General features: G+C 42.8%; 39 protein-coding genes and 1 tRNA gene (1 of these 40 cut by a window edge). 21 read left to right on the top strand and 19 right to left on the bottom strand.

What is annotated here, in order from left to right; genetic code table 11:
- Positions 1–296 precede the first annotated feature (296 nt).
- From I3252_RS01150 to I3252_RS01180, 7 genes are all read right to left on the bottom strand, one after another.
- Positions 297–2,678 carry a TonB-dependent receptor gene (locus I3252_RS01150; protein WP_238033944.1) on the bottom strand — a complete coding sequence of 794 codons (2,382 nt, stop codon included), beginning with the start codon at positions 2,676–2,678 and terminating at the stop codon, positions 297–299.
- 1,053 nt (positions 2,679–3,731) lie between these two features.
- A complete protein-coding gene (locus I3252_RS01155) occupies positions 3,732–6,047 on the bottom strand; it encodes a TonB-dependent siderophore receptor (RefSeq protein WP_238033945.1) in 2,316 nt (771 codons plus the stop codon).
- A gap of 162 nt (positions 6,048–6,209) precedes the next feature.
- Positions 6,210–7,196, bottom strand: a complete 987-nt coding sequence (locus I3252_RS01160; protein ID WP_193836977.1) for a siderophore ABC transporter substrate-binding protein — start codon at positions 7,194–7,196, stop codon at positions 6,210–6,212.
- On the bottom strand, positions 7,193–7,969 hold the full coding sequence (locus I3252_RS01165; RefSeq protein ID WP_193007409.1) for an ATP-binding cassette domain-containing protein: 777 nt from the start codon (positions 7,967–7,969) through the stop codon (positions 7,193–7,195). Before I3252_RS01165 ends, I3252_RS01160 begins: the two co-directional genes overlap by 4 nt.
- Positions 7,966–8,916: an iron chelate uptake ABC transporter family permease subunit gene (locus I3252_RS01170; protein WP_193007410.1), complete on the bottom strand. Its 951-nt coding sequence runs from the start codon at positions 8,914–8,916 to the stop codon at positions 7,966–7,968. The genes I3252_RS01165 and I3252_RS01170 overlap by 4 nt, the downstream gene beginning before the upstream one ends.
- Positions 8,913–9,851 (bottom strand): iron chelate uptake ABC transporter family permease subunit, encoded by a 939-nt coding sequence (locus I3252_RS01175; RefSeq protein WP_193007411.1) that lies wholly within the window; start codon positions 9,849–9,851, stop codon positions 8,913–8,915. Before I3252_RS01175 ends, I3252_RS01170 begins: the two co-directional genes overlap by 4 nt.
- A 337-nt stretch (positions 9,852–10,188) precedes the next feature.
- On the bottom strand, positions 10,189–11,145 hold the full coding sequence (locus I3252_RS01180) for an AraC family transcriptional regulator (protein WP_198329938.1): 957 nt from the start codon (positions 11,143–11,145) through the stop codon (positions 10,189–10,191).
- Positions 11,146–11,338: 193 nt separating this feature from the next.
- Here I3252_RS01180 and I3252_RS01185 point away from each other — a divergent pair, with 193 nt between their 5' ends.
- Positions 11,339–11,644, top strand: coding sequence for a cupin domain-containing protein (locus I3252_RS01185; RefSeq protein WP_060491130.1), 306 nt, complete (start codon positions 11,339–11,341; stop codon positions 11,642–11,644).
- A 542-nt stretch (positions 11,645–12,186) separates the two neighbouring features.
- Here the strand turns inward: I3252_RS01185 and I3252_RS01190 are convergent.
- Together I3252_RS01190 and I3252_RS01195 are read right to left on the bottom strand one after the other, a co-directional pair.
- Positions 12,187–12,702 carry a hypothetical protein gene (locus I3252_RS01190; RefSeq protein ID WP_201501280.1) on the bottom strand — a complete coding sequence of 172 codons (516 nt, stop codon included), beginning with the start codon at positions 12,700–12,702 and terminating at the stop codon, positions 12,187–12,189.
- Positions 12,703–13,042: 340 nt separating this feature from the next.
- A complete protein-coding gene (locus I3252_RS01195; RefSeq protein WP_238033946.1) occupies positions 13,043–13,999 on the bottom strand; it encodes a hypothetical protein in 957 nt (318 codons plus the stop codon).
- A gap of 239 nt (positions 14,000–14,238) precedes the next feature.
- Here I3252_RS01195 and I3252_RS01200 point away from each other — a divergent pair, with 239 nt between their 5' ends.
- The 8 genes from I3252_RS01200 to prpF all read left to right on the top strand — a co-directional run bounded on the left by I3252_RS01200 (position 14,239) and on the right by prpF (position 25,125).
- A complete protein-coding gene (locus I3252_RS01200; protein ID WP_201614266.1) occupies positions 14,239–15,252 on the top strand; it encodes a LysR family transcriptional regulator in 1,014 nt (337 codons plus the stop codon).
- 397 nt (positions 15,253–15,649) lie between these two features.
- Positions 15,650–16,837 carry a divalent metal cation transporter gene (locus tag I3252_RS01205; protein ID WP_238033987.1) on the top strand — a complete coding sequence of 396 codons (1,188 nt, stop codon included), beginning with the start codon at positions 15,650–15,652 and terminating at the stop codon, positions 16,835–16,837.
- 354 nt (positions 16,838–17,191) lie between these two features.
- Positions 17,192–18,082, top strand: a complete 891-nt coding sequence (gene prpB, locus I3252_RS01210) for a methylisocitrate lyase (protein ID WP_087815419.1) — start codon at positions 17,192–17,194, stop codon at positions 18,080–18,082.
- A gap of 93 nt (positions 18,083–18,175) precedes the next feature.
- Positions 18,176–18,829, top strand: coding sequence for a DUF2059 domain-containing protein (locus tag I3252_RS01215; protein WP_238033947.1), 654 nt, complete (start codon positions 18,176–18,178; stop codon positions 18,827–18,829).
- A 104-nt stretch (positions 18,830–18,933) separates the two neighbouring features.
- A complete protein-coding gene (prpC, locus tag I3252_RS01220) occupies positions 18,934–20,073 on the top strand; it encodes a 2-methylcitrate synthase (protein WP_238033948.1) in 1,140 nt (379 codons plus the stop codon).
- Positions 20,074–20,297: 224 nt separating this feature from the next.
- Positions 20,298–22,955, top strand: a complete 2,658-nt coding sequence (gene acnD, locus I3252_RS01225) for a Fe/S-dependent 2-methylisocitrate dehydratase AcnD (RefSeq protein ID WP_238033949.1) — start codon at positions 20,298–20,300, stop codon at positions 22,953–22,955.
- A gap of 237 nt (positions 22,956–23,192) precedes the next feature.
- Positions 23,193–23,870 (top strand): tetratricopeptide repeat protein, encoded by a 678-nt coding sequence (locus tag I3252_RS01230; RefSeq protein WP_238033950.1) that lies wholly within the window; start codon positions 23,193–23,195, stop codon positions 23,868–23,870.
- A 13-nt stretch (positions 23,871–23,883) separates the two neighbouring features.
- Positions 23,884–25,125 (top strand): 2-methylaconitate cis-trans isomerase PrpF, encoded by a 1,242-nt coding sequence (gene prpF / locus I3252_RS01235; RefSeq protein ID WP_238033951.1) that lies wholly within the window; start codon positions 23,884–23,886, stop codon positions 25,123–25,125.
- Here the strand turns inward: prpF and I3252_RS01240 are convergent.
- Positions 25,122–25,586, bottom strand: a complete 465-nt coding sequence (locus I3252_RS01240) for a DMT family transporter (protein ID WP_238033952.1) — start codon at positions 25,584–25,586, stop codon at positions 25,122–25,124. The genes prpF and I3252_RS01240 overlap by 4 nt on opposite strands.
- Positions 25,587–25,700: 114 nt before the next feature.
- On the opposite strand from I3252_RS01240, the gene I3252_RS01245 reads away from it, so the two are divergent.
- The 3 genes from I3252_RS01245 (at position 25,701) to I3252_RS01255 (ending at position 29,941) form a co-directional block, all read left to right on the top strand.
- Positions 25,701–27,554: an ABC transporter ATP-binding protein gene (locus I3252_RS01245; RefSeq protein WP_238033953.1), complete on the top strand. Its 1,854-nt coding sequence runs from the start codon at positions 25,701–25,703 to the stop codon at positions 27,552–27,554.
- Positions 27,555–27,625: 71 nt separating this feature from the next.
- On the top strand, positions 27,626–28,252 hold the full coding sequence (locus I3252_RS01250; RefSeq protein WP_238033954.1) for a GNAT family N-acetyltransferase: 627 nt from the start codon (positions 27,626–27,628) through the stop codon (positions 28,250–28,252).
- A gap of 144 nt (positions 28,253–28,396) precedes the next feature.
- The gene (locus I3252_RS01255) at positions 28,397–29,941 is read left to right on the top strand and encodes a bifunctional 2-methylcitrate dehydratase/aconitate hydratase (RefSeq protein ID WP_201606087.1); all 1,545 of its coding nucleotides are present in this window, start codon (positions 28,397–28,399) and stop codon (positions 29,939–29,941) included.
- A gap of 121 nt (positions 29,942–30,062) precedes the next feature.
- On the opposite strand, the gene I3252_RS01260 is transcribed toward I3252_RS01255, so the two are convergent.
- Entirely contained in the window at positions 30,063–30,854 is a 792-nt protein-coding gene (locus tag I3252_RS01260) for an SDR family oxidoreductase (RefSeq protein WP_238033955.1), read from the bottom strand.
- A 223-nt stretch (positions 30,855–31,077) separates the two neighbouring features.
- On the opposite strand from I3252_RS01260, the gene I3252_RS01265 reads away from it, so the two are divergent.
- Positions 31,078–32,442 carry a DUF2868 domain-containing protein gene (locus I3252_RS01265; RefSeq protein WP_238033956.1) on the top strand — a complete coding sequence of 455 codons (1,365 nt, stop codon included), beginning with the start codon at positions 31,078–31,080 and terminating at the stop codon, positions 32,440–32,442.
- Positions 32,443–32,572: 130 nt separating this feature from the next.
- Positions 32,573–34,195, top strand: a complete 1,623-nt coding sequence (locus tag I3252_RS01270; protein ID WP_238033957.1) for a DUF3482 domain-containing protein — start codon at positions 32,573–32,575, stop codon at positions 34,193–34,195.
- Between the two features lie 35 nt (positions 34,196–34,230).
- Here the strand turns inward: I3252_RS01270 and I3252_RS01275 are convergent, their stop codons facing one another.
- From I3252_RS01275 to I3252_RS01285, 3 genes are all read right to left on the bottom strand, one after another.
- Positions 34,231–35,256: an ArsA family ATPase gene (locus tag I3252_RS01275; RefSeq protein WP_238033958.1), complete on the bottom strand. Its 1,026-nt coding sequence runs from the start codon at positions 35,254–35,256 to the stop codon at positions 34,231–34,233.
- 33 nt (positions 35,257–35,289) lie between these two features.
- Positions 35,290–35,583, bottom strand: coding sequence for a cory-CC-star protein (locus I3252_RS01280; RefSeq protein ID WP_055125816.1), 294 nt, complete (start codon positions 35,581–35,583; stop codon positions 35,290–35,292).
- Positions 35,584–35,706: 123 nt separating this feature from the next.
- Complete coding sequence (locus tag I3252_RS01285) at positions 35,707–37,386, bottom strand: carbon starvation protein A (protein WP_055125815.1); 1,680 nt, start codon at positions 37,384–37,386, stop codon at positions 35,707–35,709.
- 296 nt (positions 37,387–37,682) lie between these two features.
- Here I3252_RS01285 and I3252_RS01290 point away from each other — a divergent pair, with 296 nt between their 5' ends.
- Both I3252_RS01290 and I3252_RS01295 read left to right on the top strand, forming a co-directional pair.
- Positions 37,683–38,351 carry a hypothetical protein gene (locus tag I3252_RS01290; protein WP_055125814.1) on the top strand — a complete coding sequence of 223 codons (669 nt, stop codon included), beginning with the start codon at positions 37,683–37,685 and terminating at the stop codon, positions 38,349–38,351.
- A gap of 102 nt (positions 38,352–38,453) precedes the next feature.
- On the top strand, positions 38,454–39,017 hold the full coding sequence (locus tag I3252_RS01295; protein ID WP_045447249.1) for a hypoxanthine-guanine phosphoribosyltransferase: 564 nt from the start codon (positions 38,454–38,456) through the stop codon (positions 39,015–39,017).
- Positions 39,018–39,097: 80 nt separating this feature from the next.
- On the opposite strand, the gene I3252_RS01300 is transcribed toward I3252_RS01295, so the two are convergent.
- The 4 genes from I3252_RS01300 to I3252_RS01315 all read right to left on the bottom strand — a co-directional run bounded on the left by I3252_RS01300 (position 39,098) and on the right by I3252_RS01315 (position 51,095).
- Positions 39,098–39,616, bottom strand: a complete 519-nt coding sequence (locus I3252_RS01300; protein WP_238033959.1) for a MepB family protein — start codon at positions 39,614–39,616, stop codon at positions 39,098–39,100.
- 37 nt (positions 39,617–39,653) lie between these two features.
- Positions 39,654–41,867, bottom strand: coding sequence for an exodeoxyribonuclease V subunit alpha (gene recD / locus I3252_RS01305; RefSeq protein ID WP_238033960.1), 2,214 nt, complete (start codon positions 41,865–41,867; stop codon positions 39,654–39,656).
- A gap of 74 nt (positions 41,868–41,941) precedes the next feature.
- Positions 41,942–46,471: a UvrD-helicase domain-containing protein gene (locus I3252_RS01310; protein WP_238033961.1), complete on the bottom strand. Its 4,530-nt coding sequence runs from the start codon at positions 46,469–46,471 to the stop codon at positions 41,942–41,944.
- 76 nt (positions 46,472–46,547) lie between these two features.
- Positions 46,548–51,095, bottom strand: a complete 4,548-nt coding sequence (locus I3252_RS01315) for an exodeoxyribonuclease V subunit gamma (protein ID WP_238033962.1) — start codon at positions 51,093–51,095, stop codon at positions 46,548–46,550.
- A gap of 457 nt (positions 51,096–51,552) precedes the next feature.
- Here I3252_RS01315 and I3252_RS01320 point away from each other — a divergent pair, with 457 nt between their 5' ends.
- From I3252_RS01320 to I3252_RS01330, 3 genes are all read left to right on the top strand, one after another.
- Positions 51,553–52,074: a hypothetical protein gene (locus I3252_RS01320; RefSeq protein ID WP_201553869.1), complete on the top strand. Its 522-nt coding sequence runs from the start codon at positions 51,553–51,555 to the stop codon at positions 52,072–52,074.
- A gap of 69 nt (positions 52,075–52,143) precedes the next feature.
- On the top strand, positions 52,144–52,941 hold the full coding sequence (locus tag I3252_RS01325) for a hypothetical protein (RefSeq protein WP_238033963.1): 798 nt from the start codon (positions 52,144–52,146) through the stop codon (positions 52,939–52,941).
- Positions 52,942–53,008: 67 nt separating this feature from the next.
- A tRNA-Arg gene (locus tag I3252_RS01330) sits at positions 53,009–53,084 on the top strand.
- Between the two features lie 230 nt (positions 53,085–53,314).
- On the opposite strand, the gene I3252_RS01335 is transcribed toward I3252_RS01330, so the two are convergent.
- Positions 53,315–54,931, bottom strand: coding sequence for an NAD(P)/FAD-dependent oxidoreductase (locus I3252_RS01335; protein ID WP_238033964.1), 1,617 nt, complete (start codon positions 54,929–54,931; stop codon positions 53,315–53,317).
- A gap of 585 nt (positions 54,932–55,516) precedes the next feature.
- On the opposite strand from I3252_RS01335, the gene urtA reads away from it, so the two are divergent.
- Complete coding sequence (gene urtA / locus I3252_RS01340; RefSeq protein WP_238033988.1) at positions 55,517–56,827, top strand: urea ABC transporter substrate-binding protein; 1,311 nt, start codon at positions 55,517–55,519, stop codon at positions 56,825–56,827.
- 134 nt (positions 56,828–56,961) lie between these two features.
- Positions 56,962–57,671, top strand: the 5' end (the start) of a protein-coding gene (gene urtB / locus I3252_RS01345; RefSeq protein ID WP_238033965.1) for an urea ABC transporter permease subunit UrtB. It continues 1,090 nt past the right edge of the window; the window shows 710 of its 1,800 coding nt (coding positions 1–710); it begins with the start codon at positions 56,962–56,964; its stop codon lies beyond the right edge, outside the window.

Consider the following 57,671-nt stretch of genomic DNA (forward strand, 5'->3'; position numbering starts at 1 on the left):
AAAGCGAGAAATATGACGACTTCACGAAGTATATAAAAAGTTCATGACGAATTGAGACAGACTAAATAAGGAAGTAAAAAGTAAAGCAGTATTTTGCTACTCCCTTACTCATAGATAGCGTACTAAAAGTTGATACCGAATAACGGCTAGGAGAATGTTGATGAATGCCTGTTTAAATACAGTCTATACCATAATGCTACAGGCTTACTATTATAAGAAATTGCAAAGGTTTTGAAAAATGTAAAAACCTTTCACGCTATTCAATAATTAGCGTAAAAGGTTTTCTGATATTATTTTTAATAATCCACAGTGTAGCTCAACCCGTAAGTTGTGCCCGATGCAGGCAGACGATTCAAGTCACCATAGGTTGTTTGATGATAGACCGTTAGATAATCCTTATTGAGTAAGTTATAAATCCCATAGTCTACTCGGCCTACCGGCATTTTGACTTGTCCTAATACATCAAGCGTCATATAACCTGTGACTGGTAATGCGCTAGAATCAGGATCTTTTTGTTGATCCTTAAAGGCTTTATCATCACCGCCAATTGCCAATGCTTGTAGACGTATATTACTGCCTTCATCGAAGTTGTATTGTGCAAATGCGGTGCCTTTAAGTGGTGTCAAGCGTACGGCATCCAGCTCCAACCAATCACCATCTTTATCATACTGGCCACGAGTATAGGCGACACTGCCACCCACTTGCCATTGATCATCAATATCATGGCTGAGCGAGCCTTCTACGCCGTAGACGCGCTCATCGGTATCGACGACTTCTACCGTATAGTCATTGGTAAAGCGTACCGTTTTATCTGATTCATTGTAAAAACCGCTCAATCGTGCAGCAGTACTGCCATGCTTACCTTGCCAGCCCAACTCGTAATTGTCGATCGCAATAGGCTGTACGTTGTCTGAGTTGACGACAAAGCCTGCTCGTACATCACGTAGCGCACGCTGAATGTCAGCAGTGGTAAAGCCTTGTGAAAAATTGGCAAATACTTGGTCATTTGGGGTTAATTGATAGCTGGTACCGATATTAAATAGGGTTTTATCGTGGTCTGTATTGCCCTTTTCCACTTGACCAGCCTGATAGTCAATGCCATAAGCATCACTGACACCGTTGATGAGAGGATCATTAAAATACTCTTCGAGCAATTGCTCATAAATGGGCGTGAAAGTAGCCGTTTCTGCTTTGAGTTTTTGATAGCGCACGCCAGCACTGGTATGCCATTTATCAGTGATATCTATATCCGCATTGACAAAAGCGCCCCATTTATCGATGGTGGTATCTGGTCCACCATTATAGCTAAGACCATTTGGCTGAGCACTTAGACCGTTACTGGCTTTAAATTTATCTAAGTCTTGACCTTCATAGGTTTGCTCGCTTTTTTCGCGTTCAAAGTCAACCCCGTAGCTAAATAGTGTCTTTTTACCCACGATTTCGCTATCCGTTTGCATGGCGACGCGTAGACCCATCACTTCAATATCTGCCTCTGATTGAGTGACCAATGTTGCTGCCTCCAACAGCTTACCTAGCGTGGCTTTATCAGTCAGACCATTGGCTTGCCATACTTCAGCAGCTTGGCTTGCTGCACTCTTGGCAGAAGGGTAAAAACGGCCTTTTTCATCTCGATAGTAGCCAGTCACGCTCAGATTTGAGCCTGCAATATCATCATTATTATAATTTAGGTTCACTGATGTTTTTTCCGTAAAAGGCTCATTCTGTATATTGGCACCATCAATGGCTTCTAAGGACGGTTTTGCGCCAAATAATACTTCCAAACCATCACCGTAGTCTGGACCGTAGTCCGTATCCTGCTCATCTTTGTAGTAAGTCACTGCCAAATCGAGACGCTGACTGTCAGTGAGCTCTATACCCAAGCTACCATTAATACTTAGCGACTCGGTATCTTGTTGGTCAGTTTGATTGACGTCTGGACTGATGCGATTATCGTGGCTATCGAATTTGCCGCCCTTACGATCATAATCCACATCTAGGCGACCATAGACTCGCTCACCGCCATAACCTAATGTCTGCCCCATATGATAACCCAATGAATCTGAGTCAAAATTACGACTGCTACTGACGCCGACTCTGGTTTGCCTGATAGAGCCATAACCCACCATAGATTTTGTGACGAGATTAATCAGACCACCAGCCGCGCCAGCCCCATAAATACTGGTCGCACCAGAGAGCACTTCTACCCGCTCAAGCTGCGCAGGGTCGATACTGTTTAGCTCGCGTGAAAGGCTGCGTGAGCCACTCAATGGCACACCATTCAGCAAAAACTGCACGGGACGGCCATGCATGGTCGTGCCATAGTTACTGGTTGAGCCGCTGCTCGCCCCCAAACTTGGAATTAGCTGAGCCAATATATCTCCAGTAGTGCGATTGCCTGTCGCCTGCATCTGCAGCTCATTTTCGGTAATTACCTGTGTGACGGCGGGCATCTCACTAATTTTTTGTGCCAAAGCCGTTCCTGTCCTTGCTTTAGCAGTGACCGTAATGGTATCTAAAGTCACGTTTGGTAACTCACTTGAGGCGGCATTGACAGCTAAGTCTTCTGAAAGCCTCGTATTTGAAGCGATGTCCATAGCACTGACATTGTTTTGTGCATATAGTTGCTGGCTGATACAAAGGGTAAGAAAGGATAGAGCAACTTGATGGTGGCGTTTCATATTCACTTCACTTAATTGGAGGATCAAAGAGTGGTAAAAGTTATATTTAGCTAATAATGCTGTGTGTACTAACTTTGTGAACAATATTGTAAATGATAATCATTGTTGTTTCTATAATTATTTACAATATCGAAAACCCTTATTGCTCCCAAAAAATACTGCTCCAGCGTCACTCAAGATTCGACATCTATCTAAGCGGTATCCATAATTCAATTGATGGCTCTCTATATGGCTAAACACTGATATATTATTCATATCACCCAAGCGCCTGAACAAGGCTTCTTAGATCATATGATGGCCTTGGTACGATAGAAGATGCCAAAAGTCCCAGAACGCCAGATGAAATAGCACTGACTATATTGCCGTTCTCTCAAAAGGCAATATAGTCAGTGCTATTTTTATTTCAGCGGCTTTGTTAGTTTGCTTAATTTCGACAACGATTGGCGTAGTAGTCATGAGCTGGATGCTCAAGCTAAGGTGATTGTGATCTTGGGACGAGCGGTGGAAGCTGCTGGCGACGTCGATGTACTATGGATTTAGAACAACAATTACCAGAAGTGGCTCGCCGTGGTAGTACGCTACTGCTCATTTCATTAATATTAGACCAATACGGTCTTATGAATTTGCCGGCAAGAGAGATAAATACTGGGTGTTCAGTAGGTGTCACTTTCGTTCTGCTAGGCATGATCATGGAGCTGTGGCTCACTCCTTCATTTTAAGTGCCATAAAAAGCACTCCAATAGGCACCGCTAAATCTACTTTTCATCTTAAGAATTAATCGGGTGCGTTAATATGATGTGTTTAAATATAATTCAGTAAGCCTATAACAAGCTTTCAATGAGCACCATTCTATTTATGCTTTAGGTAACAACTTGCCAGTAGAATAACGAGTAATTATTGATATCGCTAAGTCTACGTCTCATCTACTTTTTGAGCCTTGAACTCACAGAAGAGTGAATTATATGCTAATAAATTTCCTATTTGGGTGCGGCAAATCTTTAGCACTATAATTCACTAATCTATAATGATATTACAAACACGCCTTAACTCAAATCAAAAATCCATTGTGGCTGACAGCATAAATGTACGCGGCTCACCCAAGCCAAGACTGGTATAATGCGGCTTTGCCCAATAAGCTTTATTAGTTACGTTAGCAACACTCGTTCTTAATGTCAGCGGCTTTTTATCAATAGAGGTGGCATAACGTGCACCTAAATCATATACAGTGCGACTTGGTAATGACAGTGAGTTGCCTGCGTCAAGATATTGCTTAGATATCGAGTTTGCATTAGCTGTCAATGTCAAGTCTTGAATAAAAGGTAGATCCCATTCAACACCAAGCTTAGACTGCCATTGTGGGACACCTGTAGCTCTATTACCCTCATTAACGCCACCAAGCGTCTTGGTTAGCTTCGCATCAATATATGAAACCCCACCCATTAGGCGTATATCTTCAATGGGTGAGCCAAAAAACCCCCATTCAACACCTCGGTTACGCTGTTCGCCAGCATAAGAAAAGATATTACTAACAGGGTCTAAATAGCTATTAGGTTTCTCTATTTCATAAACACTTAGGGTATGTGAGAACTCACCAAGATCAAGCTTTACGCCAACTTCTTTTTGTTGCGTCTTATAAGGGGCAAACATTTCACCAGCATTTTCTGCATCTATCGGTGCAGTAGAACCTTGGCTCAAACCTTCTATATAGTTAGCATACAAAGAAACTTGATCGTTTACTTTACTTAGTAGCGCTATTGATGGCGTAGTCGCACTTTCGTTGTAATCCTTTGCTGATGCCAGCATACCTGCTTGTTTACTTTCTACCTGTTGATGTCGCAGTCCTAAAGTCAGCTGATATTTATCCTCAGCAAAAGACAGTGTGTCTGCAAGACCATAGCTGGTCAAATTCGTTTTTGTGTTCAGTAGCGCAGGAGAATTGAAGGGAATATTACGCGACTCCCATACTGGTTTATATATGTTCGTGACCCAGTCTTCAGCTAATAAACCCCTTCTAGCACTTAAATCATAATCTTCCTGATAGTCAACGATGTTAAATGCCAATTGATGATTAACTCGTCCTGTTTGGAATTTACTTTTTAACCCTATCTCAGCAGACTGTCTTTCGACTTCATCATCAACTTCTCCAAGGTTAGTCCGATAATCTCCTGCGGCATTGATAATCTGCGCGACAGAGGCACTCTGCGACTTAAATTTTGTTTTACTATTTCCGCCCGCACCATAAATCATTAAATCGTCAGTCACATCATATTCACCACGTATCATTAGCCCCTTATCTTCACTATCATTAAATGCCCAGCTTGGGTTCAGTAGCGTCTCTGGTTTGGGCGGCTTAGGAATCGACAATCCTGGTGCTAGGGTGAGACCGCGAGTCGGTCCATCGACACGATCTTTACTATGATAAAGATCTGTCGATAATCGAGCACGCTCTCCTTTCCAGTCCAGTGCAACAGAAGCCAGTTGCGCTTGTTTTTCTTGATCATTTACTGCACTATCACCCTCTCTATAAGCACCATTAATCCGAACACCAAACTGCTTGTCTTCACCAAAACGCCGTCCTACATCCACATGCCCACCAAGTTGTGAGTCTGATAAATATCTTGCCGTCACTCGCGTCAACGGCTCATCGCCTGCTCGTTTAGGCACTAGGTTGACTGCACCGCCTACTGAGCCTTTGGGCGGCATACCATTCAATAAAGCTGAGGGCCCTTTGAGTACTTCGATACGCTCAAACATCTCAGGTGAGCTACGATAATAAGGTGCCATACCGAATAGCCCGTCTACCGTAACATCACCAATGTCTGAAGAGAATCCACGGATAGAATAACTTTCAAGATTCTGGCCACCAACCCCACTGCTAAAGACGGCAGGATCAGTAGCAGCGATGACAGCCGTAATATCGATGGCTTGCTGATCTTCAATAAATTTATCGGTATAGCTGATGGCACTAAACGGCGTCTCTAAAAAATCCTTATTTCCCAAAAACCCAGCATGATTGGTATAGGTCACCTGCCCGCCTGCGTAGCTAGGATTGTCGTTGCGTTCTGCCACTACCGTTATCGCAGGCAAGGTCACTGTAGGAACGTTATTATCCTCGTCTAACGGTGGGGGTTTCGCTCCTTTGCCAGACTCAGTAGTTTGCTCACTATGTGTCACATTACTATTTGTCTGTGCATACGCTGATGGCATACAGATGAATACCGTCCCAGCGACTAGGCTCAAAGACATGGCAAGTCTTGCTGATACGATATAATTGAGCGCGAAAGAAGGATTAAGCGCAAAAGAAGGTTTGGTCAGTGTCGCCCGCTGTTTGACCCTATTTTTATGACCTAGGTGTTGAAGTTGGTGCATGGAAACGTCCTCTTGTTTTGATGGAAAATAATAATGCGAATAAAAATACAAATGATAATCATTAACAATTTAGGATAAGAAGAACCCTCTCTTTCTCACTTAATCATTCACTAGGCCGTGTCCTAGTCCTACGTTAAAAACATCATTCGTCTTAGGATAGCTTTAGAACGTTGGTTGATAACCTTTGAGGACATCGTCCATTATGATGTTTAATGAGGTTGGGCTGGCGGCTGCTATATACCACGCATCTGCATCAACAAAAACAACACGACCGTTTTTCCATGCTGCTGTTTGACGAAGTAAAGGGTTGCTCACCTCCTCAGGATTGATAATAGCGCGATGCTCCATGACAGCGGTACGGTCTACGATATAAAGAATGTCTGGATCTGCCTGCTGTATAAACTCACTAGAAATCGGTTGTCCATGTAGGCTGGTCTCTACAATCGTACTCGCAGGCTTCACACCCAAGTCATTAAAGATAAATCCATAGCGTGATTGCAGCCCAAAATTGCTAAAAGCCCCATTATTATGTAAGACAACCAGTGCTTTTTCTGGGCGGGTTTTTGTGAAGTCCTGAACCTCTTTGACTCTTGTATCTAACTGCGTGGCTTTTTGTTCTGCCAATGCCTCCTTATCAAAAATACGACCTAAAGTTAATAAGTGGCTTTTAACACTGGCTATATGCTGCTGACTGTTATTAAAATTCACATCGAAATGTAGAGTCGGTGCAATCCCTGACAGCTCTTGATAGTTAGCGGCGTGAAGCGGGGTCATCAAAATCAGATCAGGATGTAGCGCATGGATACGTTCCATATTTGGCTGAACAATAGCGCCCAAGTCCTCTACTGCGTCATCCGCTTTGTACTGCGAAAGAAAGTGCGGAATATAGTCTTTGACCATTCCTGCAATCGGAACATCGAGCTGATCCAAAAAATCAGCTTCATTCATATCCAGTACCGCGACGCGTTGCGGTCGATTATTGATGACAGTAGTACCAAGCTCATGCTTGATCGTGATGGGCGTCTCAAGTTTTTGTGACGCGTGTGCTGGCTCATTTGTCAGCTCAGTAGAAGTTTTTTCGCATCCTTGTAATGATACCGCTGCCGACATGACCAGTACCCAAACCCAATCTCTCTTACTCAAATTCATACTGCATCCCCTGATAAATTGAAGTAGTTGCACAGGCAACCACGTTCACTACGAATGATCTCAAAATCAAGATCGTATAACTCACTTAAGTTGGCTTCTGTCACGACCTGTTCAGACAGACCACTAAAGCTAAGCGTGCCATTCTTCAACGCCACAATATGGTCAGAATAGTTGGCTGCAAAATTGATATCATGAATCACCAAAATAACCGTGCGCCCCTGCTCATCACATAGACGGCGTAAGGCTTGCATGATTTGTACTGCATGCTTCATGTCAAGATTGTTTAGTGGCTCATCCAATAACAACACGTCTGTTTGTTGCGCGATGGTCATCGCCAAAAAAGCCATTTGCCGCTGTCCACCACTTAATTCATCCAAATAAGAATGACGTAGAGGCTCTAATGCCAAAAAATCAATGGCCTCATCAATGATGCGTCGATCTTCTGTGGTTAACGCACCACGGCTATACGGAAAGCGCCCAAAGGAGATCAGCTCTTCCACGGTTAATCGTAGATTAAACCCTGGAGACTGCCGTAATGTCGCAACGTGATGCGCGTATTCAGAAGTACCAATCTCACGGATGTCACGATCATTGAATGATATCTGACCACTACTTGGCTCCAATAGCCTTGCCATCATCATCAACAAGGTGGATTTTCCAGCACCATTAGGACCAATTAAAGAGGTAACACTGCCAGCCTGAAATTCTAGGCTAATATCTGATAGCACAGATTTTTTGCCATAGTTTTTATGGACATGGTTGATGGTAATCATGTGAACCCTCTAGTACGGACAGTCAGCGCGAGAAAATAGATGCCACCCACAAGGTTGACGAGAATACTGACACTGGTTTTATAATTAAAGACATGCTCAACAAAGATTTGAGCGATTAAAAATATGGCGATAGTAATGGCACAAGCGATGGGTAAGGTGACTCTATGCCAGTTACTCCCTGCAAGCGCATAAGCGATGTTGGCAATGAACACGCCCATAAATACCGTAGGACCGATCAAGCTCGTTGACACAGCCACCAAAATGGCAATTAAAGCAAGATATAACTTAACGTATTTAGGATGGTTTACACCAAGAGACAGCGACTGCTCACGGCCAAGCGCCATCACATCTAAGACAGGCAATGTTTTACGACTAACCCATAGTACGGTGGCTACCGCAAGCGCTCCATAAAACAGAGTCTCTGGCTGAGATCGATTAAACGAGGTATAGCTCAACCCCTGAAAAACCGAAAACTCTCCGGGGCTAATACGCAGCTGAATAAACTGCGTAATCGTACCGATGACCATCGTCAGTACCAAGCCAAACAACAACAAGGTATAGACATCATTTTTACATCGAGGGAAAAGCCAGTGATGAAGTGCCCAAGAATATGCCAGCATCAATACGATTGATACGATAAAATTACCACTGACACCCAGCAGCATCAGTCCATTTGTACCCATCACAAACAGCAGCAGCACTTGCCACAGTAAATAAACAGCCTCATAGCCCATGATAGAAGGTGCCAAAATACGATTGCCAACAATAGTTTGAAAGATTATAGATGAAAAAGCTAAGCATATACTACCGAGAACAATAGTCGCTAGACGCATCAAACGCTTAGGAATTAAGTAATTAAAATCTAAATCAGAGCCTATAAATAAGAAAATAAGCGCCAGCAATATAATCATTATCAAGGTCGTCCAAATCTTTGCCGCAGTACTCATCTTACTCCCCTCATGATTAACACAAGGAATATCACACCGCCTACCCCGCCTGCGGTAAGGCCAATAGGAACCTCAAAAGGATAAATGACGAGCCGCCCAAAAATATCACAAATCAGCAGCAAACAAGCACCGCCTAAGGCGACTACTGGCAGTGTCCGCGACAGGTTTTCCCCGTACTTTAGAGCGACTAGATTTGGAATAACCAGCCCCACAAAAGGTATGGCGCCGATGGTGATGACTGAAGCGGCCACCGTTACTGAGACTAGCATAAGCCCTAAGGCAGCTGTCGCCGCATAGCCGAGTCCTAGACTGGCGGCCATGTCCTCGCCCATACCCAGTACCGTAAAGCGATGGGCATAAATATAGGCTAATACAATGATGGGCAAAATAATATAAATCAGCTCGTAATGACCTTGTACAACCCTTGAAAAATCTCCCAACAACCACCCTTGCATACTTTGTAAAATATTATGGCGATACGCATAAAACTCCGCAATTGAGCTCAGCACACTGCCATACATCAACCCAAGGACAGGAATAAGAACAGCGCTCTTAAACTTAATACGGCTAATAATGAGAATAAAAAGTAAGCTTGAGGCAAAGCAAAAAACCAGCGCAAAGATCATTTTACTACTCGTACTGGCATTAGGAAGCATGGTGAGCGAGACCAAAATGCCAAGTTTGGCAGCATCCAAACCCCCTGAAGTTGCGGGCTCAACAAACTTGTTACGGACGATGTGCTGTAAAATCACGCCGCTAACAGACAAACCCACTCCTGTCAGTACCAGCGCAATCAGCCGTGGTATACGGCTCGCCGTTAGGGTCAACCATGCATCGTTGGAGAAATTAAAGAGGGCGATAAGTGAGGTCTGTTTTGAGCCCAGCATAAGAGAAACGGCACAGAGTAAAATGAGTAACAAAGATAGTGAGCGCATTATTGAAGTTCTTCTTACTTATTACGAATGACTTTTTACTACGCTGAAACATACCACCAACAGTCTATAAAACTCATTGCTAGGATTTTTCATTAAAGCATAAATGAGAATCAATCATACTATGCTTGTTTGAATAGGTAAGTTGAATATAAGGTGAAATTGGGAAGTTATACCGTGAATAAGGGAACTTATTCGGAACGACACCTCAGCATTTACCAAGGTTTAAAGATTGAATTAACTCAGGCGCAACATAGGTTTGGTATAAATAAGTCGTATATCAGCAATGCTTATTTAGCTGATTTTAGAAGATTGTGGCAGCTTGACATCTATTGGTTGGCTAGATAAGTTGTGTGGGTGTAACGCCATAAAATTTGGCAAAAGCTTTACTGAAATTGCTAGGATCACGATAGCCAACATACCATGCAGTCTCTTGGACGCTTTTATATTCATCTAGCAACAAACGCATTGCTTCCTGCATACGCAGTTCACGGATAAAGCTGCCGATTGTTTTACCCGTTTGTTGTTTGAACTGTTGCTTGAGATAGCATTCGTTTATACCCACTCGTTGAGCCAACAAGGAAATTGTTAATTTATTACTGTACTCTTGGCGAATAATATCAACGGCCTGATCAATTTGGCTTTTTTGGTTTGCTAATCGGCCTGATATATCTTGAATGCCTAAAATATCTTGGCAAAGCAGCAATGCTTGACTCTCTAAAGCTAATCGATCACTCAAAGTACAGCAAGGTAAAGAGAGGATATAAGCTGCACGAGCAAGTAGACGTGGCTGGTTGGATAAGCTGACTTGAACCATTTCAGGATCTTGATTATTAGAAGGTAATAGCCATGTTGGAACAGCGAAGCTTTCTGCCCAGCGCGACAACAATGTTTGATTAAAATCGATTGTTACGATATGGCTATTTATAGGGGAATTCTGCAAATATTCAGTGTCAACTATAGAGTTTATATCACCAAAATCTCCTGATCGTCGCCAAATTTGCTGCGAATGAATACTTGTATCAGTCCGTAAATTACTAGCATGTAAGGTATAGTTCGCATCTACAATTAAGTGCATCCCTACATCACAAGAAAATGGTGCGGCGGGTTCCACCAAAGATTGGCTGCTAGCAATGCTGTTTCGACCGAGCACGATACCATTATGCAAGCTCAGTAAGTCACCATAACCAGAGCTGCCATCATAAGTTGGACGTTTAATCAAATAGTCAGAATCAGGATGATCGAAAGACCAGTATTCGGTCTGATAGTGGTCGTAAAATGCATGTAAGTTTGCCATATAAATACAATCAAGATGTTTTGGTATGTGTGTTTATGTTATATCCAGCTAAAAATAGCTTTACACGTATAAATAGCCAGTTCTCCAGTCTTGAAGCAATAATAGCATTATTAGTAATAAACAATCATCTTAATGTTAATGATTATCAATTAAATATAATTCAATGGTATTCACATACCAAAAAGGAGTAAGCATGAGTCTGCTGATAGCGAATATAAAAAAAGAGCTTGATGATATTGAACAGTTTTGGAAGCCTACTGATATCGCTCAGTTTAATCAATTAACCGTAAAACTGGCTAAATTGAAAGGTGAATATGAATGGCATAATCACGAATATGAAGATAAGCTATTTCACGTATTGTCAGGCCAGTTATTTATTATATTAGAAGACAAAACCGTAGAGGTGAACGCTGGTGAAGTTGTTGTTATTCCTAAGAACAGCAACCATAAACCTTATGCGCCTACTGAAACGAGTGTAATGTTTTTTGAACCTTTATGAATATATAGCCGGTACAATATAATTCAGATACAAGGAAGGCGAGCGAAAGTACTACAAATAGTAGACTAAGCGAGCCTGACACCGTATCTGATTTATATAGGATTGACTATAGAATTAAATCTATAACAATGTTTCTATTACAGCTATTTGATTGAAATGCATCTGAGCACTCAGTATTAATAATTTGTAAAGCCGTTAAAAATACTGCCGCCTTTGTAAATTAAATGTCGAAAATGCAATATGCATAATAAACTTATCAACCATTTATTGAATACCCACTTTGCTTTTCAAAGAGTGGTCAGCCAATCAATCTTGCAGATTTTTCTCCTAATGAAGGTGTGAATATTAGCACTCTCATTACTCGCGTTTATATTATTTCAATATCAGGATATAACGAGGCTAAGTTAACCAAATCCCTCCAATGAGTAGGAGCTTCTCTGCCTGCTTACAAAGCTATCTGGAGATATGCATATGTCAAATAGCTGGTTTTAAATAAGTCGTCATCTGCGTTTCAATGCTATTGTATTAGCATATAAACTTGATTATTTTTCCTCACGGTATAAGATGTTTTTTGCTTCTACTCTAAAATCTTCATGACTAATCGCAGGCTCAATGCTAGCTGTATTTAGGTTCACATGTGAGACAGACGCTTCTGGCTCACGATATAAGATATTCTGTGCTTCCTGTCTAAAATCACCATAACTGATAGCAGTCTCGACTTGAGCGTGCTTAGCTTCAACATTAGCCTGATTGTGATTTTTTTTAACCTCTGCTAGAGGTGAACTATCTGCTGCCGACTCGTTGATTTGATGAGTAGCTACCGTAACAGGTAGATGAACACTTACCATGGATGTTTGAGGGATTGTTGAAAAAAAACGAGCCGACACAAATATAGTCATTAACAACAAGACACCCACTATAGCAAACCATTTTACATGACTCAGCAAACTGTCTTTTGCTAGCTTTGCTGTGTCGGTTGCTAATAGTGGCTCGTTATTAGAATTACTGGATAAGCCAACACTTTTATTGATATCACTTTTATTGTCTGAGAGAGTCATAATTCAATACCGAGTCAATCCATGTTATGAACGGCCTATCACCGTATCCTTGATCTCAGGATACGGGCTCTCGGGTATGTTGCAATGATTTTTGGTATGAGCGATAGAATTGACTGATAAGCGGCTTGAAAGCACTATTATTGTATGGCTAGTTGCTGATGAGCAATTTGAAAAATGGTAATAAAAATGAGATGAATTGCAGTCTAATAAGCAAAATAGCACAGGTTATCTCGAGGTATTAAGCAGATATTTAACGCTGCTTGGCAAAATTCAGTCCATTTGAATTGAGAACATGCCTTAGATTGAATGACTAGTTGAAATTATGAATGCGTAACAGACCCTAATCATTGGTCTCACGATACAAGGTACTTTGGGATTCTTCTCTAAAGTCATCATAAGTGATGGCTGCATCAGCTGCTGGCATGGTCGATGGGGCTTCAGTAGTCTCTACCCCATTAGGATTAGTGTCTGAATTCTCAGTGGTGGATTCATCTGGTTGCGACATCACTGCCGATTTGTCTATCGCGCCTGTATCAGCAGAAGGTTGGTTGTCATCGGTTACTACTGCTTTGCCAGTGCTGACAGTTGGTGCTGCATCTGTCGTTGTTGTTTTCGTCTCTGCACTATCAGGTGCAATCGTTTTCGTTGAGGTCGATAGAACGCCGGTGAGAATTAGTGTTGCTACAATAATAGCAATCAATAATGAGCCAAAGATCATGCCAATAATAAGCGGTTTTTTGCTACTTACTTGCTTTTCCTTTGATTTTGCTAATTGTTTAGCAATGGCACTGTCATTTACAGCATCGTTATTATTAGATAGCTGTTCGTTTCTAACTTTTTCAGCTACTAATCTTTCTGAATCTTGACGTTTTAAATCATCAGCATTCACGCTGTCAGCGATATATAAAGAAAATTTATCGTTATTTGCATCAGAATCTAAAGAGTTGTCAGTATTAGCTATCGGTGCATGATTTGTCGAAAAACCCTCGTCTTTATCGTCATCAGAAAAATCTACATTAATACCTGTGCTCACGCTTTCTTGCTCTAAAGTAGCAAATAATTCTAGCTCTGTGGCGCTTAATGGCTCATACGATGAAAGATGGTTGGTATTCTTTAGTGGTTTTAATGCATTTTCTTTGAAAGTAGCGTTTTCCTCATTACTATCAACATTTTCGACACGCGTGATGAAACGCTCGTAGATATTATCTTTACGCATACGCTTACGTGGCTTAGTATTAGCAATTTTGGCTAAATTTGCCTCTAACTGCGCATTAGGGCTATTTTTTTTGTCGCTCATGAAGTAATACCAAACCAGTTTTTACCGCGAAAAAGTAGATAACGGCTAGAATTAAGAATAAAGTTTTTATTGTTTGCTAAATTGTAACACTAACGTTAATAAACAATATAGTAGCTCGCCTCGTTCGCTTCAAGCATAATTTGTCGCTTACTGCTCTTATTCGGATAAAATAATCAAAATAGCCAAGAGAAGATAAGCCACAAGCAACGGTGACATCATAAACAAGTGAGCATAAAGATATGGATTTAAAACAGCTCAACGCTTTTATTGCTATCGCAGATTCACGGAGCTTTAGTGCCGCAGCGACTAAAACTGGATTGTCACAACCAAGCTTGAGTCGTCTGCTTAAACAGCTTGAAACAGATATGGGTGTGGAATTAGTCGATCGCTACCATAGACCGCTACATCTGACCGAAGCGGGTACATTCTTTTACGACAAAATCAGCGCCATATTGACAGAGATTGATACCGTCACCAGCATGACGCAGCGGCTATCGACGCCCAGTAGCATGCTAAATATTGGCTTTGTCCCATCCGTGCTTTATGGATTGCTTCCTGAAATCATTGCCATGCTTAAGCAATCCAGCCCCGATATCGAAGTCAATCTCAAAGACATCAGCTCATATCAACAAATAGAGGCGCTCAAATCTGGTGAAATAGACATCGGTTTTGGGCGTTTCCCTCATCAAGATCCATGGATTCAGCAAATACTACTGCGTCATGAGCGTTATGTCGTTGCCTTACCGAAAGCCCATCCTTTGGCGCATGTAAAGGAGCAACGGTTGATAGACTTAGCAAACAATCGACTGATTCTCTACCATCAAACCCATTTACCGATAGCGACTAGCGTAAGATCAACAAGTGCAAAGCTGGATAGTAATACAAAATCCAGACGCACAAGCGCTGAGCAATCCACACTTAGCGCGCCTATTACGGAGCCGTTGCTACACTTATTCGCACAATACGGTATTTCGCCTTTTATGACTACGACGGTGAGTGACTTGCAAGTAGCGCTAGGATTGGTGGCGGCTGGCGAAGGCATTACGCTTGTGCCTGCTAGCCTAAAGACTGTGCGTACCGACCAAATCAGTTATCAACGTTTAGTACACGAAAACGTCACCTCCCCTATTTATCTACATACACTCAAAGATTTCGTTCATCCCAGCATTTCTGATTTACTGAGCGCCACCTATCAGGTATATGAGCAGCGCGGCATCACTTATCGGCAGCAAAAATTTGTGTCACAGCCTTAAATTATCAGATATTGAATGGATATTGTGTTATAAAGAACCGCTAAAAAATAATCAGCCTTAATACTTGATATTATCAACTGATTATGCTAACTAAAAAGAATGGCAATGCAAACAAATAGTAATAACAACTAGAATAATCATTCTCCTGACTGGCTTCGGTGTGCTAAAGTCGATACAAGATGAATCGTTTTATATTTAAGCAGTTTATAAAGCGCTTCTCTCATGATCATTGGCAAGCTGACACAGGTAAGTGATAATTTGCCGTTTTAACCATTTAGAGGTATTCATGACCACACAACCACTCAATAACCCACGCACCAACCCAAATGCCACTGACGATACCGCGACCTCGCCGCAAGAAGGCTTTAGCTGGCGTATCTTTGGTCCCGGTATTTTGATGGCAACCGCTGCTATCGGTGGCTCGCATTTGATTTCATCGACGCAGGCTGGCGCTATATATGGCTGGCAACTGGCCATTATGATTATTTTAGCCAACGTTTTTAAGTATCCATTTTTTCGCTTTGCAACCGACTACGTCTATGACACTGGCGAGAGTTTGATTGCAGGCTATGCCAAACGCTCAAAAGTATATCTGTGGGTATATTTTATACTCTCTATCCTATCAGCCGTCATTAGTACGGGCGCGGTCTCATTAATAGCAGCGGTTATCTTAGGTTTTATGCTACCCGCCTCCCTTGGTCTTTCGACGATGGTGCTGTCATTGATTATCGTGGCGGTTTCTTGGTTCTTTTTAATTGCGGGTCACTATAAGCTGCTCGATGGTGTGACCAAATGGATTATGATTGCCTTGACGACTGCGACCGTCGCTGCTGTCATCATTGCCGCTGGCAAGCCGACAGTCATGGCTGCTGACTTTGTCGCCGCCTCTCCTTGGAATTTAGCAACTTTAGGTTTCATCGTGGCACTCATGGGCTGGATGCCAGCACCGCTTGAGTTTGCCGCCATTACCTCGATGTGGACTTCTGCCAAAGTCAAAGCCGATCACACCACCCATCGCCAAGGTTTGCTTGACTTTAACGTGGGTTATGCCGTTTCTGCCATTTTGGCATTGTTCTTCTTATCGTTAGGTGTGTTTGTACAGTATGGCTCAGGACAAGAAATTGAGCTGGTCGGTGGCGCTTATATCAATCAGTTGATTAACATGTATACCGCAACCATCGGTGAATGGTCACGTCTATTGGTCGCTTTCGTCGCCTTTATGTGTATGTTTGGCACGACGATTACCTGTGCAGACGGTTATGGCCGTGCCAACGCTGAGTGCTGGCGTCTAATAAAAGGTGAAAGCGAAATCAACAAAAAGCAAATCGCTTTTTGGACGACCTATGCTATCGGTGGTGGGTTGATGATTATCACTTTCTTTACTGGACAACTAGGTACTATGCTTAAGTTTGCCATGATATCAGCGTTTGTCTCAGCGCCTATCTTTGGTTGGTTGAATTATTCGCTGGTAAAAAACCATAAGAAACTGTCTTTTAGCATGAATGCACTCTCTATCGCAGGACTCATCTTCTTAACGGGTTTTGCGCTGTTATTTTTAGCCAATCTTGCTGGACTATTTGGCTAGGTATCAGTTTTAAAAATATCTATTTATATCATAAAAGCCCTTTTAGCTTAGCTATTAGGGCTTTTTGGTAAGCTAAAATCATGAATCGATAAAAATAAGCGCAACCGCTATTGTAAATAAATGTAAATAATGAGCTATACGTGTCTTTGTGAATTCAGCAATATGAATAATAGTTTGAGCAAACCATTACTTTATAGATAATGCTATTTATATAGTGGATAATATTAATTTTAATAAACTAGTTGTTTAAATTATTTAAATAAACATGCTCAAACAATGCTTTTCACTCACTGATTATTGAGTATAATCGAACACAATAACGATAATACTATCTCTCTATGCAAGGACACTCACATGACTTTATCTTCAGCAGGCGCACGCTTTCGCAGTGCCCTCACTCAAAAAAATGATAACAACCAACCATTACAGATCGCAGGTGCTATCAATGCCTATACTGCAATGATGGCGACCCAAGTCGGTCACCAAGCGTTATATCTCTCTGGTGCTGGTGTGGCAAATGCCTCATTTGGTCTTCCTGATTTGGGTATGACTAGCCTTGATAATGTACTAGAAGATGCACGACGTATCACTGACGCAGTTGATACGCCGTTATTAGTAGATATCGACACTGGTTTTGGCGGTGCATTCAACATTGCCCAAACCATCAGAAAAATGGAAAAAGCGGGCGTGGCAGCGGTACATATCGAAGACCAAGTGGCGCAAAAGCGCTGTGGTCATCGCCCAAATAAAGAAATCGTCAGTATTTCAGAAATGGTTGATCGTTTAAAAGCGGCATTGGATGCCAAAACGGATCCTGATTTTGTGGTCATGGCACGTACGGATGCGCTATCGGTAGAAGGCTTAGACGCTGCTGTCGAGCGCGCTGTTGCCTTCCAAGAAGCAGGCGCAGACATGATTTTTGCCGAGGCGTTAACCGATATCGAGATGTATCGTAAATTTACTGACGTACTAGATATTCCAGTACTTGCCAACATGACAGAGTTTGGTCAGACCGACCTATATACCACTGATCAACTGTATAGCGTGGGTGTCGAGATGGTGTTGTACCCACTATCAGCATTCCGTGCGATGAACAAAGCAGCATTAAACGTTTATCAGCATCTATTAACTGATGGCACACAAGAAAAAGTTGTAGATACCATGCAAACTCGCATGGAGCTGTATGATTTCTTAAATTATCATGAGTTTGAGCAGACGCTAGACAAGCTATTTGCTAATAAGTAGTTAAGCATTCGTCATTGGCAACACTGAAAAGATAGCTCGCCTTTGAGTGTGTTATCTTTTCGAAATCCGTCTTCATTTACTTTTAGGTTATTTATGCCATTTTTTACTGCTAATACTGCTCTTAAAACGTCACTACTGAGCAGCACGCTTGCGGCGCTGTTATTTATGACGGGCTGTGATAAAACACTAGAAACCGCCGACGATACGACCAGTGGTGCAAGCACTGCTGAAGTTGATGCTACCAAAGAGACTCCTGCACCTGTCACTCAAAACGACTTGGTCATGACGACAATTACGCTAGATACTGTCAACAGCCTACTTTTTGCACCAGTTATCAATAGCGGTGCGCTCAGCGCAGAGCAAATCAGCTGCCTCGAATCACGCGATAAAGACTTGGGTAAAGCCGAAGTCGATCGTTTCTATAAGAGTCAGTTTACCGATGCAGAGTTACAAGAGTTAGATGACTTTTATACGTCAGAGGTAGGGAAAAAGCTGATTACGTTTGGTAATGAGCAACTGCGTGTCATGAATGGTGAAGAGATTGCAACGCCACTGGCTGACCCTACCCCAGAAGAGATGACTGAGATTCAGACATTCATGGAATCACCACTGGGTGTCAAGTACATGAAAATCAATAATGCAGAAGGCGAAGGCAGCGCAATGGAAGTCTTGAATGGCCCTATTGAAGCGGAGTTTGCGCGTTGTAAGGTCGATTTAGATGGTCCACAGCCTGAACAGCCTGCGTAATACTTGACTGGCGCTATAGTCAGTCATCAACTGACAAATTTATTATTAGAAACTTAGAAACACCGTTTTTCACCCAAAAAGCTACCCACAAAAGGAATTTCATCATGGCAGCACAAAACCCATCAACAAAAGTATTGTCAGGCGCAGGTCTACGCGGACAAGTCGCTGGCAAGACCGCTCTATCTACCGTCGGCAAGTCAGGATCAGGTCTGACGTATCGCGGTTATGACGTGTCAGAACTGGCAGACAAATGTATCTTTGAAGAAGTCGCTTATCTACTGCTTTATGGCAACTTGCCGAACCAAACTGAGCTTGACGCTTATCAGACCAAGCTCAAAAGCTTGCGTGGTCTACCACAGTCATTAAAAGACGTGCTTGAGCGCATTCCTGCCGAGTCTCATCCAATGGATGTTTTACGTACAGGTTGCTCTATGCTGGGTAACTTAGAAACCGAAATGAGTTTTGAGGAAGAAAACGACCAAGCAGATCGCATGCTTGCGGTATTCCCTTCTATCATCAACTACTGGTATCGGTTTACCCATGACAACGTGCGTATCGAAACCGAAACTGATGATGCCACCATTGGCGGTCACTTCTTGCATCTGTTAAAGGGTGAGAAACCAAACGAGCTACACACAAAAGTGATGAACGTCTCGCTTATCCTCTACGCAGAGCATGAGTTTAACGCTTCAACCTTTACGGCACGCGTTTGCGCCTCTACGCTATCTGATATCCATTCTTGTATAACAGGTGCGATTGGCTCATTGCGAGGCCCTCTTCATGGCGGCGCGAATGAGGCGGCAATGGATATGATTGAAGGCTTTAGCTCACCTGATGAAGCCGAAGAAGAAATGATGGGTATGCTGGCGCGTAAAGACAAAATTATGGGCTTTGGTCATGCCATCTATAGCGAGTCAGATCCGCGTAACGTGGTGATTAAAGGCTGGGCTGAAAAACTGGCAGCGGATGTTGGTGATGAGGTGCTATACCCAGTATCAGTGCGCTGTGAAGAAGTCATGTGGCGCGAGAAAAAACTGTTCTGTAATGCCGACTTTTTCCATGCTTCTGCCTATCACTTCATGGGTATCCCAACCAAACTGTTCACGCCAATCTTTGTCTGCTCGCGTCTAACGGGCTGGGCGGCACACGTATTTGAGCAACGTGCTAATAACCGCATTATTCGCCCAAGCGCGGAATATACCGGTGAAGAGCTACGCCCAGTACCAGAGATGAGCGCGCGTTAATCCATATATATTTACTATCTCGTATAAGTGCTTACGCGAGATAACCAGTTTAACTGCTAGATATATTCACCATTTAGCAGTTAAACTTTTTCTTAATAATCTCACTTTCTGTTTAAGCATATTTTTTTAGCAAAGCCTTCTTCTAACTTCTAATTCCACTGACGATTTTGCTAAAAGAATGACTATTTTTTAAATTTAAACCAGCCAACTGCCAAAGGTGACTCATGGACAACGCCCTAGTACAACCAATGAATGATCAATTCAAAAAGCCCCTGCCAGATACCGACCTCTATTACTTTGACACCCGTGAGGCTGTCGAAAATATTGAAGCTGGCGCGTATGACAAGCTACCGTTTTGCTCAAAAGTACTATGTGAAAACTTGGTGCGCCGTTGCCCACCAGAAGAGCTAACCGCGGCGCTTAAACAGCATATAGAAGGCAAACAAGATTTAGATTTTCCTTGGTACCCTGCCCGCGTGGTTTGTCATGATATTTTGGGTCAGACGGCGTTTGTTGATTTGGCGGGCTTACGTGATGCCATCGCTGAGCAAGGCGGTGATCCATCTAAAGTAAACCCTATTGTACCGACTCAGCTCATCGTTGACCACTCGCTAGCTGTTGAGCATGCAGGCTTTGAAGAAAACGCATTTGAGAAAAACCGTGCTATCGAAGAGCGCCGTAACGATGACCGTTTCCACTTTATCAACTGGTGTCAGTATGCTTTTGATAACGTCAACGTCGTACCGCCCGGTAACGGCATCATGCACCAAATCAACCTAGAAAAAATGTCACCGGTTGTACAAGTCGTACAAAATAAAGCTGGTGAACAAGTCGCGTTTGCCGATACTTTGGTTGGTACTGATAGCCATACCCCGATGGTTGATGCTTTAGGCGTTATCTCAATTGGTGTTGGCGGGCTTGAAGCTGAGAGCGTCATGCTAGGCAACCCGTCGTATATGCGCCTGCCAGATTACGTTGGTGTTAAATTAACCGGCAAATTGCAAAAAGGCATTACTGGTACCGATTTGGTATTGGCGATGACTGAATTCTTGCGTGATGCAGGCGTGGTCTCTACTTATATTGAATTCTTCGGTGAAGGTGCACGCCAATTAAGCGTCGGTGACCGTGCTTCTATCTCAAACATGACCCCAGAATATGGCGCAACCGCAGCGATGTTCTATATCGATGAGCAAACCATCGATTATTTACGTCTCACTGGCCGTTCTGAGGCTCAAATTAAATTGGTTGAGCAATACGCTAAGCAAACCGGTCTATGGGCTGACGGCATGGAAAATGCAGTTTATGACCGTGTGCTTGAATTTGATTTATCCGCTGTTGTCCGTAACATGGCAGGCCCTTCACGTCCGCATGCGCGTGTTTCAACCACAGATTTGGTTGCGAAAGGGATTGCTCATGGCGAAGGTGATAAATTACCTGAACCAAAAGATGGTCTAATGCCAGATGGCGCCGTGATTATCGCCGCGATTACCAGTTGTACCAATACGTCTAACCCGCGCAATATGGTTGCTGCTGGTCTTGTCGCCCGTAATGCTAATAAAAAAGGCTTGTTGCGTAAGCCTTGGGTGAAATCATCTTTAGCACCCGGCTCAAAAACGGTAAAAATGTACCTAGAACAAGCCGGTCTGATGCCAGAGCTACAAGAAATCGGCTTTGATGTGGTTGGCTTTGCTTGTACCACTTGTAACGGTATGAGTGGCGCGCTTGATCCTAAGATTGAGCAAGAAATCATTGAACGTGACTTATTTACCACCGCGGTACTATCAGGCAACCGTAACTTTGATGGTCGTATCCACCCGTATGCTAAGCAAGCGTTTTTAGCGTCGCCACCACTGGTGATTGCTTATGCTATCGCCGGTAATATCCGTTTTGATATTGAAAAAGACTCGTTGGGTAAAGACACGGACGGCAATGACGTGTATCTAAAAGACATCTGGTTTGATGATGACGAAGTTGATGCTATCGTTGCCAAAGCGGTGAAGCCTGAGCAATTTAATGCCGTTTATATCCCGATGTTTGATGAAGCCAAAAAAGACACCGGAAAAGTATTAAGCCCACTCTATGACTGGCGCGAGCAGACCACTTATATCCGTCGTCCGCCGTATTGGGAAGGCAAAATGGCGGCGATGAATAAGCTAAAAGGCATGCGTCCATTGGCGGTGCTTGGTGATAACATCACTACCGACCATTTATCACCGTCTAATGCGATTTTGGGTGACTCAGCAGCTGGCGAGTACCTTGATACTATGGGTCTGCCAGCAGAAGATTATAACTCTTATGCGACCCATCGCGGCGACCATTTAACCGCCCAACGTGCAACCTTTGCTAACCCTAAATTGCTAAATGAGATGGTACGCGATGAAAAAGGTGACGTTATCCAAGGCTCATTAGCCCGAGTTGAGCCAGAAGGTCAGGTCATGCGCATGTGGGAAGCGATTGAGACCTATATGAACCGTGAGCAGCCGCTCATCATCATCGCAGGTGATGGCTATGGTCAAGGCTCAAGCCGTGACTGGGCGGCAAAAGGTGTGCGTTTGGCTGGTGTGGAAGTGGTGGTCGCAGAAGATTTTGAACGTATCCATCGTCAAAACTTGGTTGGTATGGGCGCACTACCTTTGCAGTTTAAAGAAAGTGTCAATCGTAACACCCTAAATATCGATGGCACCGAAGTATTTGATATCGAAGGCGAAGTATCTGCTGGCGGCGAGATGACGCTAGTGATTCATCGTAAAGACGGCACCGTTGATAAAGCACCTGTTATCTGCCGTTTAGATACCGCTGATGAAGTCAAAATGTATAACGCAGGCGGTATGCTACAGCGCTTTGCCAAAGAGTTTATCGATGGCACGTTAGATATCGTTTAATAGAAACGAATAAACAACAGCGATAGCTGCCGTACACGTGACAAAAGCCAATGTTATATTTATATGGCATTGGCTTTTTTAGTAGTCTCACAATAGATTCTGATACTCTTTAGTCTTATTAGGCTTCTATCCATTAAATACATTACTTATAGTACTTTATTTAGATGAATTTTCTTAAAAAATAAACATTTGTTTTTCTATTTAGTATAATTGTCATTTTTTATCATAAGAAGTGGCATGAAAAACATCAATAGAACTTTTATTATTTTGATTTCTGTATTGAATCTTAGCGGTTGTAGTAGTCTCACTGATTTATCAATGGTAGACGTCTCTATTTCCATTGTCATTATTGCTATTATTATTGGTTGTTGGGTTTCTAATGTACGTACCGGCCGCGATATACAAGAGTCCGTTGATAGTATTATACAAATTCGACGGGAACAACTTGAAATGGCTAAGTCCGATTTGAGACCTGGCATTGATGAAGGCGACCCAGTTTCGCAGTATCTCTTGGCGCTTAAATTTCATACTGGTGATGGTGTCGGTCAAGACTTAGTAGCAGCGTGTTACTGGTACAGTTTGTCCGCTGAAAGTGGATTTATTCATGCCGTGACAACTTTAGCCCTTATGTATATAAAAGGATGGGGTACCAAGCAAGATTTGACTAAAGCTGCTAAGCTTTTGTCTATTGCCTCAAAAGAAGGCGATCTGCAGGCACAGAACTTTTTAGCAGCAGCCTATTTAAACGGATGGGGTGTTCGAAAAAATGAAGAAAAAGCACGTTATTGGCTGCAACAAGCAGCTGCACAAAACTCTGAAGAAACCAGTGAGTCTATAAATATGTTGTCGCCGCAATCTATTGAATCATTAACAATGGTCATTCAAAACGGTGATGAATATATCGTACTAAAATAATAGGAATAAAAAAATGACCCGACCAAACCCTGCTTTCGCCCCACAACTATCTGTCCCTGCCACCTACATGCGCGGAGGTACGTCTAAAGGTACCTTCTTTAAACTCTCCGACCTACCAGAACGTTGCCAAGTCGCTGGCGAATCACGTGATAACTTCCTATTACGGGTCATCGGCAGCCCAGATCCTTACGGTAAGCAAATCGATGGTTTGGGTAATGGCAGCTCTAGTACATCAAAAACGGTAATTTTATCGGCCTCTGACAGACCAGACCATGATGTGAATTATCTGTTCGGACAAGTCAACATCGCTAAGCCTATGATTGATTGGGCGGGTAATTGTGGCAACTTAACCGCAGCCGTTGGTGCCTGTGCCATTAATATGGGTTTGGTCGATGCCGACAAAATCCATAACAGCATCGACGACAATGCAGATAGCGGTATTTGTGAAGTACGCGTTTGGCAAGAAAATATCGGTAAGACGATTATTGCCCATGTCCCAGTCTATAAAGATGCAAATCATAAAGTACAGGTTCAAGAGACGGGCGACTTTGAATTAGACGGTGTCACCTTCCCAGCGGCTGAAGTCAAAATTGAGTTTATTGACCCTGTAGATGCCACCAGCGACATGTTCCCTACTGGCAACTTGGTCGATGACTTCGATGTAACGGACTGCGGCCTAAATGTCGATAGCGTCAAAGCCACCTTTATTAGCGCTGGCATCCCGACCATCTTTATGAAAGCTGAAGATTTGGGCTTTACCGGTACTGAATTACAAGGTGATATCAATAGCGATGGTGAGCTACTTGCCAAGCTTGAGAAAATTCGTGCTACAGGCGGTGTGGCGATGGGCTTATTTAAAGACGTGAGCGAGGCACAGACCAGCCAACACATTCCTAAAGTCGCTTGGGTAGGTGCAGCACAGAGCTATACCGCTTCTAGTGGTAAATCGGTCGATGCAGGCGAGATTGATTTAGTCGTACGTGCTATGAGTATGGGTCAATTACATCACGCCATGATGGGTACAGCTGCCGTTGCTATTGCTGCTGCGGCAACCACACAAGGCACATTAGTGAATGAGGCATCAGGTGGTGGCGAGCTGACAGAGGTACGTTTTGGCCATCCATCAGGTACATTGCTCGTCGGTGGAAAAACCGAACTGGTCTATGGTCGCTGGCAAGCCAAAAAAGTCTCGATGAGCCGCTCAGCAAGGCGTATTATGGTTGGTGAAGTTTTTGTACCAGCGGATAGTTTTTAACTATTAACTTTACTCTCGCCATATATCATTAACATCCCGCCTATAGTGACTAAGGCTAAACCAGAAATTTTATAGATATCTATTGTTTTAACCTCTAAGCCAAATAAGCCAGTTTGGCTTAGAATCAAGGCAAAATACATTTGCCCTAGAAAAACCCAGAGCAATGTATTACCTGCGCCTATTTTTGGCGCAGCAATAAACATAAACAAGATATAGAAGCTGCCCAAAAATCCTGGTAACCACATCCACCATGTCGCATTTTCAATTATTGGCGGCTTGATGCCACCACTCATCATATATGACAGCACTAAAGAAGCCAATGCACCTCCTAAGTATAAATAAAAGGTAGATTGGATCTGCGAGGCTTGCGTACTTTCTCGAAAAGCGTTGACAATAGCCAGCTGTAGCGGAACAATGGCACCGCCTAACAGGCTAATCAAGATATAAGGAAGCATTTTCAAATGGCTTCTACCAAAAGAGAACAAAGAATGGTTCTACATAATACCAAACTTTATTTCAATAATTTAATATAAATATGATTTAGTAAAATATTAAAATCCATGAGCTAAGTTTTTATGCCAACATCTCCCCAGCCACGCCATGTGCAGTTAGATAAAAAGCCGCCCGTCGAGAAAAAGGAGCGGCGGGCTTTGTTATGGGATATCCTCAAAAAGCTTGCCGTCTTTGCCGCGCCATATAAAGTATTAATTATTGCCACTTTGATATTAACCGTACTGGGTTCATTTACGGCTCAGGTCAATGCTTTTGTGCTTCGCTATGCCGTTGATACCTTGACCGAAATTGCCACGCTTGCCGAGCCGTGGCAGGCAGGCGTGCGTATGCTAGGTATCATCAGTGTGGTATTGCTGACTAAAGAGATATTGTCGATATTCATCTCGTTTGGGCAACGCTTCTTTGGTGAAAAGATTCGTATCAATCTATCACGTGATTTGTCACAAAAGATCATTGAGCGTATCTTAACCTACCGCATGGCATTTTATACCAGTAGCGAAAACGACAGCGGCAAGTTGCAAACGCGTATTGATTATGGGGTCAGCAGTTTAACCAGTTTAGTGCAAAACTTCTTTATCGATATGCTACCGCTGTTTGCCAGCGCGATCGTCTCACTCATCATTATGTTTTCGACCAATTTTTGGATAGGCTTGGTCGGTCTTATTGTCATACCGATTTACTTTTTTATCAGCCAAAAACAAGCGCGGCGTCTACAAGGATTCCGTCGGCAGATGCGTGGCTATCGAGAAGCCAAAAGTGGCTTGGTTATCTCCTTGATCAACTCTATCAGCGTGGTGAAATCCTTTGTTCGTGAGTCGATAGAAGCAGAAAAGCACTTAACCATTCAAAAAGACATGACTGACAATCAGCTGCGCATTCGCAGTATTGGTTTTATTTATGATGCGATAAAGACCTTTATTGAGCAAATTGGCGTGGTGGTAATCATTCTGCTGACATCCTACTTTGTTTTAAAAGGCGAGATGACCATCGGTATGATTTTATTCCATGTCATGCTATTCCAAAACGTCGCCGCCCCTATTCGTCAATTGCATCGTATCTATGATCAGATTAATAACGCCCTGACTTACGCTGAAGGTTTCTTTGATATATTAGAAGATGAAAGCCAAGTTGAAGATATCGCGGGCAGAAGTAGTAAAAATTTAAAAGGTCATATTGAGCTGAAAAACGTCGATTTCACGTACCCGAATGGCACGCAAGCGCTCAAAGATGTCAGCTTTACTATCAAGCCCAATCGTATTACTGCGCTGGTGGGTTTAAGTGGTGCTGGCAAGAGTACGATTATCAGCTTATTGGTAAAGTTTTATGCGCCAGATAGCGGCACTATATGGCTAGACCGGCATAATTTAGCTGACTGCGATACTCATGAATTGCGTCAAAATATTGGCCTGGTACTACAAAGCAATCATATCTTTTCGGGTACGATTAGCGAAAATATCCGCTATGGTGATATGAATGCGACTGAGGAAGATATTATCATTGCAGCAAAAAAAGCTTCCATTCATGAGCAAATTATTAATTTAGCAAAAGGCTATGAGAGTACAGCAAAGTCATTGTCTGGTGGTCAACAGCAACGTATCGCGCTGGCACGGATGTTTTTAAAAGATCCACCCATTGTGTTTTTGGATGAGCCAACCGCTAGCCTCGATGCTATCGCCAGCCAACAAGTGAAGAAAAGCCTAGATCTCATCAAAAAAGATCGTACCGTGATTATGGTTTCGCATAATATTGCCCAAATTATCGATGCGGATGACTTGGTCGTGATAGAAGATGGTCGCGTGGTTGAAACTGGTACGCATGAAGCGCTGTATGAGAAACACGGCAAGTATTTTGAGATATTCAATGCCATGTCGGACAGCTTAAATTTGGATAAAATCAGCCAGACTCTAAAGGGTTAGGAATGGTCAATGTGTACCTAAATCGTTATAATGCCAATCTTTTACCGCCTATTTCCAGAAGCTAGCCCACTATGACTTGTGAATTTTCTATCAAAACCTTTGATGAGCTGACCTCAGTTGATCTCTATCATATTTTAAAAGCCCGATCACAAGTGTTTGTGGTTGAGCAAAACTGCGCCTATCAAGATATGGATGAGGTGGACTTTGATTGCCTCCATCTTATCGCGCATCAAAACGAGGCGTTGGTAGGCTACTGCCGTATCATTCCGCCTGAATTTAATAAATTAAAATCCAATCTATCGGTCGCTGACCCTACGATTAAGACCAATCATACTGCTGTGCCTGCCATCGGTAGAGTGCTGGTCTTATCAGAGCACAGAGGTGACGGTATAGCACGGCAGATGATGATTCATGCCATTGCGCACTGCCGTAAAAAATACGGTAAAAAGCGCCCGATTATACTCTCTGCACAAGCCTACTTACTCAGCTTCTATGAGTCCTTGGGGTTTGTCCCTGAAGGCGATCATTATCTCGAAGACAACATAGAGCATGTAAAAATGGTTCTATACGTTGCCAAGAAAAACAAAGTACAAAAAGAGCGTACTGAGTCTGCCTCCACGACGAACAAAGTCTTAAGTTTTCTGCTGTTTATCATGGCGGCTTTATTTGTGTTAGGTCTACTATATTTGATGATTTAAGCACGCCGCAAGGTTTTAATTTTTAACATAATTCAGTTTGGTTGTTTCATATTGAGTGTGCTACTTTTAAATGATGGCTAATTTAAAAAGATGACCGAGATAATGGGTCAAGGAAGTAGCACACTCAAGGAAGAGGAGACAACCATGTCAAATGATAATTCAGATACAACACATTCAAATAAAAATGATGCAACGGTAGAAAGCAATGTCCGTCCAGAATATGACATTGAGATTCAAAAGATTGCTGATTATGTGCTTAATTATTCGATAGATAACGACTCCCCCAATAGCGCAGATGCTTGGAATACTGCGCGTCATTGCTTGATGGATACGCTTGGCTGTGGTCTGCTTGCGCTACGTTTCCCTGAATGCACCAAGCATTTGGGACCAGATTGTGCCGATCAGCTCACACCTAATGGCGCGCGCGTTCCGGGTACAGCCCACAGACTAGATCCTATCAAGGCCGCCTTTGATATCGGCTGTATGGTGCGCTGGCTCGATTATAATGACACGTGGCTGGCTGCTGAATGGGGGCACCCTTCGGACAATTTAGGCGGTATCCTAGCAGTCGCCGATTATATCAGCCAACAAAATGTCAGTCGCAATCATCAGCCATTAACCATGCGTGAGGTGCTCGAGGCTATGATTATGGCACATGAGATTCAGGGGGTAATTGCACTCGAAAACTCATTCAACCGTGTGGGTCTTGACCATGTGTTTTTAGTTAAATTGGCCTCTACCGCTGTGGTCGCCAAGCTCTATAAATTGCCGCGTGAGCGTATCATGGCTGCCATCTCGCAGGCGATCGTCGATGGTCAGGCGTTGCGTACTTATCGTCATGCACCCAATGCCGGTAGCCGTAAATCTTGGGCGGCAGGCGACGCTACCAGTCGTGCGGTACGCTTGGTTGATATTACCCGTCGCGGTGAAATGGGTATCCCTGGTGCACTCTCCGCACCACAATGGGGGTTTTATGATGTATTGTTTAGCCATACCAATAAAGACTTAGCCCTTAAACCTGCAAACGAGCGCCGTTTTACTTTCCAGCGTGAGTTTGGCAGTTACGTGATGGAAAATATCTTATTTAAGCTAAGCTTTCCTGCCGAGTTTCATGCGCAGACTGCTTGTGAGGCTGCGGTTATTTTACATCCACGCATTGATGATAGAATCGACGATATTGAAAAAATTGTCCTGACCACTCATGAATCTGCGATTAGAATCATCTCTAAAGAAGGCACATTGGCCAACCCTGCGGATCGCGATCATTGTTTGCAATATATGGTCGCGGTGCCTCTGCTCACTGGCGATTTAATGGCAGAAAACTATGAAGACGATTATCATGCACAGCACCATGTTTTGATCGATGGTCTACGCCGCAAAATGATCGTAGAAGAAGATGCGGGTTATTCAAAAGATTACCATGACCCAAGCAAGCGCTCGATTGCCAATGCCATTCAGATATTTTTTAAAGATGGTAGCAGTACCGACAAGGTTGTTGTCGAATACCCTATCGGACATAAGCGCCGCCGCAAAGAAGGTATTCCTGTATTAGAAGCCAAGTTTCGTGCCAGTTTAGCAACGCGATTTATCGACAGTCGCTGTCAGGATATTTTTGCGCTTTGTAGCGATCAAACCCGCTTAGAGCACACACCTGTACATGAGTTTATGGACTTGTTTATGGCGAATTAAGCATGTGCCTATCTAAAAATAACCCTTATCTTATCAATAAAATAGGTCGTGTTCTCATATTAAGGACACGACCTATTTTTATCTCTTGAATTAGCTTTGTGAACGTTTCAATCATTTAGAGCTACCAAGGTATGGATTCCCCTGCCCAGTCAACAAAGCTTCCTGATTGCATCGCCTTCATACGGTTAAGCACTTCTAATAAGCATTCCGCACTGTAGGCTGGCGAGAACAACTGACCTTCGGCCACATTACCTTGAAAAGGGGCGGATAGTTGCGTATTTACCGTTCCTGGTTGCATGACAACCACGCACACGTCTTTAAGCGAGCGACTCCATTCAATACTCAGGTTTTTCATGCCCATATTGAGTGCCGCTTTACTCATACGATAGCTATACCATCCGCCCAGCTGATTGTCACTGATACTGCCAACGCGCGCGGATATCGTCGCAAAGATTGCGGGCTTGTCATTACTACGCGCAGATTTGGCTAATATTGGTCTAAAATGCTTGGCAATGAGTAAGCTGGCTAAGGCATTCACTTGCATGTTTTGTAAAAAGAAATCAGTCTCAACCTGACGCAGCGCTTTTTCTGGCTGCTGCGTCGCCGTATGTAACAACCCTGCACAATTGATAATCCAATCAATATGAGTGGTTTGCTGCTGAATAACCTCGGCTGCTTGCTGGATACTCTGTTCGTCGCAGAGGTTCATGGATATCCAATGCAGATTGTCAGCCTCAAAATCAGGTACATTGCGATGATAAGTCGCAAAAACATGAATACCCTGTTTTCCACCATTATCGGTATTCGCATTCTCATCCTTATTGTCACTGGCAGTGCCATCTACTAGTTGCTTAATCATCGCTCTACCAATGCCGCCTGTACCACCAACGATTAGATATGTTCTGTTATTCATGATGATTCCTTTTTTGGATTCTCTTTAACAGCGTTTTTTCACCCTTGTCATTATCATTTCGTTCATTATTCATTTTGGCTGATTTTTATTGTCTTTACCATGATAAAAATGCTTAATAAATGTTCATTTTTTAACATTTGGCGAAGGCGTGTCCTCATATATACGCTACAATAATCAAGAATTATCTCCTACATAAACGCCTTTATATGGATGTTATCGCATTATGCTATCACCCCAAGATCAATTGACTGAGTTGGTACGCACGCTTGAGACGCAGCAACATGTCTTTGCCACTGACCCGCTACTTATCACGGAAAAACTACAAGGTGAGGATGGCAAACCCATTCAAAAATTGCACCGCCGAGCCTCACGTATCGATAGTAACGGTGCGCTGGCACGAGTATTGGGCAAAATTGACGGGCGTATTAAAGGCATCATGGTGGTCATGAGCGTGGTGTGGTGTCTCTCGGGATTTTTGGGATTATTCACCTTACTACAGACCAATGTGGTGAATTTCTTTTATGTCTTGGTTTGCTTGCTGGGTTTTCATACTATTATGCTGTTAGGCTGGCTGGTGATGACCCTGATTAATCAAGGCAAGCAGTCTTCGAATTGGTTTGCCAATTTTGTCAGTCCCAGTTATCTGATACGTGGCAAGGATGATGTTACCAAGGCGGCAGTCGACTTGTACGAGCGCCAATTACAGCATAGCGGGATGCGCTGGTATTTGGGGCGCTTTAGTCATCAGTTATGGCTGGCAACGTTGACAGGTATGCTGCTGGCGATTATTTTCCTATTGATTGTGCGTCAGTATAGCTTTAGCTGGGAGTCGACTTTACTATCCGATCAAGCGCTAATTACTTTGACACAGGTACTTGGCTGGTTACCAAGTATGGTGGGATTCGATGTGCCAGACAGCACCGCTATCGTCCAGAGTCGCTTGGTGACTGATGCGATGCCATTGACTGTCGCGCGGCAATGGGCAGGCTTATTGGTTGGTAGTTTGCTGATGTACGGTATTGTACCAAGAGCGATTGCTTGGGCGTTTTGTGCATTGATGTTCCGTCGTAAAAAGATGCGGTTGGACATTAAGCAGCCTTATTATCAAAAGATTTTAAACTTTTGGCAACGTCAGGTGGTAGATGCTGATGACTTTAATGAAGTGCCCGTTCCTATTGCGCCAAAAGCAGCCGTCAGCGCTGGCAAGAAGCTGGTTGCTTTGCTTGAGTATCCAGCAGAGCAGGATAACTGGTGGCTTGCAGGTCTGGATGCCAATATTAATAATAGCGAGATAGAGAATTTCGGTATCGTTGATGATCGTGACGATATGGCACGTTTGAAGACGTATTTAGACAGTCACCCAGTGCAGGTCTTACTTGGCATTCATCATAAAGCCTTACCTGACCGTGGTACGCTACGCAAACTTGATCAAATCGCTGCTCACGCCAAAGATGGACTCATTGTGCAGCTGTTGAGTGATTCAAGCGCTTTAGAGTTAACCAAGCAGGTTGCAGACTATCAAGATGTTCGTTATCAGCAGTGGCAAACCGCACTCTCTGCCCGCAACATTGGTCTAGTGAATACTTGATTGACTAGCCAAACTGGGATTATCAGTTACTTAAGACAAATGGTTAGTATTAATACCGAAATAGCACACAATTTGTTCTACAAAAAAAGCCACTGTATGTTTTGATCATTAATAAATATAAGACGATATTATGAATAATGATAATAAAAAAGAGAATTATGAACACAATAAGCCTGCTGGTCTCTTTGCAGATAAGGCTTATGAGGCAACCCCTAATACCGCAAACAGCACTTTAAAATCAGCTGTAACTCAAGACAATCAACTTTTATCAACTGAACCATTAACAACAACGACAAGTATGACAAGGAAAACCATCGCCAATGGTGAACCGCTAAAATTGGCCGTCGTTGGTCATACCAATACGGGCAAGACATCCATACTGCGTACCCTATTGCGTGACGTCTATTTTGGTGAAGTCAAAAACGAAGCCGCAACTACCCGTCATGTAGAGCAAGCCAAATTGACAGACAGCCAAACGGGCGAAGTGTTGGTGGTATTGTATGACACACCGGGTCTAGAAGATGCGTCAGGATTGATGGATTGGTTGGAAGACAATACCGCCAGCCGCCGTGATGGCATTGAGCGTTTGCAACAGTTTTTGGCAGCAGACATTGCCCAAGGTGGTGATGCGCAAAATAGCAATGAGGACTATAGCCAAGAGGCCAAAGTGATTCGGCAGCTGCTGGCAAGTGATATGGCCATTTATGTCGTCGATGCACGTGAGCCAGTACTCGGTAAATATAAAGACGAGTTAGCTATTTTATCTTGGGCAGCGATTCCTGTCATGCCAGTATTTAATTTCACTGACGCTCAAGATGCCAATATAGATGAGTGGCAGACGATGCTAGCGCGTCGTAATTTGCATATTTCTACACGCTTTGACTCCGTGGCTTTTGAGTTTGCAGATGAAATGCGCTTATGGCAGAATTTAGCCACCATGCTTACCCACTCTGAGATGCTTGAGCAGTTGATGGCACGTCGTACTGAAGACTGGGCACAGCTTTATGATGAGGCAAATATTATCATTGCTGATTTTTTAATCAATGTCGCCGCTTTCGTACGAGAGATTGGCGAAGATGATGATCCCATGCCGGTATTACAGCAAATGCAAGAAGCGGTCAGACAGAGCGAACGGGCGATGCAGAACAACTTGCTCAATTTATATAAATTTTATGACAATGACGTAGCGGCAACGCCACTTGAGCTAAAAGCCTATCAACAAGATCCGTTCGACCCTGAGCTGCTAAAAAGTTACGGTATTCGCACCACTTCTGGCGCGGCAGCTGGCGCGTTATTAGGCTTAGGGATTGATGCGGCCGCTCTTGGTACAACCTTGGGATTGGGTGCCGCGATAGGCGGTATCGCAGGTGGGCTGTTATCTAATACCAGTAGTATTGCCGATAGAATCACTGGAGTAAAACGTTTGTATATCGACCCTGCAACATTGACCTTGTTGGCAACGCGAGCCATAGATTTACTCACCGCCCTACGTCATCGTGGTCATGCAGCAACTGATGCCACGCAATTGCTGTATAAAGGTGAGAAATCCAGTATTGAACAGTCGTTAGATGACGAAAGCACCACTGTCACACCATGGCCGACACATAAATTGCCAAGTGAGCTAAAAAAAGCTCGTGGCAAACCGCAGTGGTCATCACTCAGTAGTGGTAAGTCTGAACAAGCGCAGCTATTACGCGCAGATATGGCATGGTCGCTGGCAAGTAAGCTGTTGTCATATAAACCTGAACAATGATCGCCAAGTTTGACTAAAGTTGTAGATGTGATTGTTTAAGGAGATGGGTGTAACAACTCACTCAATGCCTTAGTTCCACGCACATCGGTTTGTTGCAGATATATTGGGTATAGCGGATACTTGGGAAAGCTTTGCTCAATATCTTGCATGAGTTGTTGTTGGCGCTCAGCTCGATGCCGCCAAAAATCATCAGACTGGGTCGGTGCTATCAACTGATTGATAACGATGGCGGCTGGCATGAGCTTACTGTCTTCTAACTGCTCTATCGCTCGCTTTGTTTCAGCCAGTGGCAATACATCAGCCGTCATAACCAATACAATGGCAGTTTGTGTACGGTCATGCAGTAGCAATCCTGCCTGACGAAACAGCTGCTTGCGTTTTTCTAGTACAGATACTGCTTGCTCCCAGCGATCATTCCTCTTTTCAGCAAACGGATTGGCTAAATCATTGTCATTTTTTTTCTGGATTTTTTGCTCATGACTACCCAAATGATTTGCCACTGAGCGCAGTTTTGCCTGCCGCCGCTGCTGCGCTAGCAATCCATCCGTCCATGCCCCCATCATTTCAGGCAGCACTAATAAACGCAGTGTATGTCCCGTCGGTGCGGTATCAAAAATGACGTGCTCATAGCCAGCATCTGCTGCTGCAACCAAGTGCTGACACATGGATTCGAGCATGGCGGCTTCTTGTGCGCCAGGTGCTGATTTTGATAGCCGTAGATGCTCGCGAATTTTTGGCATCATGTCTGGATTGGCATAAGAGGTGATGGTGCGTTCAACTTGGGCAAAATGCTCATCGACGATGATATCAGGGTTTAATTCAATAGCATCTAGATAAGGAGTTACGACTGTTTTTTGGTTTTTTAGCGGGACGTTTAACACATCACCCAAGCTGTGTGCTGGATCGGTCGAGACAATCAGTGTATTTTTGCCTTGATTGGCATAATAGCTGGCAAGTGCGGCGGCAGTGGTGGTTTTACCGACACCGCCCTTGCCACCGATAAATATAATCGGCTGCTTTGCCAGTTGCTCTACCAATGCGGGTAAAGGGTGTAATGCCATACTTGTATCTCATTTTTATGAATTCAAAGGAAACTAGCAGCAACCTACGTGGTCAAAAGGGCATCTATCCATACCCATTCTGGTATGCCATTCATGGAAGTTTTCTAAAAACAAAGGCTGCAACTCTAATGTATAAAAGCTTGCCGGATTGTCGATACCCAAGCTTTCCGCAAACATGAGTAGCATGAAAAAATCTTCTTCATCACGCGCGGCGCGTGCCATCGTTTGACGATAAGGCGCATGATAAAACTCGTTTAACCCAGCCGCAAACCGTTGCCACCATGGCGCAATATTTTTTATAGATTTTGTCATATCTGCCTTTTCCATAATGACCCTTATTTTGCGTATATTTATTATCTATCATGCCTATATGAGACAAAAAACGCCAGCAATTGCTGCTAGCGTTTTTTATACATTTTAGTAAATATTTAACTAGGCATTCAACATGGCTTAGAGGTTGCTTTTGCCTCTGTGTATCGACCATTCTTTGCGTAATACAGATAGACTCTCAAACGTCACTAAAATCGTAGCTATCAAAATAATGATATCCATAATAATAAGCAGCCAATTACCATCATTGAAAAAGGTTTTTAGCTGAATCAATAACGCAAAAACCGTCATGACCAGTAAGAATGACAATGGCCCCAAGGTATACCACACAGGTCTGCCTTTACGTAACAAGATAACGGTGACAATCATCAAGGTTAATGCAGCCATGAGCTGATTTGTCGTGCCAAATAATGGCCAAATAATCATACCGCCAGCACCATCGATGCCACCAGCACCAAAGGCTAATAACAAACAGCTACCAACAGCAAGCAATGTTGCCACCACACTTTTATTTAGAACAGGCAGTTTATAAATTTCACCAAACTCTTGGAAGATATAGCGTTGCAAACGTACCCCAGTATCCATCGTAGTACCAGCGAACAATGCTGCCATTACCGTCAGCATCGTCTGCGATAAAACCATATCAATACCGACGCCTGCATTCAGTATGGTTGCACCGCCATCAATAAAGGCACCAATAGAGCCATCGCCAAATTTTTGATAAACAGCTTGCCAGTCGCCAAGGGTTGCAAAGCCTGCCGTTGCCGCAAGTATCGCACCCAGTGCCAGCATCCCCTCACCCATGGCACCGAAGTAACCAACGAATCGCACATCCTCTTCTTTATCAATCTGCTTAGATGTCGTACCCGTTGCTACCAGACCATGAAAGCCTGAAATTGCACCACAAGCAATGGTGACAAACAATAAAGGCACCATAGATGGTGTACCGATTGGCAATGCCGTGTTTATCGCTGGCGCGACAATATTAGGCGTCGCAATAAAGATGGCGGCATATAGTAAAATCAGACCGACAAATAACTGTAAGCCATTGATGTAATCGCGCGGCTGCAAGAGCATCCAAACTGGTAATAAAGAAGCGATTGCCGCATAAGCAAACAAGATAATAATCCAAACAGCATTGTCAGGTAACCCTAAGAATGTCTCAGGCAATACGACAGGGAACATAGGACCAAGATAGATAAGCCCATATAAAGCCGTGACTCCAATGATTGATACCCAAACCAGATTCATCTTATAGCGATAAATACACTGACCGATGATAAAGGCGACTATCAAAGCCCCCCAAACAGGTAGCACAGCGGACGGGGTTTTTATCATCATATTAGCAATAGCGACACCGAATACCGCATTTACCATGAGTAATAATAAGAAGATAACGATCATCATCAAGCTACGTACACGTGTACCCATGACGGTACCGGCAATCGAGCCAATCGACTGACCTCGATTGCGCATACTAGCCCAAATGGCTGACATATCGTGGACACCTGCCATAAAAATCGTGCCCAATACTACCCAAATGATAGCAGGTACCCAGCCCCAAATAACCGCAATGGCAGGACCAATAATCGGAGCTGCTCCTGCGACTGAAGTAAAATGATGTCCCCATAGCACGTATTTATTGGTAGGGATATAATCCACCCCATCTTTCATAGTATGCGCTGGCGTGGGGATACTGTTATCCAATGCCAAGATTTTAGTAGCGATAAATTTTGAGTAAAACAGATAACCGCAAAGCATCGCGGCAACAGCAAACACTAGCACGATTGCACTATTCATCTTATCTCTCCTTAGACAAGTAATAGGTAGCCTTATAAGTTCAAGCTTTTTAATTTAGAATATAAAAAATATGTTAAATTAGTCGGCGACTAGTGACTTAGCGCACCTGTCCAAAGGCTGTTTATAGAAGTACTGTAGTATCATCATCCATTAATAAGGCTTTGCATTCTATCGTTAGCACATGTCACTAGTCAGCATATGGTGAGTCTTTGACTGCAACCCATTTAGATACTAACTGATTTAACGACAAATGTAACGCTGGTTAAACATGAAAAACAACAAATAAAGGAAGCACCATGGCGCATTATTTTGGGTTTGTACCTTCAGATAAATTGAAAGCATTAATCATTGACGCTGAGCAAGTGATTGCCTCAAATGAGGAGGTCGAATACTACCCATATCGTGATGCCCTGACGCATCAAACAGCACGTGATCTAATCGACAATTTGTTGATTGGATTGGTAGATATTATTCCAAACCCTGAACGTCAAGCCTCGATGCGCAAAATTGTTGGCACAGTTGAAAAAGCAACAGATACGCTGCTTAACATCTTACTCGGTAAAGAGAATAACGAAGAAGTAATGCCAAGCTTTCACTTCTTGAGAGATCGGGCGACGTTTATTGATAATGAAGGTGTAAAACGAGTGGGTTTCAAATTATCTGATGCAGATGCGCAAACCATCGAAAAAGGCTTTGCTGCTATCACACCTGAGCAAGTAGATATGAAAGCATTTAAAACAGCGCTTGAAACCATGAATGAAGAGACATTGACTCACTTTATCAGCCGCTATGCTGAAACGCTGAAACTTGGCATGATTAAACGCAAAGCTGTCCCAGTTGCCAAAGCCGCCATTGATAAAGGCATGAGTATGGCCTTAAATAAGTTGCTACCCGACCTACCTGATCGCTCTTTAAATCGTTTAGCAAACTATTACCGCCCTTTCATCGTAGAAAAGCCGGAATAAATGCCAGTATTTGATTAATTTTGCCTCAAAAGACAGATGGTATTGGGCAAATTCACTAAAATTTGCTAAAATAAGCGGCACTTTTTACCGAAGGCGCACCCGATGACCCAAATCAGCAACCAAGAAATTGAAAAAACATTACGCAACTCAGAGTGCCTTATCAGTAGCATCGAAGTAGCCGCTGCTTATGAGCGCCTTGCCGCCCAACTCAACCTACATTATGCTGGTTTAAACCCAATCGTTATGGTTGTTATGAATGGTGGACTTATTCCAGCTGGTCAACTTTTGACTCATTTGACGTTCTATCATCGCATGCATTATATTCATGCATCACGCTATCGTGATAATGCAGGCACCAACGAGCTAGATTGGAAATTCAAACCTGATGTTAGTATCGAAGGTGAGCATGTATTGCTGATTGATGATATTTTTGATGAAGGTATTACGCTAAAAACAGTTGTCGAAGAATTAAGCAAAGAAAAACCTTTATCACTTGAATGTTGTGTGTTGCTTAATAAAGAGCATGATCGTAAAGTTGAAGATTTTGATGTTGATTTTGTCGGTATCAATGTTGCAGATCGTTATGTCTATGGCTGTGGTATGGATTTCCATGGTTACTTGCGTCATCTGCCTGGCATCTATGCCATCAAAGAAGACAAAGTTTAAGTTCTGCATTTGAGTTCAAAAAAAGCATCCAATTTGGATGCTTTTTTATTGCTTGGATTTTGCACTTACTGTTAATTTTGCTACTCATACAATGCCCGTATTTTTTCTATAGGCAGTATGTTTGTACCAGTCACCATGAAGAAATAATCGAGTTGCCAATTCTGTGTCTTCTTAGCGGTATTACTGATTGGCTTATCCCAGCTAGGATACACCCTGATGCCCATCTTACCTTTTGTAAAATGAGACTGAAGAATATTATGTCTAAGCAAGACATCCTTTGGAAAAACAAACTGCCCAAATGTATGGTTGTCTTTAAATGCGGTGATTACTAACAAGTCTGGTGACGAATCATATTGAAAAGGTTGATTAATACCTTTGGAATCCTTTTCCCAAAAGGTAACGAACTGCCCTACTTTAGTAGGTGTTTGTTTAGCTACTCTGAATCTGACTGTTTTGACAGTCAGTCTGTTCATTAATTCAAATGTACCAGCAGCATATTCTAGATTTTGTTGTTCTTCTTGAGTTGAAGCAATAATCGATTGGTTGGGCTTATAAATAATTTCATTAATATGCTCTAGCACCGTATCAAAGGTATACAACTCTAGTCCTCTTTTTATATTTCTGAGCATTTTTCTATTAACGCTGAGAAAACTGTAATGCCAAACCTGTATGGCGCTCAGTAGGTGTTTGAACAGCCTTTTCAAAAGCAGATTTTGTACTATATATGGTTACCTGTTTTTTAGCACGGGTCACCGCCGTATAAATAAGCTCTTTGCTTAGCAATCTAGCATGACTATTATCAAAAGTAATGGCAACGTGTTCAAACTCAGATCCTTGCGATTTATGAATGGTCATCGCATATGCGGTGGCAATTACCTCTTCGTTTAGCAGATTGACGGGAATCCCCTGTGTTTTATTCTCGAAAAACACTTCTAATCGACTTCTTTCATCCGATGTTTGCAAGCAAAAACCAATGTCACCATTAAATAATCCTAGTTCATAGTTATTTTGTAAAACCATCACAGGACGACCATGGAACCATGTGTTTTGGCCCAGTGGCAGCTTTAGTGTAGTTAGGTGCCACTGAGTGAGATAGTTATTAATGTAGTGATCGCCCCATTCACCATTATGACCAGCACTTAGAATTCTAAACTCATTAAATGTCTCCATTAGTGATGTAATCGTATTTTTTACTGATTCTGGCATGGATTTTTCGACTGGATTTTTTAGGAGTTCTTTTACTTTATTTATATATTTGATATATTTTAACGATATTTTTGGAATAATTTTTTTATTGCCTAGGCTATTTCTTGTCTTATTATCTTTAAACTCATTTGTTTGCAGCGTATTTACATATTGAAAACTCAAGGCTTCATCCTGCCTTAACAGCTGCCAGATGGCTTGCGTATCTACCTCTGCCTGATTAATTTGGTAGGCAAGTTTGCCAATACCTGATTCTGCACTAAATCTGCGGCTTTCGGTTAACTCTGCATGAATGGGTTGTAACAGTGGGATACGGCGCAAGTCAGCCAACACTGCTCCTGCATCGACTGCTGCCAATTGGTTCGCATCCCCTAGTAGTATGAGCCTTGCACCTGGTTTCACTGCACTCACGAGATAATTAGCCAACTCGACCCCGAGCATCGATGCCTCATCAACGATGATAATATCTTCGCCAAGTGGATTATTGGCATCGTAGCGCGGTCTGCCCGTCCGACCAATACCTAACAAACGATGGATGGTTTTAGCTTCTTGTAACTGTAGATCAATATCTGCTGTATCGAGAGCAGCTTGTAAAGATTCTTGCATGCGCTGGGCAGCCTTACCAGTCGGTGCTGCCAATGCCAGACTGGCACTGTCCGTACTGAATCTAATATTTTCAGCCCCGTACCCCCCACTCTCTGTCGCTTGTTGCAGCGCAATGACTAACTGAGCCACGGTATAGGTTTTACCTGTACCTGGACCACCAGTAATAATACTAAACGCGTTGTTATTAGCAACATTAATCGCCTTTACTTGGTGCTCATGAAGATTTTCAGGCATTGCTATCTGTAAAGGACTTACTTGCTGATTTAAAATATTGTTGATATTTTTTGCTAAATTAAACTCGGCTTGCCATGCACGATGTAGCCAGAAAGTTAGTGATACTGTTGAACTTTTTGTGTTTTGACTGTCAACTTTTTTGTAAATAATAGGTTGATTTTTTTTACTTAGGCTATTTACTTTATCGTTATTATTAATGCTACTATTAACTTCAGCAAACAAATCGTGTTCGTTAACTAGGCGTATAAAAAAACTTAAGTCCGTATTTTTCAATAAGTGATATAGCGTAGCAATCATGTCAAAACGCTTGGTTAGTACCTCTTTTTCGTGGTTGCTAAGCGCCAATTGCATCCACAGCTGCTCTCTCTTATCAAATAGCGTGTCTAGCAATACGAATAGCGACCTTTCAGTTATAGAGTCATCTTCTGATTGCGTATTTAGTTTGGTATCTATCAGCGCAAAGATTGGCATTGCTAGCATTTCTAATAACTGTTGCTGCCAAGCATATAGCGTAACTGCCTCATCATTGATTTGACCTTGCAATGCTTCTTCATGCTCAGAGGACTCAATGGTTAATACGGTATGCCCCTCTTCCAAATGAGTCGCTAACATAACGAATAGAGCGGTGAATAAATTACTTTCTTCTGTTTTATCGACTTGCTTGCTATCAGTATTAGCTTTTGCATCCGTTGCCTTATAAGCTAAATACGTTTGCTCGCGGCGTAGCAATATATAATCACTGATGTTACTAGCCCAGCTTTGTTGTAGCCCAATTACTGCCTTGCTCTCTTTTTTATTATTACTCATCGTATGCTTGTCTCTATGTTGAAATAGTTAATCGATATCATGTCTTTTAGCATTTAATCATTACTTATAGCCTACTAATCGGGCATGCCAAACAACGCATCCAAACCTTTAATAAAATCGATTGGAATATCCCATGTCACTAATCCATAGCAGTCGTTTTGCATTGAGTGGCTATTATCAGCCTCTTTAACATCTTGTGATAGATCATCAGCTATTTGAGAATTGGGATCATACACACCTCGTAAAAAAACATACTCCACAGCGCCCAAATACTTATCTTCATTGCCTGCATAATCATGTATTCTCATTGAAAGGAATCGGTGTAACGCTACTTGATAAATCGCTGCTTGTAACCAGTATCCTGCCTTGGACATTGTTTGCTTAAGTGTATCTTCATTATAATCGCTTAGGCTATTTCCTAAAAAATTACTCTTATAATCGACCACATAATACTTGCCAACATGCTCATACACCAGGTCAATTTCACCACGCAGATAACGATATAGATGTGCTTTGTTTTGTGGGACCAAAGTGACGTGTTTGTCTATTTCGTCAGGTAAATATTGTTGAAATAGCCTATTGATATCCTGAGCTTTAAAATTCTCTGACAGCCCCATGTTGAACTCTAACTCAGCAAATCGCTTACCCTTACTAAGAGAAATTAAGGGTTGATTGGAGGCCAATAGCGGCGCATGTATCACCTCTTCAATCCAATTGATTAATGCCTCATGCTTGGCAGCATCTATTGAAGCAAGATCAAGTGAACTAGTATTAAATGAACCGTCATCGCCTTGCTCTTGCTTCTTCGCTTGTGATCGACGGCCTTGCTGCTCAGCGCTACTATAAACTAAAGGCAGTTGATAGCTGCTGATCGCTCTATCGATAACCTGAGACCACTGCGCTTTATTGCTGAAATCAATTTTTTCAAATATCTCATGCAAAAACGTACCCGCATTAGCACCTTTCACAAAGGTAAAGCGGATATCATCTTCTGATTTGAGATTTAACCCATCGACTTTTTCAAGAGACGCATCACTATTAAGCAAATGCTCAACCGACACTGAAGTGTCTGCCATATCAATGTCTATAGCATCATCAATACGCTCATCCACTATCGCCATTGCTTGTGTAGATTCATCGAGCTGACGAGCCAAAGCGGTAAAGCTAGTCTTAGCCCAACCATAAAAATAATTGGTTTTCATAACCTCTGCAAAAGGCGCGTATTCAATAGTCTCTGTGGCAGGCTTATGAACATCTAACTTGGTTGCGGCTAGCTGAACATTGTCATTTACGCCTGCTGATTTAGCATCGTTGCTTGCGTAATTATTGTCATAAAACTCATTAACCTTATGCCCTCTGAGCATGCCTATGGTGCCTTTGAGCCTATCAGGTAGTTCAAACTTTGCTTCTGGCGATTCAAACCAATAAAACACTGGTTTTCGCTTCATATCTCTTGTGTCATTAGGGTCTCTCAGAACAACATAAAGCTGCTCACTGGCACGGGTAAAGGCCACGTAACCTAGTCGTCGCATCTCATCGAAATCTTCCCGCGTTTCGATATCGGTGTAGTAGTCGTCTGTGGTAGCAGAACCTTGTATCGGTGAGAAGCGGCGTTGATTTCCTGTTGATTGACTATCTAGTGACTGCTGTACTAATGCTGAAGGTGCTTGATCTGCGTTATATAAATACAGGCCATACTTCTCATTGGTGCCTGACCTCCTACTGGCATCACCCATTCCCAGTACATAGACAATGGGAAACTCAAGCCCTTTGGATTTATGAATGGTCATTAGCTGCACACCAGACTCTGTCGGTAGCGGATATTGCTTAGCCCAATCGCTATTGGGCGCGGCATCTATATTTTGTCTAAACCAAGCCAATAGTTCATGCTCACCCATACCTAGGCCATACTGCGCCAAGATATCCATCACATGACGCAAATCCATGATATGACGATCGCCTTCTGGATGAGCCGCTAGCGCTTGCCAAACGCCTTGCGGCTGTATGGGATTTTTATCTAACAAGTAATGCAATGCTGACAAAATACCAAAGTGCTGCCAACGCTGTGCGCCTTCTTTTAGATAAGTAATAAAATCTTGATAACTTTTTTTATTATCAGTAGCCTCATTAACTGAGGTATCCTTCGCATTAGAATTGTGTGAATGGGCGCTTGTGGTACTGCTGCTATCAGTAACTCCTGACTCATGATCCGTCATCATGGCTTTGATGTTTTTAATACTCAGTCCATACAGATGACTTGTCAACACCCGATTAATCATGTCATGACGATACGGATATAGCATGGCACTCAGCAGCGCCGCCACATCTTCTGCCATGATGGTTTCAAAGATACTGACATCACTAGTAGTCAAGGTCGGTACATTAAGCTTAACCAACTCATCCTCAACCCGCTTTAAGTCTTTTTTGGTACGTGCCAGCACGCCGATATCACTGGGCTGAATAGGCTTGCCTTTTAAGGTCTGACCACTATTGAGCAAAGTCGCAATATGACGCGCTGTGATTTCATACTCATCGTACTCAAGCTCTTTGTTTTTATCATAAGGCAGATGTAATACGCTCACTGGCTGGGCAGAGAGCACCTCAGTCACTAAAGTAGTGCTGTGAGCGTCTGGTTCATTAAACCAAGACAGCTGATTTTCTGGTTTTGCCGCTTTAATATGCTGATAGTAAATACCTGCGCCTAATTGAGCTAACTTATTCTCAACAATGGTTGCATCAGCCATGCCGAACCAACAGTTTAGGGCATTAATCACACCAGCATTTGAGCGTCGGTTAATATCGAGCGTCCAAAGCGTGCTTTTATCAAATTGGGCTTTCATGTAGTTATAGTTGGCCACATCGCCACCACGAAACCCATAAATAGCCTGCTTGGGATCACCAACCAATAATAAAAATTCATGACTAGATTTTTTAGTAGCTGACTGTTTATCATTATCAGCAACCTTGCCCTTTTTCTTTGGTAAATAGATACTTTCAATCATAATAGCTTGCGCGCCATTGATATCTTGCGACTCATCAATCAACGCCACAGGATAGTGATGACGAATATAACGCGCCAGCTTTTCGCCTTGCCGACCCGTTAATGCTTGGTTTAAACGCACCATTTGCAGGCTAAAGGTCGTCTCACCACGCTCTTCCAAAATAATTGGTAGCCTGTCACGTACCGCAAGCACGATATGACGATTAAGATTGGCTAAAACAGTCACTATATATTCATCGAGCTGTTGGATATAGTTATATAGCATGAGCAACATCTGCACTGATTCAGTATTGACGAATCTGATTCTTCCTTGCTCTTTATCTTCTAAAAATCCAGAATCTTCTGAATCATCGAAAGTTGCTTGAAGCTGTTTTAAGAAATTCGCTTGCGGGGTAGATAAACTTTGATAAAAAGAAAGCTGCTTCTTTTGAATAAGGCCTTTAAAATCTTCATAAAAACATAAGTTTTTAGCGACACTCTTTCGATTATTAAATCCTTCTTTTTTTCTAAAGCTCAGATCTAAATAAGGTTGAAGATCATTAAAATCAAAATCACAGAACTGAACTAAGAACTTTTCATAATTTTGAATACTAAAGTCATTTACTACAATCTCATCAATTGGCGCAGAAATAAAATTAAGCGAGCGAGTCACATATTTTTTATGATCACTCACGGCAGTCAACTTGCCTTGTTGATCCATAAGCGCATACAGTTTAGGCTGCTCATGATGTAAGCGGCTTTGAAACTGACGCAGCTCATCATGAATAATACTATCGGTCACCTGCTCAATACTGCTCTCTTCGATAATAGCCATACCTTGCTGATGACCTGTCTCGCTACTGTACTCCTTCAGCCATTTTTGTGCCAAGCTATCGAGCGTACCCACAAACAGTTTATCCAACGTGGTTAAAACCAGTGCGGTACGCCTGATAGCTTCCGTCATTGGATAGCTGTACACGTGATCCAGCAAATAACCAACGAGATGCAGGTTAATGGGATCTTGCATGATGCCATCCAAGCGCACATATTTAGCCTGTGCTACCAACCAATCTTCACGGTCTTTTTTTGCTTGCGCACGCTTTGTGGCAGCAGCTTGCTTATCAGTAGCAAGGTCTTGGTTTAACTCATCAGCGCCTATCTCAGTACTTAAATCCGTACTTGATTTTTTGCCCTCTTGTTTATCCTTATCGCTTTCAGGCATCACCTGCAATATATTGGGATACAAAGCCTCCTTATTACTGATGTCAGCACTTAAACTGTTGACCCACTGCAATAATTGATAAAAATCCACCAAACGATCATGAATACGCTGACGCATCTCAGCGGCAGCGGCTCGCGTAAAGGTAGTAGCAATAATTTGCTCTGGCGCACGTCGTGCTTCAATTAGCAGGCGCAATACAATGCCTGTTAGCGTCCAAGTTTTACCAGTACCAGCAGACGCTTCAATCAGGTGCTTGCCCGTTAGGTCAACATCAACTGCTGGTATCACATCAGCCTTACGCTCACTCATAGGATCTGAGTGAGGCGCATCTGAGTGCTCATCGAATAAATGTGGCTGTGTAGAAAGTTCAATGATATTGGTTGGATCAGTCAAGTCTGTCATATGGGCGCATACTTTTAATTATTATTTATTAAAACAAGATAGCAAAAATTAATTAGAGGCTGTTCTAGATAATGGGCTAGCCATCTAAGTCAATTAACGCAGTAAACATCGGCTCGTACAATGGTCGCGCCAAGGTGGTCAACGCGTCTGACAAAGCCTTAAATCCATCTTGATCACGTAGTACATATTGCCAAATGGCATGCTGAGAGCAAGTATCATATACTGTGTCTGTATGATAGCCAGATCGTAACCAATCCGAGAAGTCGGCACGTTTTGGCCAATAACTGCCGCCTTCACTATCTTCAGATTTTGAACACTGATCAAGGTAATTGAGTGCATATTCAGGCAATAAAGTAATAGGCACTTGCCCAGATAACTTGGAAAAAATCGCCCATTTTATCAGCTCAATAACAGCGTCTTCATAGACAATGGGGCTTAGTTTAAATGCGATTACTTTGTCATACTTTTTGACTTGTGAGCTAGGCTTATTAAAGCGCCAAATACTCACCCCATCATTGAGTGCCACTTGCTCAGCAGTGGTACGTCTGGCCACTTGCCAATACAAATGTGATAACCAAAATTTGAGTAAATGCCTAGGACTGGCAGAATTGGGCAATATGTTTAACCACTGCTTGGGTGATTGCTGAGCATAAGGCATGCCCGCCTGAATATGAGAGTGGCTATCATGCGCATCTATCGGCACTGCTGTTGGTAATGATACTGGTGCTAATATAGGTACTGAGCCTTTGATCTTAATGATTTTCGGCAACAGCTTAAGCAGTGCTTCTATCTCGTTAATATCTGTCTGGCTGTTTGACCCGTTATCAGTGTTATTCAGTATATTTTTTAGCTCTATCTGGACAGGATGCTCGGCGGTTGGCGTTAGTAGCTGCAAACCTGTCGTACCCTCTATCCCATCTTCATTGGGTACAATATTTTCGCCAAAACCATTAGCTATTAACTGCTCTTTAAATTCCAAACATTGCTGTTGCAGTTTTTGTTGTTGATTGGGTAGCGTGGTTTGGCGAGCCACACCTGCTGGCATGATTTTTTGATACATCAGGATTGGAGTAGTGGTTTCAGCCGCTGCATTACTATTATTCTTACTCTCATCAGTAACCAACTGTTTAATCAAGTGCTCTTTGATTTGATAGGTAGTCAAACTGTTTAGAAATAATGGCTCTTGATGCGACAGTGCTTCTTCACCTTGTACCACATGCACCTTTTGAGCCCGTAAGAACGCTTTGGCAGGATGGCGCACTTGGTAAGCCAATGCACCTTCAACATCTATCTCCCCAATATTAAATACGCTATCAGATACAGCTTGGGAGAGCACCTGAGTCATATCACTGATATTGCTAGTATCAACAACAGCCTCTAATGCCAATAGTTCAACCAATGCAGACAAGGTTTGAGTGTTTACTTGACCGAGCTGACCCAAGCCTTGACCAAGCATCTTAGCGATTGCTTCGTACTGTGTCTTTGTGGGCAAGCCAACCAACTGTACCTGCTCACTAGACACTCTGCCCTTTAGTGTATCAAACACCGCTTGCCAAAGCGGCGCAGGCGGAAATTGCTTTTTTTGCGCCAATTTGGTTTTGCGCATGGCTTTACTTAAGAGAATGTCCAGCTCATCAATCATCTCAACAGGGCTGGAATCCTGAGCATTGATATTAATATTGGCATTAGCATTGTCATCAATATCAGAAGACGCTTGCTCAGAAACATTCGTACCTTCAATTTCTGTTTCAAACAGACTCTCATGAAAAGGCAGAGCAGGATGCTCAGTCACCAACCACTGCTTAATCAATTTAGGCAAATAGCGCTTGAGACTTTCGGTGGTTGGGTCAACATCCTTAGGTAATGTCTCAAGCGAGTTCACCTGCCATTGCACTTCGCCTTGCAAAAACTGTAATAGCTCACTCACTGGATTGGCTGGCAGATGCTCATGAGTGTCCGTCAAGCTTTGACCGTTGTAGAACATCCAGCATGCACTGCGCGCGCACAGCAGGGCATCTAAAAATGCACCGTTGTCATCGTCCTCACTGACTCTGTCACCGCGGCGAGCATTGGTCGCTTTCATCAAATCATAGCGGTTGTCACGATCACGCCCAGGGAACTCTGAGAGATCCATGTTGAGCATGACCACCAACTCAAAAGGCACGTTCCTTAAAGCACCAAACTTACCAAAGGTAATAACACCAGTAGGCTCAGCACTGACTTGCTGACTTTCAAGCTCGTTTTCAATACTGTCTAGCATAAAGCTCAACTTTAGTGGCAAGTGCTCCACACCTGCCAGCCTTTGCTCCACTTCTCTGTTGTCGACATCACCACTCGAGTACTGCCTATAGTGACGATTGGCTCGCAAACTTGCTTTAAAGCCATTCATCGCATTGTAAATGGCGCGCATGGTACGCGTTTGGTCCACATCGCCAAAGTAGCGATGAATCACTTGTCTCTCAATCTGATCGAGCCAGTCTTCCGCTTTCATTTTTTTTGTATGGTCATCCCGTCGTGCGACCAAACCGGTATAAATGCGGCAAAGCGCTTCAACAATCAACGTATCATTTAAGCTGACTTGTGGTAGCGGTAAAGTCATTTCTGGTAAGGCAGTGCTTGGCCATACATCTTCATTTAGAGCATATAAGCAATCACTCAACTCAGCTTCTGGCATGACCAGACCTAGGGTCAATCTGTCTAACGCTTGTGCAAAGCTAAAGCGATAGTCGTAGTCATTACTGTCCAACGTTTGTTTAAGATGCAGCTCGTCAAAACCGCGAATAAAGCCCGCCTCTACCAACAAATCACAGCCACGGCTCATCTGCTCATGAGTCAGCCCAAAGCTTTCAAATAAAGGAGGCAACATAAGCCAATCTAAGACTTCAGCCGCTTCAAAACGGGCGCTATGGCTACCCAATAGCTTATAAAAACCAATAATGGCTTCCCATAACTGGCGAATGTCCGCATCAACAACACCAGTCACTTTAGCAGGCAAAGTCAAACCGTCTTGACCCTTACCATTGACGAAGATAGAACCAATCAATGCATGATGACGTTCAACATCAGGTAGCAGCACAACAATGTCGGAGATATGACGTTTCTTTTCACCTAGTTTGATAGGTTCATTTAACCAACGGCCAATCATAATACGCAACACTTCAAGCTGACGCTGCAAACTATGACACGAATGAATGCTTAGGCTATTATCTTGGGAAGAGATTGCCCAAAAACGGTCTTTCTCAAAGCGCTTATTCTCTAACGCTTCATCTTCATACCAAGCCGTTGCTGGCTTAGCTTCATCAAAGCTTGGCTCTAGTTGCTTACTTACTGCTTGCGAGACTGTAGCGGCTGTTGCTTGCTGGGTAGATTGCTCATCAAGCATCAACACATCATTTTGCAAACGTTTTAATAAGCTCAGGTTACCTTGGGCATCTTGAGTACTGACAGCGTCATCAGCAGCATCTATGCTTTCATAATCGTAATGACCGAGCACATTATCTACACCCTTATCAAAGTTATCTTGCCATTCGACTAGCGCATCGTCGTATTGCTCATTACCTGACAAGTTGGCAAGCATGGCAAAAGCATCACGCGACTGCTTGCCCAAACGCGATAGCAAACTATGACCATAATCACGTAAAAAGACACTCTCAGGGTTGATAATCTGTTGACGCTGTAACCAAGATTTATCGACGATATCCGCCCAAAACAGCTTTGATGGATTGTAATGCAATAGCGTGATATTCATGTATTGCGACAAGCGCTGTAGAAAGTCGAGCTCGGTCTGTGGCAGTTGCTGGATGGTAAAAATACGCAGTATGGTTGGCAACTGGTCGCGCTCATTCGCCTTGTTACCTTTTAAAGCTGACCAAAATGCGCGCTCTAGTGCCACGCGGTGTAAATGAACGTCAGCAAACAAATGCGACCATAAGAATCGTTGCGCCGCCTCTAACTCAACATAATGCCCCACCAGCCATTCAGGCGTGCCGCGCGCATATTTATCAAAACGCAGTGATAATAAATCTTTCTCCGCTATCAATTCATCTACATTTAGCGGTTTGTTGTACGACCATAAATCTAGCCAATCCTCACGATGGGTCAAGTATCGGTTAAATACTCTTGCCAAATCGCTTGCTAACTGCCAGATACGGGCATCTTGTTGCGCCTTATCCTGTTGTAAGCTGTCTTGTTGAGCACTTGCCTGCGGCTCATCAATCAAAGATACTAGTAATGGATGAACCGGATGTTTTTCATCTGCAACAATCGCCTCTTGATAGTAGGTCAAATAGCCAAACAATCGCCACTGCATGACCGTTGGTGACAACACCGCCACTTCTGGCACATTTAAGGTTGCAGCTTCAGGGTTTTGCGCCAGTAAGTATGCATTATGGCGAGTCAATACATCCTGCATGAGCGTCCATTGATACTGACCCCAAAACTTAGTACGCACCAAGGTACTAATCCCAGCACGACTGGCAATGGTTTTGTCCAACCAATCGCCCAATACCATTGACGGTACAATGACAATAAAAGGCTCAAAAACAGGCTGATCCTTAGACTGATATTGCACAAGCAGTTGATCAACAAGGTTTTCGGTGCGGTGCGATTGAATAATGGTAAACATAGAGGATAGTCTGATTGAAGTTATAATATGAGTGATAGTGTGATGTAGACGGTCGTGAATGCCTGAAATGGAATAACATTTGCGTTAACTTTCTAATGCATATTGATGGCTGCTAAGGAATACCACGAAGGATACTCACCAATCTATGTTTCGCGGTCGTTACTACAATGTATTTCTGCTAGCATGGCTGTCATGAACACGATGCAAATGACAACAATGATTAACTATCATTGCATCATCAGTGATTATTTATAACAATCATAAAATAGGCTGCTGATTAGTGTGCCATCGATAGCTATCGTTTACTAGTATATGTGCCACTATTATAATATCTTACGACAGATAGTGTCGCATTGATAAGTCTCATATTTATGAATAGAGAAGTCAGTGCTGCTGTCAGATTAATTGCTGTAATTTTTATGTCCATAACCCTTTTTTAACGGAATAACTTAATACTATGCCCTTGCGTCCCATTGATGCCATTTTCGTTCATCCTAAACGACGGCTATATGTTGTATACTATCGCGGTGAATTGTGGCAATTGCCACGTATGAAAATTGACGACAGATCGTGGCAAAACAGACAGCCCTATACTGATGACAGTCGCTCGCTTTATTTGAGCATCCATCAAGCCATTAACGACCCCATACTTGCACAAAAACTGCGAACATTGAATCTGCCTGTCGCGGTGCGTGGGAGCACGCTGCCACGCTTTGAAGCATGGTGGGAAGCCCATGGTTTTGAATGGCTTAAAGACAAGCTTACGATGGGCGAATCGCCATTAGCTGCACACCAAATAAAAGCCATTGACAATAATGTTACCTCCCCTTCAAACGATCAACCTGTGCTATCCAATCAAAACAGTACAATTATTCATGAGAATAATAGCAAGAAAAAACTTTTACCTGATTCAGAAACCGATGTTTTTGCAGATATGCTTGCGGACTTAGCAGATGAAGTGTTACACCAACAGCTTTAAAAATAATACGTTATACACCGCATTTTATGTAAACTTGACACAAACCCATTAAGAGAAGAGCAGTAACATATGAGAGACTACAAGCTGCTACTGGCTGGGCTAATTTTACTGCTGCTGATAATCTTTATTGCAATCTTTACGTGGTTATGGAGCAATAACCGTAAAAATATAGACCCCCTACCGATCATGGCAAATGCAAATGAGCCGTCAGCCACCACTCAAGACGAGGTAAATACCCTGACCGACAGTACATTGTATATCAAGGCAGAAGAGGACTTACAAGCACCCTTGGACGATATCATCGTTAGCTTCGAATCTCGTTATCCTCATGTGCAGGTTGTACCAAGTTATGTACCCGCCAGCGACCTCTTAACCTTATCAAACGCCAATCCTAGCGATAATGAACGCTCAGAATTAGGCGCTGATATAGACATGATCATCGCTAACGACAGCCTATCTGCAGACCGTCTGACACCGTTACAAGCAGAGCTAAAAACGGCTCACGATAAAATAAACCAAGACAAAGCAAATATCAGCAATACTGATGATAAAAAAGTAGAGACTGCTGAGACTGATACCATTGAAACTGACAATATAGAGGCACGTAACCTAAATTCTTTCAGCTATGCATTGAAAGAAAAGCAAGCGCTTGAAGGGGTTATTTTGACAGAGAATACTGCTGCTATTAACTTCCGTAATTTTTTACTTTCGAGTACCGGACAAGATATATTAGAAAAGTACGATTATTATAATATCGAAGGTTATAAAAACAGTGTAAATGACTTGTTTAATCCAACATCACGTGCACAAAAAGCAGCAAATACCAACACTGTGAATGTCGCTGACGCCTTGAGTAATGGCAAGTAATGATAAAATCTTTATATTTTGTTGATTGCTTTTATGAGCGATTTTTCCTACAATGTTATTCCAAAATGCGCCTATAGCTCAACAGGATAGAGCAGTTGCCTCCTAAGCGATCGATCCGAGTTCGAGTCTTGGTGGGCGCACCATCAAACATTGTCAAAAGACATTAAAAGACCTCACAGCCTATCAGTTGTGGGGTCTTTTAGTGTCTTATCGCATCATAACATTGCATAACTTACGATGCATTTTCATACAGCATACCTGCAAAACACAAAAAAGCCTTTCAAGCTTTATATTTCATAGCTTGAAAGGCTTTTCGATCGCATATTTTTATCTAGGTAAGCGTTTTAATATTGGGGAATGCCCAAATCCGCTCTTACTCTATGTTTAACATCGATTTCGCCACAGCTTCGGCCACTTTAATGCCATCAATCCCTGCTGATAATATGCCGCCTGCGTAACCAGCACCTTCGCCTGCAGGGAATAATCCTTTGGTGTTAATGCTTTGAAATTCTTTATTGCGCTTAATGCTGATTGGTGACGATGTTCTGGTTTCTACACCCGTTAGTAAACCGTCGTCAGATGAAAATCCTTGGATTTTTTTATTAAACGCTGGAATGGCTTCACGTATGGCATCTACGGCAAAATCAGGTAGTGCTTTGCTTAAGTCGGTTAAGGTAATGCCCGGTGTGTAAGACGGTTTTACATCGCCTAATTCTGAGTCTGGTTTACCTTTTAAGAAATCGCCAATCGTTTGCGCTGGTGCACTGTAATCTTTGCCGCCTAATTCAAACGCTAAGGTTTCTAGCTGTCTTTGTAAGTCGATACCAGCAAGGGGGTGGTTTGGGTAATCTCGCTCTGGGTCGATACCTACAACAATAGCACTGTTAGCGTTACGCTCGTTTCTTGAATATTGGCTCATGCCGTTAGTGACAACACGGCCTTCTTCTGATGCTGCGGCAACCACGGTTCCGCCTGGACACATACAGAAGCTATAGACGGAACGACCATTTTTACAATGATGAACCAGTTTATAATCCGCAGCGCCAAGTATCTCGTTTCCAGCATTGTCACCAAAGCGTGCTTGGTCTATGGTTGACTGTTTATGTTCAATCCTAAAGCCAATTGAAAAAGGCTTTGCTTCAACATACACGCCTTTATCATGGATCATTTGGAAGGTATCACGCGCGCTATGACCAACAGCAAGAACAACATGGTTGGTTTTTAAGGTTTCGCCAGTATTAAGTGTCACGCCAGTTACTTTTGAGTCAGTGATATGCAAGTCGTCTACGCGAGTAGCAAAACGGACTTCCCCACCAAGCGCTATGATCTCAGCACGCATTTTTTCTACCATAGTGACTAACTTATAAGTGCCTATGTGCGGTTTACTAACAAATAAAATCTCATCTGGTGCACCAGCTTTTACAAATTCCGTCATGACTTTACGGCCATAATGATTGGGATCTTTCACTTGGCTATACAACTTACCGTCGGAGAAGGTACCCGCTCCGCCTTCACCGAATTGTACATTTGATTCTGTATTTAATTTACGCTGACGCCAAAAGCCAAAGGTATCTTTGGTGCGTTGTCTGACTTCATTACCGCGTTCAATGATAATAGGTTTAAAACCCATTTGAGCAAGAGTCAGTGCTGCTAATAAACCACAAGGACCAAAACCAATAACAACAGGACGTTCAGTTAAATCTTTTGGCGCTTCACCTACATATTTATAACTGGTGTCTGGCGTTGCTTTAACATGGTTGTCTGACTCAAATTTAACCAGTAATTCATTGGTTAAATCCGAGTCGGTCAGTGTGATGTCTAGCGTATAAATTAATTGGATATTTCTTTTATTACGAGCATCATAACCACGTTTAAACATCACAAATGACGCCATTTGCTCAGCAGAAATTTTAAGTTTTGTCGTTATAGCAGTCGTTAGATCTTCAGGTGCATGATTTAATGGCAATTTAATTTCAGTTAAACGTATCATTGGTTACTCATAAACTCGTGTAGAAAACAGTCTCGCATTTTACTGGTACTGATACAAATAAGCGAATAAATATTTTACTTATAAAAGGGTAAATTTATGGATTCTTCAGCATAGATCAGCACCCTATTATAAAAAATAAATTTCAGACTTCACCCCAAGCTAGCTACCAAGCCTAATGGCTAACGTGCTTTAGCTAAAAAAAACCTACCTTTAGTTAAGTTGACATCATTTAGTACGTTTGCTTCTTAATTTCCTTCTGTTCACACTTCCTGAACTCAAAAAAAAACATCGCTTCTGATGTCATCATTTTTTATACCGCTTTAGCATTCCTTAACCAGACATAAATGGTGCATAGAAAATCATAAAAACCAATTATGGTGCACAAAAGTGCCCTAGCTCCTGATAAAGACCAATATTGGTGCATTTGTCTAGTATTTTATATTGGCATAGATATTGAAGTATTAATAATAGTTAGGAATGGCTCGTTCACTCGGCCTACCATGCTGCTACTTTATCTTTCTGGAGAAATATATGTCTTTATTGCCAACGCTTATCACTGCTACTCCTATAAGTACAAATTATCGTATCGACTCAAAATTGACATCACGTTTGTCTCTACTAGCAGTAGCCGTTGTCGGCAGCTTAAGTCTTATGGGTTGTCAAAAACCTGCGGAAACCAGCGCTGAGACCAATTCTACCGCCACAAAAACGGAAACCTCTGCGACGACTGCTACCTCTGCGGCAGATGGTGACACCATCAAAGTTGGTATCTTGCATTCTTTATCTGGAACGATGGCCATCTCTGAGACGTCATTAAAAGATACTGCTCTCATGACCATTGATGAAATTAATGCCAATGGCGGCGTGTTGGGTAAACAGCTAGAGCCAATCGTCGTAGATCCCGCCTCTGATTGGCCGTTATTCGCTGAAAAAGCACGTCAGCTGTTAACCCAAAATAAAGTTGATGTGATATTTGGGGGTTGGACGTCAGTGTCACGTAAGTCAGTGCTGCCTGTCGTTGAAGAGTTAAATGGTTTGATGTTCTACCCTGTTCAGTACGAGGGTCAAGAACAGTCAGAAAACATTTTCTACACTGGTGCTGCACCGAACCAACAAGCCATTCCTGCCGTTGAATATTTGATGAGTCCAGAGGGCGGTAGTGCAGAACGCTTTGTATTACTGGGGACAGATTATGTTTATCCTCGGACTACTAACCAGATACTGCGGGCTTTCTTAAAATCTAAAGGCGTCGCTGAAACAGATATCATGGAAGAGTACACCCCTTTCGGTTTTAGCAACTATCAGACCATCGTTGGCAATATTAAAAGCTTCTCGACGGGTAAGAAGACGGCGGTTATCTCTACCATTAATGGGGATTCAAACGTACCCTTTTATCGTGAACTTGCCAATCAGGGTATTAAAGCCTCTGATATCCCAGTCATGGCATTCTCAGTAGGAGAAGAGGAGCTTCGCGGTATCGATACCAGCTTATTGCAAGGGCATTTGGCGTCATGGAACTACTTTATGTCGGTTAAAAATCCTGTCAACAGCGATTTCACTAAAAAGCATAAGAAATATGCGTTGGATCATAAGCTACCGAATGCTGAAAAGGTCGTGACCAATGATCCTATGGAAGCCACCTACGTGGGTATCAATATGTGGAAACAAGCAGTCGAAAAAGCAGGTACCACTAATGTCGATAAAGTGCGTATTAGTATGGGAGGTCAGACTTTTGACGCGCCATCAGGGTATACATTAAAAATGGATGAGGAAAACCATCACTTATGGAAGCCTGTCATGATCGGTCAAATCCGTGCCGATGGTCAGTTCGATGTGATTAGCAAAACGCCAAAAGTCATTCGTGCTGAGCCATGGAGTCAGTACATTCCTAAATAAATAAGGTGTTGTCACCTAAACCGCAATCCTTAGCCCCTTAATGGTATCAATACCAGCAACCCTTTAGCTCCTCTACTGATAAAACAGTTTTCAGTAGAGGTTAGAGGAGTGTTGACTGCAAAAAAGGAACCATCATGTCACATTACCCTTCCTATTATAAAAGTGACGCGCAAGCCAATTATTCTAATAAGACTTTTGTCATCGCCTTACTATCTTTACTCCTCCTCATTGCTATCACATCAGCTGCTCATGCTCACGAGACGCCAGTAGTACACAGCCATGGCGAGAAACTATCGACTAATACTGTGGCAGTGACATCCACTGCTGTAAGTGAAGAGAACTTACTTGCTCAAGACGACACCTTACTTGCTCAAAACAAGCAGTCTCTTACTACGCCTGCTAATCTTGCGATAAGTAAAGGGGATGCTATCGAGCAGTTCGTTGCTGCTGACTTCACCAAGCGCCAAACCATGCTCAATCAGTGGCCGGGGTCAGTGGAGAGTTTGGATGCTTTAGTTGAGCTGATAAAAAACGATGAGCTATACCAAGGTAATGGTGGGCAAACTTATCTACTTAACAGCGAAGATGAGCTATTTACTTATCCTGCTAAGCAGCTGACCACTGAGTGGCCTAGCGACTTGGCGCAAGTGACTTTGACCAATACGCTACGCTCAGCCTTAGTCTTTGGACAAGCCAAGGTTAAGCTTGAGTCAAACGATCCTACGCAACGTGTGCAGGCAGTTGCCATCTTAGCGGACAATATCGAACAGCTAGATCCAGCACTCATAAGTACTGCTGCTGCTACTGAGCAAGACGACGACGTCAAAACGGCGTTGAGTACTTT

Source organism: Psychrobacter sp. Ps4, assembly GCF_022129285.1.
In the GTDB taxonomy this organism is placed as follows: domain Bacteria; phylum Pseudomonadota; class Gammaproteobacteria; order Pseudomonadales; family Moraxellaceae; genus Psychrobacter; species Psychrobacter immobilis_A.

Bases quoted from the DNA above. Each gene is read 5' to 3' on its own strand.
- I3252_RS01310 (WP_238033961.1), bottom strand. From the start codon at position 46,471: ATGACAGACTTGACTGATCCAACCAATATCATTGAACTTTCTACACAG.
- prpB (WP_087815419.1), top strand. From the start codon at position 17,192: ATGACTTTATCTTCAGCAGGCGCACGCTTTCGCAGTGCCCTCACTCAA.
- I3252_RS01160 (WP_193836977.1), bottom strand. From the start codon at position 7,196: ATGAATTTGAGTAAGAGAGATTGGGTTTGGGTACTGGTCATGTCGGCA.
- I3252_RS01295 (WP_045447249.1), top strand. From the start codon at position 38,454: ATGACCCAAATCAGCAACCAAGAAATTGAAAAAACATTACGCAACTCA.
- I3252_RS01205 (WP_238033987.1), top strand. From the start codon at position 15,650: ATGGCAACCGCTGCTATCGGTGGCTCGCATTTGATTTCATCGACGCAG.
- I3252_RS01185 (WP_060491130.1), top strand. From the start codon at position 11,339: ATGAGTCTGCTGATAGCGAATATAAAAAAAGAGCTTGATGATATTGAA.
- I3252_RS01180 (WP_198329938.1), bottom strand. From the start codon at position 11,145: ATGGCAAACTTACATGCATTTTACGACCACTATCAGACCGAATACTGG.
- I3252_RS01280 (WP_055125816.1), bottom strand. From the start codon at position 35,583: ATGGAAAAGGCAGATATGACAAAATCTATAAAAAATATTGCGCCATGG.
- I3252_RS01195 (WP_238033946.1), bottom strand. From the start codon at position 13,999: ATGAGCGACAAAAAAAATAGCCCTAATGCGCAGTTAGAGGCAAATTTA.
- I3252_RS01175 (WP_193007411.1), bottom strand. From the start codon at position 9,851: ATGCGCTCACTATCTTTGTTACTCATTTTACTCTGTGCCGTTTCTCTT.
- I3252_RS01335 (WP_238033964.1), bottom strand. From the start codon at position 54,931: ATGATACGTTTAACTGAAATTAAATTGCCATTAAATCATGCACCTGAA.
- I3252_RS01200 (WP_201614266.1), top strand. From the start codon at position 14,239: ATGGATTTAAAACAGCTCAACGCTTTTATTGCTATCGCAGATTCACGG.
- I3252_RS01215 (WP_238033947.1), top strand. From the start codon at position 18,176: ATGCCATTTTTTACTGCTAATACTGCTCTTAAAACGTCACTACTGAGC.
- I3252_RS01290 (WP_055125814.1), top strand. From the start codon at position 37,683: ATGGCGCATTATTTTGGGTTTGTACCTTCAGATAAATTGAAAGCATTA.
- I3252_RS01150 (WP_238033944.1), bottom strand. From the start codon at position 2,678: ATGAAACGCCACCATCAAGTTGCTCTATCCTTTCTTACCCTTTGTATC.
- I3252_RS01230 (WP_238033950.1), top strand. From the start codon at position 23,193: ATGAAAAACATCAATAGAACTTTTATTATTTTGATTTCTGTATTGAAT.
- I3252_RS01190 (WP_201501280.1), bottom strand. From the start codon at position 12,702: ATGACTCTCTCAGACAATAAAAGTGATATCAATAAAAGTGTTGGCTTA.
- I3252_RS01255 (WP_201606087.1), top strand. From the start codon at position 28,397: ATGTCAAATGATAATTCAGATACAACACATTCAAATAAAAATGATGCA.
- I3252_RS01155 (WP_238033945.1), bottom strand. From the start codon at position 6,047: ATGCACCAACTTCAACACCTAGGTCATAAAAATAGGGTCAAACAGCGG.
- recD (WP_238033960.1), bottom strand. From the start codon at position 41,867: ATGAGTAATAATAAAAAAGAGAGCAAGGCAGTAATTGGGCTACAACAA.
- I3252_RS01325 (WP_238033963.1), top strand. From the start codon at position 52,144: ATGAGAGACTACAAGCTGCTACTGGCTGGGCTAATTTTACTGCTGCTG.
- prpC (WP_238033948.1), top strand. From the start codon at position 18,934: ATGGCAGCACAAAACCCATCAACAAAAGTATTGTCAGGCGCAGGTCTA.
- I3252_RS01260 (WP_238033955.1), bottom strand. From the start codon at position 30,854: ATGAATAACAGAACATATCTAATCGTTGGTGGTACAGGCGGCATTGGT.
- prpF (WP_238033951.1), top strand. From the start codon at position 23,884: ATGACCCGACCAAACCCTGCTTTCGCCCCACAACTATCTGTCCCTGCC.
- I3252_RS01265 (WP_238033956.1), top strand. From the start codon at position 31,078: ATGCTATCACCCCAAGATCAATTGACTGAGTTGGTACGCACGCTTGAG.
- I3252_RS01250 (WP_238033954.1), top strand. From the start codon at position 27,626: ATGACTTGTGAATTTTCTATCAAAACCTTTGATGAGCTGACCTCAGTT.
- I3252_RS01315 (WP_238033962.1), bottom strand. From the start codon at position 51,095: ATGTTTACCATTATTCAATCGCACCGCACCGAAAACCTTGTTGATCAA.
- I3252_RS01285 (WP_055125815.1), bottom strand. From the start codon at position 37,386: ATGAATAGTGCAATCGTGCTAGTGTTTGCTGTTGCCGCGATGCTTTGC.
- I3252_RS01245 (WP_238033953.1), top strand. From the start codon at position 25,701: ATGCCAACATCTCCCCAGCCACGCCATGTGCAGTTAGATAAAAAGCCG.
- I3252_RS01270 (WP_238033957.1), top strand. From the start codon at position 32,573: ATGAATAATGATAATAAAAAAGAGAATTATGAACACAATAAGCCTGCT.
- I3252_RS01275 (WP_238033958.1), bottom strand. From the start codon at position 35,256: ATGGCATTACACCCTTTACCCGCATTGGTAGAGCAACTGGCAAAGCAG.
- I3252_RS01165 (WP_193007409.1), bottom strand. From the start codon at position 7,969: ATGATTACCATCAACCATGTCCATAAAAACTATGGCAAAAAATCTGTG.
- acnD (WP_238033949.1), top strand. From the start codon at position 20,298: ATGGACAACGCCCTAGTACAACCAATGAATGATCAATTCAAAAAGCCC.
- I3252_RS01170 (WP_193007410.1), bottom strand. From the start codon at position 8,916: ATGAGTACTGCGGCAAAGATTTGGACGACCTTGATAATGATTATATTG.
- I3252_RS01320 (WP_201553869.1), top strand. From the start codon at position 51,553: ATGCCCTTGCGTCCCATTGATGCCATTTTCGTTCATCCTAAACGACGG.